Source organism: Mesorhizobium sp. M0048 (assembly GCF_040323405.1).
GTDB lineage: Bacteria > Pseudomonadota > Alphaproteobacteria > Rhizobiales > Rhizobiaceae > Mesorhizobium.
The window spans coordinates 1-52,930 of the sequence record NZ_JAMYUV010000039.1 but is presented as its reverse complement, the minus strand read 5'-3'; the positions used below and the strand labels follow the sequence as shown (position 1 = coordinate 52,930).

The window sequence follows — 52,930 nt, the reverse complement described above, 5'->3', positions numbered from 1 at the left end:
AGATACCCGTCGATCTGGCGGCGCTCCCGGTTTACAGCCGCAGCCGGGTTTTCGAAGGTTTTCGCGGCTTCGGCGTCGCCAGGAGCGGCGATGCGGTGGTCGATCCGGATGCCGTCGGCATGGCCCTTGTCGCCGAGGAGAAGCCCGCCGCGAGCGTTGGGCCGGAAGCCGTCGAACCTGCCCCGGCGACACCGAAACCCGCCGATCCGTTCAGGGGCGAAGTGCCGGCGTTGACCATCGTGCCAAAGCCCGAGCGGCGCTTTGCCGACAAGGTGATCCGGCTGGCCGAGCACCGGCAGCCGGCCAACGACAAGGGCCTGTCGACGCTGGAACGCAGCGCGTTTCGCGAGATTGGCGAGCGTCTCAAGAAGGACAGCACCCCGGCCGAAGAACAGCCCAGCGCCGGAAAGCAGAAGCCGGTTGAGAAAGTCGAGGCAGCCGGCAATGCCGACGAGCCAAAGCTGAAAGGAGCCGGCCCGACGGACAAGGGTGAGATGCCGGAACCAGGTCCGGAAAGCGGGGCGGCTGCCGCCGAACCGCCCGAGGCCGATGCCGAGGACCAGAAGGACCTCGCCCGGCTCGACGGCGAGCAGCCGGATGAGGCGGTAGCAGAGGCGCAAGCCGGCGAACCCGTCACACGCCCTGTTTCCGGATCGCTGCTCGACTATGCCGACCGCGAACCCAGCGATGAAGCGCAGGAAGGCGATGAGCCCAGCACGGACCGTCGAACGATCGTCGCCGAAGCGCCGCGGGATGGCGACGACGATAGCATGACGGCCGAAGATTTCCGTGACGCCGAGGACAGTGAGGATTGGTCCGAGGACAGCGCAGCCGACGCTGCCGGCCAGGTGCCGCCCGTCGAGCGGCCGCAGGCACCACCGCTCAAACTCGACGGCTTCGTGCCGTCGGCGTTTGCCGGAGCGGACAACAAGGGGCCGGATACCTCGATCCTCGGCAAGCTACCGGTGCCGGTGCTTATCCATTCCGGCGATCAACTGTACTACGCGAACGACGAATTCCTCGGCTTGACCGGCTATGCGACGCTCAACGCCCTGGACGAGGCGGGCGGGCTCGGCGCGCTGTTTGCCGACCCTTATGCCGACGACGGCAGTTCGGAGGGCGGCGACCGCGCATTACGGCTGAGGACGCGCGACGGTCAGGAGTTTCCGATCGACGCGATTTTGCGCTCCGTCCCGTGGGGGAACGGCAAGGCACTGATGCTGGTCGTACGCCGTTCCGGCGACGACGAAGCATCAGCCATTCCGCATGGCGCTGCCGACGACCAAACGCAGCCGGATGTTTCCGAGCTCAAGGCGCGCATTGCCGAAATGCGCACCATCATCGACACCGCCACCGACGGCGTCGTGCTGATGGGCCGTAACGGAACGATCCGTTCAATTAGCCGTCCGGCGGAAGCGCTGTTTGGCTTCGACAGCGACGAGGTGACCGGCAAGCCGTTCGTCTCGCTGTTTGCGATCGAAAGCCAGCGCGCGGCGCGTGACTATCTCGAGGGGTTGTCGGAGCCCGGCGTTGCAAGCGTGATGAACGATGGCCGCGAGGTGATCGGGCGCGAGGCGCAGGGGCGTTTCATTCCGCTGTTCATGACCATCGGCAGGCTGCCCAACGACAGCGGCTTCTGTGCGGTGGTGCGCGATATCACCCAGTGGAAGCGGGCCGAAGAGGACTTGACCCAGGCGCGCGCGGTCGCCGAACGCGCCTCGTCGCAGAAGACCGATTTTCTGGCCCGCATCAGCCACGAGATCCGCACGCCGCTCAACGCCATCATCGGCTTTTCCGAGCTGATGGTCGACGAGAAATTCGGGCCGGTGGCCAATGACCGCTATCGCGACTATCTGCGCGACATCAACCGTTCGGGCAACCACGTGCTCGATCTGGTCAACGACCTGCTCGACATTTCGAAAATCGAGGCAGGCCAGCAGGAGATGGCCTACGAGGCGGTGTCGCTTAACGACACGCTGGCCGAAACCGTGGCGATGATGCAGCCGCAAGCCAACCGGGAACGCGTCATCATCCGCTCCAGCTTCGCCTCGCGGCTGCCGGAAGTGGTGGCCGATCTGCGCAGCGTTCGGCAGATCGCGCTCAACATCCTGTCGAACGCCGTCCGCTACACGCAGGCCGGCGGCCAGGTTATCGTGTCGACGGCCTACGAACTCTCCGGCGATGTCGTCATGCGCGTGCGCGATACCGGCATCGGCATGAGCCCGTCCGAGATCGAGCAGGCGCTGAAGCCGTTCAAGCAGATCAATGCGCTGAAGCGCGGCCGCGGCGACGGCACCGGTCTTGGGCTGCCGCTGACCAAGGCGATGGTCGAAGCGAACCGGGCCCGGTTCACCATCAACTCGACGCCCGGCGAGGGAACCCTGGTCGAAGTCGCCTTTCCCTCGACCCGTGTGCTCGCCGGTTAGCTATGGTTGCGCAAAGAAAAAAGGCGTCCAACAGGACGCCTTGAATGATAGGATTGCTGTCACAACGGGGCTTGAGCGAATCAGATCCTCTCGGGGCTAAGAGGAACGGGATTTCTCCCTCAAGTTACGCACGACTATCGATGCCGGGCCTTAACAAATCCTTACCGGCACGCCGGAAAATTTACCAATGTGTACCACTCATGAAATCTAGGTAAATTCCGAAGAGATAATTTGTTAACGATACCTGAGACCTCAAAACGGCTCCCGCCTTGGATCCCGGGTCAGTCGGCAAGCTGCGGCAGGTTGCGGAACAGCTCGAGCGCTTCGGGATTGGCGAGCGCTTCCTTGTTCTTGATGGCGCGGCCATGCACCATGTCGCGTACCGCGAGCTCGGTGATCTTGCCCGATTTGGTGCGCGGAATATCGCTGACGGCGACGATCTTGGCCGGCACGTGGCGCGGGCTCGCCCCGATGCGGATTTTCGCGCGGATGCGTTTTTCCAGCTCGGCATCGAGCTCGACGCCTGCCGCCAGCCGCACGAACAGCACCACGCGAACGTCATTGTCGAAATCCTGGCCGATGCATAGTGCTTCGAGGATTTCCGGCATTTGCTCGACCTGATTGTAGATCTCCGCCGTGCCGATCCTGACACCGCCCGGATTGAGCGTGGCGTCGGAACGGCCATGGATGATCAGGCCGCCATGGGCGGTCCATTCGGCGAAATCGCCGTGGCACCAGACATTGTCGAACCGTTCGAAATAGGCGGCTCGGTATTTCCTGCCGTCAGGGTCGTTCCAGAAGCCGAGCGGCATCGCGGGAAACGCCTTGGTGCAGACGAGCTCGCCCTTCTCCTGGCGGAGCGGCCGGCCGTCATCGTCCCAGACATCGACGGCAAGACCGAGCCCAGGCCCCTGGATCTCGCCGGTCCATACCGGTTCGATCGGCACGCCGAGCACGAGGCAGGAGACGATATCGGTGCCGCCGGAAATCGAAGCCAGATGCACGTCCTTCTTGATGCCTTCGTAGACGAAGCGGAAATCTTCCGGCGATAGCGGCGAGCCGGTCGAGGAGATGGCGCGCACGCTGGAAAGATCATGCGTGCGGATCGGCTTGAGGCCGGCCTTGCGCACGGAATCTATGAATTTGGCCGAGGTGCCGAAATACGTCATCTTCTCGGCATCGGCGAAGTCGAACAGCGTATTGCCGTCCGGGTACAAGGGTGAGCCGTCGTAGAGCAGCAAGGTGGCGCCCGACGCCAGGCCCGACACCAGCCAGTTCCACATCATCCAGCCGCAGGTGGTGAAGTAGAAGAAGCGGTCGCCGTCGAGCAGGCCGGCATGCAGCCGTTCTTCCTTGACGTGCTGGATCAGCGTTCCGCCGGCCGAATGGACAATGCATTTGGGGATGCCGGTCGTGCCGGACGAAAACAGGATGTACAGCGGATGCGAAAACGGCAGCCTCTCGTAGCTGACAGGCCTGGCGGCAAAGGGTGACAGCGCCTCTTCCAGCGCGGCCGCCTTGCCGATGGTCGCCGCGACGTCGAGCGAGGTGCCGAGATAGTCGACAATGAGGACCTTGCGGACGGTGGCGAGCTTGCCCGCCACGGCCGCGATCTTGTCGGCGACTTCGATCGCCTTGCCATTGTACCAGTAGCCGTCCGGCGCGATGAACACGACAGGCTCGATCTGGCCGAACCGGTCGAGAACCCCCTGCTCGCCGAAATCCGGGGAGCAGGACGACCAGACCGCGCCGATCGAGGCGGCCGCCAGCATCGCAGCAACGGTCTCCGGCATGTTGGGCATCATCGCGGCGATGCGGTCGCCCTTCTTCACCTTGAGCGACAGGAAAAGCTGCTGCAGGCGCGAGGTCAGCGCATGCAGCTCGTTCCAGGACAGCCGCCGCTCGACCTTGTCCTCGCCGCGAAAGACGATTGCGTCGCCAAGCCCGGTTTTCTTGAGGAGATTCTCGGCGAAGTTCAGCTTCGCATCAGGGAAGAAGGTCGCGCCGGGCATCTTGTCGCCATCGATCAGCACGCGTTCGCCCTTGTCGCCGACGATGCCACAAAAGTCCCAGACCAAGCTCCAGAAGGTCTCGCGGTCATCGATCGACCAGCGATGCAGGTCGGCATAGGAGGAGAAAGACTCGCCGGCCATGCTCGCCGCGGCGTTCATGAAGGCGGTCATCGGCGCCGCGTCGATCTGCTCTTGCGTCGGGATCCAGAGCGGTGCGTCGTCAGCCATCATTGTTCCTCCGCAGGCTGCATCGCTTATGCAATATCGCGATGCAGCAGAGCAAGATTTTGTTGGACCGCGCCGGTCAGGGTGTGCGCAAATGCCATCGCCGGGCCATAAAGACTTGAAATGCGTCAGCCGTCGGTTACACCCGTCGGGCGATTTTGTCGGAATGGAAGCATACAGGGCGATATGCCATCACCTTTGATCCGACGCGGAATATGGGCGATCGGCGCAGCCGTCATCGTCATCGCGCTGGTCGTCGCAGCCTTGCCGTTGATCGCCTCGACCCGCATCGTACGCGACCGCATCGCATGGGAAATGAGCGCCTGGAGCGGTTTCCGGGTCACCATCGACGGCGCGCCGCGCATCGAGGTCTGGCCGAATTTCCGGGCGATCCTGAGCGACGTGACGCTGTCGCAATGGACAGAGACGGATGCGCCGCCCGTGGTCGAAGCCGAACGGGTCGAGGTCGACCTCTCGGCGATGGCGGCGCTGCGTGGCGACGTGGTGTTTTCGACGGCGCGGCTGGTACGACCGACGATCCGGGTTCAGCGTACCGCGAGCGGGTTTTTCCTGCCTGCGATTCCCAGCGGCGGGCGCATTACGCGTTCGATCGATGCTGCCCGCGCGGTGATCAACACAAATCCCGCCAAGCCGGATCTCGGCAAGCTGCCAACAGATCCGTTCGGCACAGTCGAGTTCAGGGACGGCCGCGTGGTGGCTGCCATCGGCGACAAGGACCAGGAGATATTGAGCAGCCTGAGCGGCCAGGCGAACTGGGCCGCGATGAACAGCAATGCGACGCTGTCGGCGACCGGGATATGGCGCGGCGAAAGTGTTGCCATCGACGCCGCATCGCCGAACCCGCTTGTGTTGTTTGGTGGCGGCACAGCACCGGTCACGTTTTCCTTCAAGGCGGCGCCGGCCAGTTTTTCATTCGACGGCCGCGCCAGCATGTCGGAAAACGGCTATTTCGACGGCCAGGCAAAATTCGCCGCACCTTCGCTCCGACGCGTGCTCGAATGGTCGCAGGCCGGCATCGCGCCCGGTGCGGCAATCGGCTCGATCTCGGTTTCAAGCAAGATCACGGCGACGGCCGGGCGCGTCAAATTCGAAAACACCGCCCTGACCCTCGACAACAACCCCGGAATGGGCGCGCTGGACTTCACCTACGGCGAGGCATTGCCGGTGATCTCCGGCACACTTGCCTTCGATACGCTCGACCTCAGATCATTTCTTTCCGCCTTTGCCCCGGTGCCATCGGCCGGCGGCACCGATCCGGGCGAAATCGATACGAGCTTCGCCGACCGGATCAATCTCGATCTCAGGCTGTCGGCGGCGCATGCCACGGCCGGCGCCATCCAGCTTGCCGAGGTCGCCGCCACCGCCCAGGTCAAGAACGGCCTTGCCGTCTTCGACATCTCGGATGCATCCGCCTTTGGCGGCAACGTCCAGAGCAGCGTCCGTTTCGACCGCAAGCCCGCCGGCACCGAAGTCGAGATCCGGCTGCTTGCTTCCGATATCGACGGCGGCGCCTTCGGCACCGCGGCCGGGATGACACGGCTGGTGCCGATCGGCACTGGAACCGTTTCGGTCATCCTCAAGGGGCCTGGCAGAACCTGGGACTCGATTTTCGAAAACGCCAATGGCTCGCTGTCCGCGACGTTCGGCGCGGGTGCGCTGAGCCGGCTTAACCTGCCGGCGTTCCTCAAGCACACCGAACAGGGCGGATTCTTCGCGCTGGACGACGTCTCGGACGGAACGCTGCCGATCGACGGGGCAGAGCTCAAGGCGAGCATTTCGAACGGCGTGGCACGCATCGACAAGGCCGAGGTGAATTCCGCGCAATACAAGATCTGGCTTTCCGGCATTGCATCCTATGCCGGACGCGGGCTGGCACTGTCCGGCGGCATCGTCCGGCCGAGCCAGGCTGCCACGCAGACGAACGCCCAGGGACCCAATCAGTCGTCGTTCTTCGTCGGCGGCACGTGGAGCACGCCGTTCATCTCGCCGATAAGCCGCGGCGTTTCGGGAGAGTAAGCAGCGGCAGCAGCAGCTTCAACCGCGCTGCGCGGCCTGCTCGTCGCGCTGGCGCTGCACTTCGCGGCTCTTGTTGACAAGCGAAGCGATGATCACACCGACGGCGACAACGGCGATCAGGATGGTGCAGGCGGCGTTGATTTCCGGCGTCACGCCGAGGCGAACTTGGCTGTAGATCTTCATCGGCAGTGTCGTGGCGCCGGGACCCGAGGTGAAGCTGGCAATAACCAGGTCGTCGAGCGAGAGCGTGAAGGCCAGCATCCAGCCGGAGACGATCGCCGGCATGATGACCGGCAGCGTGATCTGGAAGAAGGTCCTTACCGGCGGTGCACCGAGGTCCATCGCGGCTTCTTCCAGTGACCGATCGAAGGTGATCAGGCGCGACTGCACCACCACCGCGACGAAGCACATGGTCAGCGTGGTGTGGGCAAGCGTCACCGTCAGAAAGCCGCGGTCGAGGCCGACGGCGACGAAGAGCAGCAGCAGCGACAGGCCGGTGATGACTTCGGGCATGACCAGCGGCGCAAACACCATGCCCGAAAACAGAAGCCGGCCGCGAAAGCGCGTGTAGCGTGTCAAGGTGAGCGCCGCCAGCGTGCCGAGCACGGTCGCCACGGTTGCCGAGATGACGCCGACCCGGGCCGTCACCCAGGTGGCGTCCATCAGACCCCGGTTGTGGAACAGCGAGACGTACCATTTCGTCGAGAAGCCGCCCCAGACGGTGACCAGCTTCGACTCGTTGAAAGAGAACACGACGAGCAGGACGATCGGCAGGTAGAGAAAGGCAAAGCCGAGCACGATCGAAATGACGTTGAAGCGGCTCCAGGTGGCGTTCATTGGTCCTGCTCCTGAGCACGCGCCTGGGCCCGCTGGAAAATCATGATCGGCACGATCAGCAGCAGCAGCAGGATGACGGCAACGGCGGACGACACCGGCCAGTCACGGTTGGCGAAGAACTCGTTCCACAGCGTCCTGCCGATCATCAGCGTCTGCGAGCCGCCGAGCAGGTCGGGAATGACGAACTCACCGACGGCGGGAATGAACACCAGGAGGCAGCCGGCGATGACGCCGGGCAGCGACAGCGGAAAGGTGATCTTCCAGAAGGCGCTGGTCGGCGGGCACCCGAGATCCTTCGCCGCCTCGATCAGCGTATGGTCCATCTTCTCCAACGACGAATAGAGCGGCAGCACCATGAACGGCAGATAGGAGTAGACGATACCGATGAAGATAGCCGTATAGGTGTTGAGGATGATCAGCGGCTGGCTGATGATGCCGCTGGCGAGCAGCAGCTGGTTGAGCAGGCCTTCGGGCTTGAGGATGCCGATCCAGGCATAGACACGGATCAGGAACGAGGTCCAGAACGGCAGGATCACCAGCATCAGCAAGGTCGGGCGGATCGTCGCCGGAGCGCGCGCCATGCCATAGGCAATGGGATAGCCGACAAGCAATGTCAGGACCGTCGAGATGGCGGCGACGACGACGCTCGTCACATAGGCGTTGAAGTAGAGCGCATCCTGCGTCAGCCACGTGTAGTTGTCGAAATTGAGCGCGCCAACCCCCGAGATGAACCCCGAAATGCCGCCGCGGAAATCGAGCACCGGAGTATAGGGCGGCATGGCGATCGCCGTCTGCGACAGCGAAATCTTGAAGACGATGATGAAGGGGACAAGAAAGAAGAACAGCAGCCAGAGATAGGGGACGATAATGACGAGACGGCCGACGAAAGCCGCGCTCAGCCTGGCCGGGGCGGATTTACCGGCAGCATTTGCCGGAGAGCTTGTTGCGGCAGTGACAGCGGACATGATCAATCCCTACCGTGTCAGCACGACGCCGGCGTCAGGGCGGAAGGAAATCCAGGCGCGGTCGTTCCAGCTCAGCGGATCCTCGGTGAGGCGTGCCGCGTTCATAGTGCTTGCCCGCACCACCTGACCATCGTCCAGCCTGACGTGATAGACGGTCATGTCACCGAGATAGGCGATATCGTAGACCTCGCCCTCGATGGCATTGACGGCACCGGCGGGTTTCGTCGAGGACACCTTGATCTTCTCCGGTCTGATGGCGAAGGTGACGGATGTCCCGGCGGCGGCACTGCCGGCGTTTTCGGTTCGGATGGTGATGCCGTTGCCGGCATCGATGCTTGCGCTGCCGGCCTCGCCAGCCGCGATCCTCCCGTCGAACATATTCACGTTGCCGACGAAGCCGGCGACGAAGCGCGAGCCCGGCGCTTCGTAGACCTCGGCCGGTGTCGCCACCTGCATCACTTCGCCCTTGTCGATGATGGCGATGCGGTCGGCCATCGTCATCGCCTCTTCCTGGTCATGGGTGACGACGACGAAGGTGAGGCCGAGATTCTGCTGCAGGTCCATCAGCTCAAACTGGGTTTCCTCGCGCAGCTTCTTGTCCAGCGCGCCAAGCGGCTCGTCGAGCAGCAAGACTTTCGGGCGCTTTGCCACCGAGCGCGCGAGCGCGACGCGCTGGCGCTGGCCGCCCGACAATTGGTGCGGCTTGCGCTTGGCGAACTGCTCGAGCTTGACCAACTTCAGCATCTCGGCGACGCGCTTTTCGATATCGGCCTTGACCATGCCTTCCTGCTTGAGGCCGAACGCGATGTTGTTCTCGACCGTCATATGCGGAAACAAGGCGTAGGACTGGAACATCATGTTGACCGGCCGCCGGTAGGGCGGAATGCCGCGCAGATCCTGGCCATCGAGCAGGATGCGGCCGGCGGTCGGCTCCTCGAAGCCGGCAAGCATCCTGAGCAGCGTCGATTTCCCGCAGCCTGAGGCTCCAAGCAAGGCAAAGAATTCGCGTTCGAAGATGGTCAGCGACAGGTTGTTGACCGCCGTGAACTCACCGAATTTCTTGGTGACGTTGTCGAACTGGATGTATGGCTTGGCGTTCGGATCGTTCCATGGCGCGAAATCCCTGCGGATGCTGCCAAGCGATTTCATGTCCCACTCCGTCCTGCTGCTTGCCCAATGAGAAAGCGGGCCCGGCAGCCGGCGGCCGGGGCCTGGTCAGATTGTTATTGGCCAGTGACGATCTTGGTCCAGGTGCGGGTGATGATGCGCTGGGTCTTGGGATCGTAAGGCGAGACGGTGTAGAGCTTCTGCAAGGTGGCGGCGTCTGGATAGATCGCCGGATCTTCCAGGATCGCCTTGTCGATGAACTGCTGCGAAGCCTTGTTGCCGTTGGCGTAGAGCACATAGTTCGACGATTTGGCGATCACTTCGGGCTTCATCATGTAGTTCAGGAACTCATGCGCTTCGGCGACATGCTGCGCGTCGGCCGGGATCGCCATCTGGTCGAACCACATCTGCGCACCTTCCTTCGGCACGGAGTAGCCGATCTCGACGCCCTGCTTGGCTTCGTCGGCGCGGTTGCGGGCCTGGAAGACGTCACCCGACCAGCCAACCGCCAGGCAGATGTCGCCATTGGCAAGAGCGTTGATGTATTCGGACGAGTGGAACTTGCGGATATAGGGCCGGACCTTCAGCAATGTTTCTTCGGCCTTGGCGATCTCATCGGGCGATGTGCTGTTCGGGTCGAGGCCCAGATATTTCAATGCCGCCGGTATGATGTCGGCCGGCGAATCCAGCACATAGACGCCGCAGTCCTTCAATTTGGCCAGGCTTTCGGGATTGAAGAACACGTCCCAGCTGTCGATCTTGTCGGTGCCGAGCGCTGCCTGCACCTTCTTGATGTTGTAGCCGATGCCGACGGTACCCCACATGTAGTTGATCGAATATTCGTTGCCGGGATCATATTTGGCGGTCCGTTCCATGACCGTGTCCCACATATTGGAAATGTTCGGCAGTTTCGACTTGTCGAGCTTCTGGAACACACCCGCCTGGATCTGGCGTGCAAGGAAATTGCCGCTCGGCACGACGACATCGTAGCCGCTGCCGCCGGCGAGCAGCTTCGTTTCCAGGATCTCGTTGGAATCGAAAGTGTCGTAGACGACCTTGATGCCGGTTTCCTTGGTGAAGTCGTCGATGATCGAACTGTCGATATAGTCCGACCAGTTGAACACGTTGACGACGCGATCCTCGGCATGCGCGCCTAAGGTGAAAACTGCCAGAAACGCCGAAGTCGCCGAAAGCCAGAGCGCTTTGCGGGTCATGCTATTCTCCTTTGATGAGTGTTCCGTCGCCAGCTCGTCGCGGCGCTCGCGCGGCTGGGCATTTGCTTCAGGGTATTGGGCTTGCAGGCAGGCGACAAGCGGGAATTGCCGGCGCCATTATGGTTCGGCGACGAGGCGACAGCGAAGACTTGGCGTGGCGTTGCTGGTGTTCCGGCGCCGTCGGAAGCTTTCGCTACGGCGCGGGCAGGGAGACGACGATGTTGTCCGGCCTCGATGCGGCCGGCATGGAGACTTGGCAAGATACGCCTGTCTTGTTGTTGCCGTGATCGCAGCCTGCCCGCGCGGCCGCGACATTGTCAATGGTTCATCTCGCTTTGTCGCGTGCGCTGCATCAATTAGGCGACGGCACACCGGTGACGCCCGCTCGCGCGGGCCGCGTCTGACGCTTGAATTCGAGCCCGATATGGACGAGCAGTGCGGTGACGACGACCGCACCGCCGACGATGGTGCGCGCCGACGGCACCTCGGAATGGATGAGCCAGACCCAGATCGGGCCAAGGATCGGTTCGAACGTGCCGAGCAGCGCCGCGACGGCGGCCGGAACAAGCCGGGCGCCGGTGGCGAAGAAGGCGAGGCCGAGTCCCAGATTGATCACGCCAAAGACAAAGAGAAAGCCCATATCGTGGCTCGAGACGCCGAGGGCCGACCCTTGCGATGCCGCAAAGGCGGCCGCCAGCATCGTGCCGAGGCAAGTCGCCGGGGTCATGCGCACATGGGCAAAGCGGCGCGTGATGACGGTGGCGACCGAGAACATGACGGCGATGAGCAGCGCCAGCCCGTCGCCGATCGGCGATACCGCGCCATCGAGCGATTCCGACACCATGATGGCGACGCCGGCAATGACGGCGGCAATCGCCAACCAGGTCGCCACCGCCACCCGTTCGCGAAACAGCGCCCAGGCAAACAGCGCAGCCAGAAGCGGCACGCCGGCCTGCATCAACAGAATGTTGGCGACGGTGGTATAGGCAAGCGCGACGACGAAAGAGGTCGACGCCGTGGCGAAGCAGAACGCCACCGCAAGGCCGGCCAGGCCCATGCCACGAAACAGCTTCAGCGTGCCACGCCAGCCGTCGCGCCAGACCATGAAGCAGAGCAGGAAGGCAGCGGCCCAGACCGAGCGCCAGAACACCACCGTCCAGCTGTCAGTGTTGTCGATGAAGCGCGCAATTGTGCCGCCAAAACTCCACATCAGCGCCGACAGGAATACCAGCAGGAAACCGACGCGTTCCCCTTGCGGCGACACGATCGGCGAAGCGGCAACCGGAGATGATGCGGTATCGGTCATGGGTGCGACTGTCGGCGAATTCGGAGCAGCACGACGTGCAATGGACGACAGAGACGTGCCTCATTCGCGTAACGCAAAGCAGAAGGCCGGGCGTGATCCAGTTCAATGTTCCGTTTGGCGCACTGATGAGGGCGCCTCGCCCTCGCCCGGCGATGATCCGAGGCGACCTGTCGACGATCGCTTTACGACGTGCCCCTGTTGCCGCGGATAAAGCGCCAGAGACCGGCCAGGGGAACCAGCAGGAGCAGGCCAAACTTTTTCAGCGCGATCAGCGCCACGACCAGAAAACCTGCTTTCGCCGCCAGCTTTCCGGCAATCAGGCCACCGACGCCAATCGCCGCAACCGTATCGACGCCCGGCACGAAATCGGCGTATGTCTTGCCGGTATTGAAGTCCGCGAGGCCAAGCACTTCATCCAGGCTTTGCCTTATCTCCGGCAATTGTTCCACCGTCGCGATATAGCTCATCACGAAGACGCCCTCCCTGCCAAGGAAACGGACGTCGTAGTTGAGCGTATGGGCGGCATCGTTCCCAAATTGCAGCTCCTTGGCCCAGTGAAGGCGCTTGTGGGCCGCGTCATAAACCGGCGGCGACGCCCAGCCGATCAGCGTAATGGGCGCGTAGCCATCCTTTACCCTCTGATCGTTGCCGGACAGAGTGTCTGACTGCATATTGCGCAGCAGTTCATTGTAATCGATGGACGCGGCGTCACTGTCGTCGACGTAACCAATCTTTTCCCAGCGCAGCTCTATCCCCCAATTGTTATCGGCAATGGGATCATGGGAGACTGGAAAGATCATGCCGAGGGCATCAGAACCAGAGTCGGGCGGATTACCCCAGGCTTCGGTGAGGACGGTGAGCGTGTCCTTCTTGTCCAGAAAATAGAACTTGTCCTTGAGATCGAGATGGATGCCTTCGGCAAGATTTATCGCGCCGGTCTTCGGATCGATCTTGTCCAGGAACGCCTTGCCGGCATCATTATACTGTTGATAGGACTTGAAGAAATCCGAGGACTTTTCAGCCAATGCGGGATCGGCCACCGAAAACGCGAGCGCCAAGCCAAGCCAAAAAACTGTCCTGCCCATCATTGATCCCCCGACCGTTGCGCAGTTCTTTTTTTTGATACCGTACTGTCAATGTTGAATCAATATTCGGCTGAATCAATATTTTGGCTGAACCAATATTTTGGCCGACAACAACCAGCTTACTGGTTGCCGCCGCAGGAACAGATGAGGTTCTTCGGTCGAAGATTCAGCCGCAATATTGCTGGAGCCGGATCACTGAAAATCGAATGCCGACAGCCCCGTCACCATCTCATCGAGGCCGAGCGGGCGTGTAACGGGTGGCTCGGCGCGGGCGAGGCAGCCGATGCGCTCGCACAGCCGGCAGGCAGGGCCAACCGGCGTCGCCGTCGCCGTGGCGCTCTGTCCGGTCTTGCCGATGGCGGCGGGCCTCGGCAACGCCGCTCCATAGACGACCTCGTCGCTAAAACCGATGTCGCAGCCGAGCAGCAGCGCGGTGCGGCGCGGCCGCTCGGCAAACGAGCCCGGCGGCCCCTCGAGCGTGCGGGCAATGCAGATAAACGCTGCGCCGTCGGGCATTTCCACCGCCTCGACCAGGATCTGGCCGGGCTGGGCGAAGGCGGCATGGACCGGCAGCCTCGGACAACCGCCGCCGAAGCGGCTTTGCGGAAAGCCGTGGCTGCCCGCCTTGCGGAAGCGATTGCCGGCACTGTCGACCTCGAGCATGAAGAACGGCACACCTGACGCCCCCGGCCGCTGCAGTGTGGCCAGCCGGTTCGCCGCCTGCTCGAACGAAACGCCGAAGCGCGACCGCAACATGTCGATGTCGTAGCGGGTGCGGACCGCAGCGGCGTGAAAAGGCTGATAGGGCATCATCAGAGCGTGCGCGGCATAGCGGCCGAGCTCGAAACGCGCCAGCCGGCGGGCTTCGTCCGTGGTCAGCTTCAGCGCCTGGATCTCGGCGGCGACAGCGACGCTCATGCGGATCAGGCAGGCCTCCATAGCCAGCTCGCGCAACTGATCGAATGGCGACAGGCGCTCGGACAGGAACAGGCGTTGCGAGTGACGGTCATAGCGACGGCGCCAGTTGGGCATGGTGGCGACCGGCAGTACCTTGACGACGATGCCGAATTCACGCCGCAGCCAAGCCTTCAACGCACTGAACAGATCGTCGCCGGGATCGAGCACCGACGTGAATGCCTCGGCTTCCTCTTCGAGCGCGGCAAAATGATTCGGCCGGCGTTCGAAAATCTCATGCACCTCGTCGATCGGCAGCCGGGCACCGGAGAGTGCGGTGGCCTTGCCCTCGCGCGCGAGCAGCTCGTTGAGATCCGATAATCGCTTGGCCTGCTCGCGATAGGCGCGAAACAGTTTTATCACAGCGGCGGACGCGTTGGGCGCCGCCTCGGCAAGCTCGATGAGTTCCTGGTCGCCCGGCAGTTCGCCGGCCAGCAACGGATCTGAAAACACTTCCTTCAAATCGGCGACCGATCCCCGCGCCTCGCCTTGCAGTTCGTGCGGGTCGACCTTGTAGACGGATGCCAGCCTCAGGATCAGTTGCACCGTCAGCGGCCGCTGGTTGCGCTCGATGAGATTGAGATAGGACGGCGAGATGCCGAGCCCTTCGGCCATCGCCGTCTGGGTTAGCCCCTTGGCGTTGCGGATGCGACGAATGCGCGGCCCGGCGAAGATTTTATGGTCGGCCAATCGACTGCCCTTGACAGAAATTTACATCCGCCGATGGCATGGCGGCTTTTACAATCATGACAGATTTACAGCTCCCATTAGTCAAACACAACACAGGTTTTCCCTTATTTTCTGGCTAATCTGGAGGTTTACCTCGCTTGCGTCGTGCCGGCGTGTAAATGATGTCACACATGGCGCACACATTTTTCCCTCTGCGACGCCATCCGAAAACCGGCATCAAACCCGCCTGGAGTGACCAATGACCGACTTTTACAACCTTGTCCCGTCGGCGCCGCAAGGCCGCTTTGATGGCATCGAGCGGCCCTATTCGCCGGAGGAGGTGAAGCGGCTGCGCGGCTCGGTGCAGATCCGGCAGAGCCTCGCCGAAATGGGGGCAAACCGGCTGTGGCAGCTCATCCATGAAGAGGATTTCGTCAACGCGCTGGGTGCCATGTCGGGCAACCAGGCGATGCAGCAGGTGCGGGCCGGGCTGAAGGCGATCTATCTGTCGGGATGGCAGGTCGCCGCAGATGCCAACACCGCTTCCGCCATGTACCCGGACCAGTCGCTCTATCCCGCCAATGCGGCGCCCGAACTGGTCAAGCGCATCAACCGCACCCTGCAGCGCGCCGACCAGATCGAGACTTGCGAAGGCAAGGGGCTGTCGGTCGACACCTGGTTCGCGCCGATCGTCGCCGATGCCGAAGCCGGCTTCGGCGGGCCGCTCAACGCCTTCGAGATCATGAAGGCATTCATCGAGGCGGGTGCGGCCGGCGTCCATTACGAGGACCAGCTGGCTTCGGAGAAGAAATGCGGCCATCTCGGCGGCAAGGTGCTGATCCCAACCGCCGCACACATCCGCAATCTCAATGCGGCGCGCCTTGCCGCCGACGTCATGGGCACGCCGACACTGGTCGTGGCGCGCACCGACGCGGAAGCGGCAAAGCTCCTGACCTCCGACATCGACGAACGCGACCGGTCTTTCGTCGATTATGGCGCCGGCCGTACGGCGGAGGGCTTCTACCATGTCAGCAACGGCATCGAGCCCTGCATCGCCCGTGCCGTCGCCTATGCGCCCTATGCGGACCTGATCTGGTGCGAGACCTCCAGGCCCGATCTTGGGCAGGCCAGGGCGTTTGCCGAGGGCGTGCGCAAGCATCATCCAGGCAAGCTGCTTGCCTATAATTGCTCGCCGTCTTTCAACTGGAAGAAGAATCTCGATGACGCGACGATTGCGAAGTTCCAGAAGGAACTCGGCGCCATGGGTTACAAGTTCCAGTTCATTACGCTGGCCGGTTTCCACCAGCTCAATTTCGGCATGTTCGAGCTCGCCCGCGGCTACAAGGAGCGGCAGATGGCAGCCTATTCGGAACTGCAGGAGGCGGAATTCGCCGCGGAAGCCTATGGCTACACCGCCACCAAGCACCAGCGCGAGGTCGGCACCGGCTATTTCGACGCCGTCTCGATGGCGATCACCGGTGGGCAGTCTTCGACCACGGCCATGCATGGATCGACCGAGCACGCCCAATTCAGGCCGGCGGCGGAATAGCGGAATAGCAGACAAACAGAGGAACGCCCAAACGGCATGGCAACACAACAGGCATGGCAACACAGGGAGAAGACCAATGGCATCGATAAGCCGCGTCAAGGAACGGGCCGAAGAGCAGGCCACCAGCATGAATGTCGACCAGCAGGCGACCATCCGAATGCTAGCGAACGATCTGCACAGGCTCAATCAGTCGGTAATGAAGGCGGTCGAGGCCGGCGTCTCGGTCGAACTGGTGCGCTCGGCACGGCACCATGGCGGCGACGGCAACTGGGGCGACCTGCTGATCCCGGTCATCGTCACGCAACGGAGCCACGACTGATGAATTCTACCGCACCGCGCCTTTTTTGAGCGCATGTTATCGCACCCCGCACGCCGCGGCTCTGCCTAGTCCGGCAGAGCCGCTAGTGCAACGATTTCAATGACAAGATCAGGCTGCGCAAGTGCTGCAACGCCGATAACTTCCGAGGGCGGCGGGTTGTTGTAGCTGCAGTGCTTCGGGCAGTGCTCGGCGAAGAATTCGTCCAGGACGTCCAGGCGAAAATTGGGAGAGCTCAGCACGCCGCCATCGGGAAATGGCCCCTTAACAAAGAAGGTCAGCCTGATGAGATGGTCGAGCGCGGTGCCAAGCTCTTCCAGGTCTGATTTGATGTTGGTGAGAATTTCGCGCCACTGCGCGGCCGCACCGCCGACGGCGCCGCCGCCGCTTTTGCCGATCGGATCGTAGTCCTCGACGGTCGCCGTGTTTCCGGAAAGGTAGACAACCCCCTTTGCGCCGGTAACGACCGTGCCCTTTCCCCACGGCATCAACCGGCCATTTTTGAATTTCTTGTGAGTCACGAGTTCCATTGTCATCTCCCGTCGATCAAAGAGACGTGCTTAGCCAACGAGGAAGGGTAGTCCGCCGAGACGATACGACAAGCTCGCGACAGACCTGCCTCGCCTTCATCCAACCTTTCGTCAACCCGACTACGGCTGCGAGTTGGTGCGTTCGCGCTGCAAAGCTAAAGTTCACTGGAGTCTGCCCGGTTGTGGTGACAACCACTCCTCCGGGCGGCGACAAAGAAAGCACTTAATTTTAATTTTAATGTTTCTTGCGATATTCTCCTGATATGCCATTTGAGCTTGACATAAGCAGTGATCTCACGCCAATTACCGCTCGAGTTTCAACCCTGCATTGAAATGTTGAACAACGGCCTGCCCCGCCATGTGCCCAGCGAATCGCGATATCGAGACTGCAAAACAGCCGCCTTTCGTTAGCCGAGACATGGAGACGCGGATGCTGCCGGATTTCTCGCGGGTGCTGGTGGTCGGAAAATCACCGATCAACCGCGTCGTGGTTTCAAAAATCGTGGAGCGGTCCGGCCTCAAACCGATCTCGGAAACTCCCGAAACCGCGGCAAAGGCCTTGTACGCGCTGATACCCGGGACTGTCGTTCTCGACGGCGGAGCGGAGAACGGGGACTGCGACGCCTTGCTGTCGGGTATCGATGCACTGCGAAGGGCGTCAGGCAGATCGCTTCCGTCAGTGATCCTGCTTTCAGTCAAGACCGGCACTCCGGAGAGCCTGGGCCTGTCGAGCGTCGTCGATGTGGTGGTCGTCAAGCCGATCACCACCGAACGGCTGCAGCCGGTGATTGACCGGCTGGTCGGGGTCGGCCGCAACTGACCTCTACGGCGACGCGCCGACCGCAGACCTGATCAATCAATCTCGCCGATACGCTCGATCAGGCCTGGCAGTTCACCGAGATTGGCTATCTGGCGAAAGCGCGGTGCTGAGACCGGCGGCTCGACATGCTCCAGCACCCAGGTCAGTTCATGCGGCACGTGGATGCCCCAACTGCCGGCTTCGATGGCCGGCACGACGTCCGATTTGAGCGAGTTGCCGACCATCATGCCCTTTTCCGGGCCATCGCCGTGGCGGCTGAAGATGCGGCTATAGGTGGCAGCGCTCTTGTCGCTGACGATTTCGACCGCATGGAACAGCGCTCCCAGTCCGGATTGCGCCAGCTTGCGTTCCTGGTCGAACAGGTCGCCCTTGGTGATCAACACCAGGCGGTAGGCGCCGGCCAGCTTTTCCACGGTCTCGCGCGCATACGGAAGCGGCTCGATCGGATGGCTGAGCATCTCGCGGCCCGCGGCGAGAATTTCGGCGATCGTTGAGGCCGGCACCTGGCCCTCGGTGACCTCGATAGCCGTCTCGATCATCGACAGCGTAAATCCCTTGATGCCGAAGCCGTAGACCGCGAGGTTGCGCTTCTCGGCCTCTAACAACCTTGCTGAAATCCGGTCCTCCTCGGCGTGATCGGCGAGCAGTGCGGCAAAGCGCTTCTCGGTCATGCGGAAGAACTGTTCATTCTGCCACAGCGTGTCATCGGCGTCGAAGCCGATCGTCGTCAGTTTGCGGCTGTGTTGCATGTGGCCCATTAATTGCAGCGTTGCGGGAGGCCGACCCTAGACCAGGAAGCTTTCATCCGGAAGTCGTTGTGTTTCCCCGATTGTCGAGGCGCACGCCCGCCGGCTCCCCTTCCCTTCCGTCGTCGGCAACGGCTATACTCCACAATCTGCAACAAATCTGGTGATTGATGCCGCCTGCAAAAAAGGAAGTCCGTCCGTCGAGCCGCGGAGGACGTGCCCGCACGCCTGCCTTCGTGAAAAACCAACGTGGCGTCAAGAACTGGAAGGAAGTCAGCGCCTGGCTGGAATGGCGCGGCATCGAAGACATCGAATGCATCACGCCCGACCAGGCCGGGGTTGCGCGCGGCAAGATGATGCCATCGAAGAAATTCACCTCCAATACCTCGCTGGCACTGCCTTCGGCGGTGTTCATGACGACGATTTCCGGCGGCTATCCGGAGGACGGCAATGGCTTCCACTATCCGGAAGACGATGGCGACCTCAAGCTGATGCCTGACCTCTCGACGCTGACCGTGGTGCCGTGGGAGGAGGACCCGACGGCGGCGGTTATCTGCGACCTCGTCCACCAGGACGGCCGCTCGGTCGAGTTCACGCCGCGCAACGTGCTGAAGCGCGTGCTCGCCGCTTATGACAGACGCGGGCTGAGACCGGTCGTGGCGCCTGAGATCGAGTTCTACCTGGTGCGCAAGAACCCCGATCCGGACTACCCGCTCACCCCGCCTGTCGGGCGCTCCGGGCGGCCGATCGGCGGCGGCGCTGGCTATTCGATCGCCGGGGTCAACGAATTCGACGAACTGATCGACGACATCTATCATTTCTCCGAAAGCCAAGGGCTGGAGATCGACACGCTGATCCACGAGGAGGGCGCCGGCCAGCTCGAAATCAATCTGCGTCACGGCGATCCGATCGAGCTCGCCGACCAGGTGTTCATGTTCAAGCGCACAATCCGCGAGGCGGCGCTGAAGCACGAAATCTACGCCACCTTCATGGCCAAGCCGATCCAGGGCCAGCCCGGTTCCGCCATGCATATCCATCAGTCGATCATCGACAAGAAGACCGGCAAGAACGTCTTTTCGGCGGAGGACGGCTCGGAGACCGACGCCTTCTTCCACTTCATCGGCGGCATGCAGAAACATGTGCCGAACGCGCTGGTGATGTTTGCGCCCTACGTCAATTCCTACCGGCGGCTGACGCAGTCGGCCTCGGCGCCGGTCAACAACAAATGGGGCTACGACAACCGCACCACGGCCTTCCGCGTGCCCCGCTCCGACCCGGCGGCGCGGCGCGTCGAAAACCGCATCCCCTCCTCTGACGCCAACCCCTATCTGGCGCTGGCGGCATCGCTCGCCTGCGGGCTGATCGGCATGACCAACAAGATCCAGGCCGAGCCGCCGGTTCTGACGACCGCCAACGAGGACCAGATCGACCTGCCGCGCAGCCTGCTCGAAGCCGTCGACCTGTTCGAGGCCGACGAGGAACTCTGCGCCCTGCTCGGCAAATCCTTCGCAGCGACCTATGCGGCGATCAAGCGAGCGGAATTCGAGACCTTCATGGAAGTGATCAGCCCGTGGGAGAGGGAGTATTTGCTGCTGAATGTGTGAGTAGTGAGTAGTCATTAGTGAGTAGTGAACGGGGCTGGATCGCACCAAGACCGTTACTGTCCGTTCCTATTCACCAACTACTACTCACTACTCACTATTTCTCTCCGCCTCTGCAAAAATCTCCGAGCCTTGGCTGCATCATGCCCTACCAATCCCCAATCTCCCCCGGCCGCTCCTGGTACGAAGACACCGCCGGGCCAAGGCCCGAATATCCGGCGCTCGACGGCGACCGGACATGCGATGTGGTGATCGTCGGCGGCGGCTTTACCGGCCTGTCGGCGGCGGCTCACCTCGCCAAGACAGGCTCAGATGTCGTGCTTATCGAAACGCATCGTTTCGGTGATGGCGCATCCGGCCGCAATGGTGGCCAGCTCGGCACCGGACAGCGGGCCTGGGCAGAGGAGCTGGAAGCGGAATACGGCTTTTCCCGCGCCAAGGCGCTGTTCGACCTGGCCGAAGAGGCCAAGGCGCATCTGCTCGACTTCGCCGCGGTGAACCAGATCGAGATCGACTATATGCCCGGCCAAATGTCGGTGGCGCACAAGAAGCGCTATGTCGACGACTACAAGGCTCATGCCGAGATCATGGCAAACCGGTTCGGTTATCCGCACATCTCATTCATGGATGCCGCGGAGACTGCCGAGCGGCTCGGCTCGACGCATTATTTCGGCGGCACCCGCGATACCGGCACCGGCCACATCCATCCGCTGAAGCTGGTGATCGGCACCGCGAAAGTCGCGACACAGGCCGGCGCAAAGCTTTTCGAGCAGACGCCGTCGACCGGCATCACCTCCGGCGGCGGCAAGGTCAGGGTTGTGACGCCGAAGGGCACGATCACCGCCGCTAAATGCCTGATCGGGGTCAACGCCTATGGCGGCACGCTCGAACCGGTGAGTGCCGCGCATATCATGCCGATCGGCTCCTTCATCGGTGCAACGGTGCCGCTGGGAGCCGATTCCAAAGTGTTGCCGGGTGGCGAGGCCGTCGACGATTCGCGCTTCGTCGTGCGCTATTTCCGCAAATCGAAGGATGGGCGGCTGCTGTTTGGGGGGCGCGAGATCTACGCGGTCAACGATCCCAAGGACATCCACATCCACATCCGCCGGCAGATCGCCGAGATCTATCCCTCATTGAAGGACGTCGAGATCACCCATGGCTGGGGCGGCTATGTCGGCATCACCGTGCCGAGAAAGCCGTTCGTGCGCGAAGTGATGCCCAATGTGATCTCGATCGGCGGTTATTCCGGCCATGGCGTCATGCTGTCGAACTTTTTCGGCAAGCTTTATGCCGAGACGGTCGCCGGCAACCGCGACCGGCTGAAGCTGATCGAGGACCTGAAAATTCCTCCCTTCCCCGGCGGCCGGCGTTTGCGCGCGCCACTGCTCTTTCTTGCGCTCAACTGGTACGCGTTGCGGGACAGGATTTAACCAGACGTTGCAGAATCCTTAACCTGGGCGCAGAATTCCCGCCAAGGGCGCAGTGATGCCACAATCGCGGGCGAAAGATGATGCTCGTGGGCAGCTGAACGGGGAATTTTGCGGGCTTGCCCGCTTTTGGTTTGGGACCGATGCCGACCGAAATGCCGGCTCTCCGGCAAGGGGTCGTAAGAACATCGGCCCGCAAATGGAGGTGGCAAGAGTGAAAGAGCCCTTCAGTTTCGGCGCGCCGGAACGACGGCGCCTTGCGATGCAATTCGGTTACGATATGCGGCCGACGTTCTGGCATGGGGTCCGGTCGAACGCGCATCTGGTAATCGCCGCGCTTGGCACGGCCGCACTGCTCGGCGTTGCCGCGGTGGCACTGTGGCTGGCATTGCCGGCAAATGAGCGACAAGCGGCCGCAAGCCCTGAGCAGATCGTTCCGACCATCCCGGTCAAGACGACGAAGATCATGCCTGCCAAGGTCGCTGCGGCGCCGCGGACGACGGGCAAGGCAGATGCGGTTTCCCCGGCGGTTGCCGCGGCGGAAGCCGAGATACCGGCGCTGGCTCCCAACGATCCGCGCTGGACGGGGCCAAAGACGGCATCGGCCGCCGCCACGGCAGCATCCGACCAACTGGCAAGCCAGACCGAGCAGGCGGCCGATAAATCGTCCGCCGCGGTGGCGTTTGCTGACCCGGCAGCGAAGCCCGACGCTGCGGCACTGTTTGCCAAAGTGGCGGCTCCCGGCAGCTCGACGAAAAGCACAGGGCCTGACGGTGCTCAGACCGCCGCCATCCCCACACCCAAGCCGCAACTGCCGGCGGCGCAGTCCGCGAGTGAGGACGCCGACGGTACCAAGGCAAAATCCGAAAAAACCAATACTGCGGGTACCGGACGCATCCTGAGATCCGTCACCATGCGGATCGGCCCGAAGAAGAATGCTGCCGCCATTCTCACCGTGCCTGCCAAGACCTCGGTGCAGGTGGTGAGCTGCAAGCAATGGTGCCAGATCGTCTACAACGGCAAGCGCGGCTGGGTGTACAAGAGCTACGTCAAAACCGGGGCGTAAGGCCGGCACAGCGATCGCGGGTGGCTCGCCATCAGCCAGTCCTGCGCCTGAGGACCCGGCCGTTCAAATACAACGTCCGCCGTCGACTTCCAGCGCCACGCCAGTGATGAAAGCCGCTTCGTCCGAAGCAAGCCAAAGCGCGGCATTGGCAATGTCGAGCGGCGTCGAAAGCCGGCCGAGCGGGATCGATGCGCGGAACTTCTCGCGGATCTCGGGTGTGTCGGCGCCCATGAATTTCGCGAGCATGCCGGTCTCGCCGGCAACTGGGCAGAGGCAGTTGACGCGGATGTTCTTCGGCGCGAGTTCCACCGCCATCGATTTGGTCGCGGTGATCGCCCAGCCCTTCGATGCGTTGTACCAGGTGAGGCCAGGCCGCGGCCTGATACCGGCCGTGGAGGCCGTCGTCAGGATGACGCCACCGCCTTGCCGTTCCATGACCGGCACCACGGCAAGCGCTGCGTGGTAGATCGCCTTCATGTTGACAGCTGTGATCAGGTCGAAGGTCGCTTCGTCGACTTCCAGCAGGTCACCGTTGCGATGCGTGTAACCGGCATTGTTGACCATGATGTCGATGCGGCCGAAGGCGCTCATTGCGGCATGGACCATGTCGTCGAATTCGGACCGCAGCGAGACGTCGGTCTGGGTCCAGATCGCCTTTTCGCCGATCTCCCCGGCAACGCGCTCCGCGCCCTTGGCGTTCAGATCGGCGACGACCACCCGCGCGCCCTCCTCGGCAAAGCGCCTGGCAATGCCCTCGCCAAAGCCCGAGGCAGCGCCGGTGATGATGGCGACTTTGTTTTGCAGGCGCATGCTTTTCTCACTCATCGTTGAAGGCGATCGACGACGCCTTTGGCCAGGCCATCGAAAGATGTGCGTTCATCGACGATTTCTCCTTTGGCTTTCGCTGCCATCCGGCACTATGCTGCACCTGCGAAGGCTCCGGAAGCATCGCTTGCCGACAAGCCTCCGGCTAGCGCCCGTGTCAAGAGCACACGCGGATGTGACGCAATGGCACTGGCAAGTTTAAATCGATTAGATTATATCAGCCGCGTTATCGCGACCGGCGTCACAGCGGACAGACCATGACCAGCCAGATCATTCCCGTCGACCCCTTCGACTTCATCATTTTCGGCGGCACCGGCGACCTGTCGGAACGTAAGCTTCTGCCGTCGCTGTATCACCGGCAGCGCGACCACCAGTTTTCCGAGCCGACGCGCATCATCGGCACATCACGTTCGAAGATGACCGACGAGGAATTCCAGTCGTTCGCCAGGCAGGCGATTGCCGATCATGTGAAGCCGGAGGATATCGACGCCACGGAACTGAAGACGTTCCTCGCGCGGCTCTCCTATGTCCCGGCAGATGCAACCACAGGTGCGGGCTTCGACAGGCTGAAGAAGGCGATCGGCGACAGCGAACACATCCGCGCTTTCTATCTGGCGGTGGCGCCGGCGCTGTTCGGCGACATCTCGCACAAGCTGAAGGAGCACGGGCTGATCACGCCGAATTCGCGCATCGTGCTGGAAAAGCCGATCGGCCGCGATCTCGCTTCGGCGCGCGCGCTCAACGACCTGGTCGGCGACGACTTCCATGAAAGCCAGATTTTCCGCATCGACCATTATCTCGGCAAGGAGACGGTTCAGAATTTGATGGCGCTGCGCTTTGCCAACGCGCTCTACGAGCCGCTTTGGAATTCCGCCAATGTCGATCATGTGCAGATCACCGTGGCCGAGACGGTCGGCCTGGAAGACCGCGTCACCTATTACGACAAGGCCGGCGCATTGCGCGACATGGTGCAGAACCACATGCTGCAGCTGCTCTGCCTGGTCGCGATGGAGGCGCCGTCGTCGATGGACGCCGATGCTGTCCGTGACGAAAAGCTGAAGGTGCTGCGGGCGCTGAAGCGCATCAACGGCAACGAAGCGCCGAAGCACACGGTGCGCGGGCAATATCGTGCCGGCGCCTCGGCCGGCGGGCCGGTGAAAGGCTATGTCGAGGAACTCGGCAAGAACAGCCACACCGAGACTTTCGTTGCGCTCAAGGCCGAGATCGGCAACTGGCGCTGGGCGGGCGTGCCGTTCTACCTCCGAACCGGCAAGCGGCTTGCGACCCGCGTTTCGGAGATCGTCATCGAATTCAAGCCGATCCCGCACTCGATCTTCGGCGAGAGCGCCGGGCCGATCTCCGCCAACCAGCTGGTCATCAGGCTGCAGCCCGACGAAGGCGTCAAGCAGTTCATCATGATCAAGGATCCGGGGCCGGGCGGCATGCGGCTGCGCCAGATTCCGCTCGACATGAGTTTTGCGCAATCCTTCGACGGCCGCGCCCCCGATGCCTATGAGCGGCTGATCATGGACGTCATCCGTGGCAACCAGACGCTGTTCATGCGCCGCGACGAGGTCGAGGCGGCGTGGAAATGGATCGACCCGATCCAGGACGCCTGGGAAAGCGGCAGGCAAGAGGCGCAAGGCTACACCGCCGGCACATGGGGCCCCTCGGCCTCGATTGCGCTGATCGAACGCGACGGGCGGACATGGCACGAGAGCAATTAGGCGGCGCCTACAACTGGCACGAATTTGCCGGACGCAAGGAGCTGGCGACAGCGCTTGCCGGCCACGTCGCCGGCCGTCTGTCAAAGGCGATCGCCGAGCGCGGCACGGGACTGCTCGCGGTCTCGGGCGGCACGACGCCGGAGAAATTCTTCCAGGCGCTTTCGACCGTTCCGATCGCTTGGGAAAAGGTGACGATAACATTGGTCGACGAGCGCTTCGTGCCGCCCTCATCGCCGCGCTCCAATGCCGGCCTGGTTGCCGCCAACCTGCTGCAGAACGCGGCCGCGGCCGCGAATTTCGTGCCGCTCTACCGCGCAGCGGCAAGTATCGAGGGCGCAGCGGTCTCCGATAGTGACGCGCTGCAAGTGCTGCCCTGGCCACTCGACGTCGTTGTGCTCGGCATGGGAACTGATGGCCACACCGCCTCGTTCTTTCCGGATGCCGACAACCTGGCAAGATTGCTCGATCCGTCGTCGCAAAGGATCGTGCTTCCGGTTCACGCGGCAAGCGCCGGCGAGCCACGGCTGACGCTGTCATTGGCGCGGATCATCAATGCCGCCTTCATCGCGCTGCATATCGAGGGCGCGGAAAAACGCGCCGCATTCGAGGCCGCGCTTGGAACTGGAGCACGAAAGCCCATTCGCGCCGTGCTCGAAGCCACTCTAAAGCCCGTAGAGGTTTTCTGGGCACCCTGATCTCAACTTGGCTGCAGGTCCCGGCAACAGCCGGAAGGTGTTGCGGGACCTCGCCTGAAAGGACCGACCGCCATGACCGCAAGACGTGACATCGAAGCCATCACCCAGCGCATCCGTGAGCGCTCCAAGCCCGGTCGCGAGGCCTATCTCGGCCGCATCGCCGAAGCCTCGAACCGCACCGCCAACCGGGCCGTGCTGTCCTGCGGCAACCTGGCCCACGGCTTTGCCGTCTGCAGCCCTTCCGAAAAGGTGGCGCTTGGCGGCGACCGGGTGCCGAACCTCGGCATCATCACCTCCTATAACGACATGCTGTCGGCGCATCAGCCTTTCGAGACATTCCCGGCGCTGATCAAGGACGCGGCGCGCGAGGCCGGCGGCATCGCCCAGGTGGCCGGCGGCGTGCCGGCGATGTGTGACGGCGTCACCCAGGGCCAACCCGGAATGGAGCTGTCGCTGTTCTCGCGCGACGTGATCGCCATGGCCGCGGCAATCGGCCTGTCGCACAACATGTTCGATGCCGCCGTCTATCTCGGCGTCTGCGACAAGATCGTGCCGGGGCTGGTGATCGCGGCGCTGACCTTCGGCCATCTGCCGGCGGTCTTCATCCCGGCCGGGCCGATGACGACCGGCATTCCGAACGACGAAAAAGCCAAGATCCGCCAGCTCTATGCCGAGGGCAAGGCGGGGCGGGCCGAACTGCTCGAAGCGGAATCAAAATCCTATCACGGGCCGGGAACCTGCACTTTCTACGGTACCGCCAATTCCAACCAGATGCTGATGGAGATCATGGGCCTGCACACGCCTGGCGCTTCCTTCGTCAATCCCGGCACGCCGCTGCGCGACGCGCTGACCAGGGAAGCGACCAAGCGGGCGCTGGCGATCACCGCGCTCGGCAACGCCTACACGCCGGTCGGGCGGATGATCGATGAGCGCTCGATCGTCAACGGCATCGTCGGCCTCCACGCCACCGGCGGTTCGACCAACCACACCATCCACCTGATCGCCATGGCGGCGGCGGCCGGCATCGCCATTACCTGGCAGGATATTTCCGACATCTCGGAAGCCGTGCCGCTGCTGGCGCGGGTCTATCCGAACGGCCTTGCCGATGTGAACCACTTCCACGCCGCCGGCGGGCTCGGCTTCCTGATCCGCGAACTGCTCGACGCAGGCATCCTGCACGAGAATGTCCAGACGGTGTGGGGCGAAGGGCTGCGCCCCTACGCGGTCGAGGCCAAGCTCGGTGCGGACGGCGGCGTCGTGCGCGAGGCTTCGCCGCGCGAGAGCGGGGACGAGAAGGTGCTGGCGCCGTTCAAGAAGGCGTTCCAGCCGAGCGGCGGTCTGAAAGTGCTTTCGGGCAATCTCGGCCACGCCGTCATCAAGACATCGGCGGTCAAGCCGGAGCGGCGCGTCATCGAGGCGCCGGCCAAGGTGTTCGACAGCCAGCAAGGCCTGAACGAGGCGTTCAAGGCGGGGTCGCTGACCGGCGACTTCATCGCCGTCATTCGGTTCCAGGGACCGAAGGCCAACGGCATGCCGGAATTGCACAGGCTGACCACCGTGCTCGGCATCCTGCAGGACCGCGGCCAGCATGTGGCGTTGGTCACCGACGGCCGCATGTCGGGCGCTTCAGGCAAGGTGCCAGCGGCGATCCACGTGACGCCGGAAGCGGCGGAGGACGGGCCTATCGCCAGGATCCATGACGGCGATATCATCAGGCTCGACGCCGAGGCCGGGACGCTGGAGGTACTGGTGCCAGCCGGCGATTTCGCACTGCGCCGCCCCGCGGACAGCGACCTCATAGGCAATGAATTCGGCTTCGGCCGCGAGCTTTTCGCCGGGTTCCGGCAGTTGGTGGGACGCGCCGACCATGGCGCCAGCGCCTTCGGTACGGCGTGACTTTTCGACCATGGAAGAGCGGCTGGTGGCCGCTCTCCCTTATATCTACTGAACGGTCAGCTCGGCTCGCGCGCCGGCCCTGACCGTTACCGTGCCTTCCCTCGAGCTGTTGTCCGATTTCTCCGAAACCACCGCGTAGTCGCCGGCCGACAGGGTGGCTTGATACTTTTGGTCGTAGGCGTAGCCGACCGACTTGCGGGTTCCGTCGATGGCCTTCCTGGCCTCGAATATCTCGATCTTCGAGGCCCCTGGCGCGGTTATCGTCAGCATGCCGGCGTTCATCGCGATCTTCAGATCCTGATGGTCGCCAACCTTGACGCTGAACGGCTGCTCGGCCACCGCAAGGTCGACCGTCGCGACCATTACATAATCGTCGGGCGGCAGATCGAACTTGCTGTCCGGACCGTAGGCATAGGTCACCTCCTGCCTGGTTCCGTCGATGTTCTTTTTCGCCTGGAGCACCTTGAAGCCGACGCCAGAACCCTCGGCCTTGTCGCCGCCGGCAGCATAATAGGCGTTGGCGACGATACGCCCGACGCCGACGATGATGTCCTTGTCGATGACCCTGCCGGCGGCAAGCGGGATCGTCTCGATAACCATGCCCTGGCCGATCGTGACCGTCACCTTCTGGTCACCGGCCGGCAGCACGACTTTCGTGTCACCGTAGTAGGTCGGCGGGGTGTCGACGCCGGGATAGCCGATTACGACAGCCGCGCCGTCATCAACGTCCGCTCCTTCGCTTGGCCGCGGGTGGATGACCAGCGTGCCGGCATTCAGGTTGAAGTGCGGTTTGGCGACCTGGCCAGGCTCTATCTTGATCTTCTGTTCGGCCCTGGCCTCGCCGGCACGCGCGACGACGATATAGTCGCCCGGCTCCAGATTGCCCTTGTAGGTGCCATATTCGGTGGTGACGGGATCGCCGCGCGTGCCGTCGGAATTCGCCTTGTAGATCTCCCAGGCATTGCCGTCGGTGACGGGATCGCCACCCTCGGCAAGCACGACGGTGGGCACGAAATTGGACTCCGCCGGCTGGGCGGGCGCCGGCTGGGGAGCAGGCTGCGGGGCGGGAGTCGGTTCAGGGGCGGGTGGCGGAGGCGCAACGGTCTCGACGAGGGCGTCCTGCAATGCCTTTTCATCCGACGCTTCGATATATTTGCCGCCGGTATTGTCGGCGAGGCAACCGACCTGCTTGCCCTCGGCCGCCGTCAGGCCGAAGCCGACGACATTGACGGTGAAGTCGACGCCAGCAGCCTCCAGTTCCTTGCCGAGCGCACAGGGATCGCCGCTACATGTCTCGATGCCATCGGTGATGAGAACGACCGTCGCCTTGTCCTCGGTGTATTTCAATGCTTCCGCCGCTTGCTTGACCGCAGCGGTCAGCGGCGTCTTGCCCTGAAATTTCAAGCTGTCGGCCGCGGCTGAGATCGCACTTGCCGAGCCTGCCTGCGGTGGCACGATGAGTTCGATGTCGTCGCAACTGGCCTTCTCGCGATGGCCATAGGCCATGAAGCCTATTTCCTCCTCGGCCGGGACCGATTGCAGCACGTTCCGCAGCGATTGACGGGCGATTTCGAGCTTGGGCTTGCCGTCGATCTGCGCCCACATCGAGCCGGAGGCATCGAGAACGACGATGACGCGATCGGCGGCGAAGCCGAACCCCGTCGTCCACAGCAACAAGGCCGCCGCAGCGACGCTCTGCACAAATCCCGCCATCAAAAATCTCCCCCGTCAGTCGCCGCCGCTCGGCGCCGGAAAGCTATTTGACGCCGGGTCGCGACACAAGCCCGGACGGAGTACGAAGCTGCGTCGCCTCTCTGCCAAACCCTCAATAGGCCGTGCGGCGTTCATCGGAAGGCGGCCGGCCGAATTGCAGCCGGTAGCTCTGGGCAAAATAGGAATGCGAGGTGAAGCCGGTGGCGATTGCCACGTCGAGGATCGGCATGTTGGTCTGGCGCAGCAATTCGCGCGCCCGCTCGAGCCTGAGCCGCATATAATAGCGCCCGGGCGTCACACTGAGATGGCGCAGGAACAGGCGCTCGACCTGGCGCACCGACAGGCCCGCCGACTTGGCGAGCTGCACCGCCGACAGCGGCTCGTCGAGATGGTCGGCCATCAGCTCGACGATGCGGCGCAGCTTCTCCGACTTGCCGGTGAGGTCGCGTTCCGGGCCGACGCGCTGGCGGTCCCCGGCCGAGCGGATGCGCTCATGCTGGAACTGGTTGGCGACGCCATTGGCGAGGCTCGAGCCGAAATCACCGCGCACGATCTCCAGCATCAGGTCGATCGATGTGGTGCCGCCGGCGCAGGTGTAGCGCTTGCGGTCGATCTCGAAGACGTTGCCGGTGCAGTTGATGTCCGGAAAGCGTTCGAGGAAGCCGGCGCGGTTTTCCCAATGGATGGTGCAGCGATAGCCATCGAGCTGGCCTGCTTCGGCAAGCAAATAGGAGCCGACCGAAAGCGCGCCGAGCGCATTGCCGCGCCGGCCCCAACTGCGCAGCGCTGCCAGCACCTTGCTCTTGCCCGGAAATTCCGTCGTCAGCCCGACCGAGACGAACAGGATATCGACCGGCGGCAGATCGGCGACGGCGTAGTCGATCTTGAGCGGCAGGCCGTTGGACGCCATGACGGCATCGCCGTCGGCCGACACCGTCGTCCAGCCATAGAAATCGCGGCCGAGCAGCCGGTTCGCCGACCGGAACGTGTCGATTGCCGCGGCCAGCGAGAACATAGAGAACTTGTCGACCAGCAGAAACCCGAACTGCCGGCCGCCCTGAACGGGATCATTGGTGACCGGCCGTTCTAAGGGAACAGTGAGGTTCGGCAAGGACGCTGCTTTCTGGTCAGAAGGAAGGCCGTTTCAACCCGGCCGCGAGATAGGCGGAAGCTAGCGTGTTGGCCATCAGCATGGCAATGGTCATCGGTCCGACGCCGCCAGGCACCGGCGTGATGGCGCCGGCCGCCGTCGCTGCTTCGGCAAAGGCGACATCGCCGACGAGGCGGGTCTTGCCTTCACCCTTCTCAGGTGCGGCGATGCGGTTGATGCCGACGTCGATGACGGTTGCGCCAGGCTTGACCCAGTCGCCGCGGACCATTTCGGGCCGGCCGACGGCTGCAACTAGAATATCGGCGGTGCGGGCAAGCGCCGGCAGGTCCCTGGTGCGGCTGTGTGCGATAGTGACGGTGCAGTTGGCGGCAAGCAGAAGATTGGCCATCGGTTTGCCGACGATGTTCGAACGCCCGACGACGACCGCATTGAGGCCGGACAGGTCCTTGCCACGCACCCGTTCGATCAGCAGCATCGAGCCGGCCGGCGTGCAAGGCACGAAGGCGGTCTCAAGCTCGCCGGTGCCGAGCTTGCCGACATTGATGAAGTGGAAGCCGTCGACATCCTTCTCCGGCGCGATGGTCTGGATGATCTTGCCGGCGTCGATATGGCCGGGAAGCGGAAGCTGCACCAGGATGCCGTTGATGGCCGGATCGGCATTGAGCTGGCCGATGATCTTCAAAAGGTCCGGCTCGGAGGTTTCGGCCGGCAGTGTGTGCTGAACCGAATGGAAGCCGCATTCCTTGGCGGTACGGGATTTGGATGCGACATAGACCTGGCTCGCCGGATCCTCGCCGACGATGACCACCGCGAGACCGGGCTGCTGCCCACCTTTTTCCGCTAGTTCGGCGGTCAGTGTCTTGACCCGCCGCACCACGTCTTCGGCGACGCTTTTTCCGTCAATCAACTCGGCCATGAACCACCCTCGACGCCTATTGCTAAGCCTGCCGCATCCATGCGGCGTGCTCCAGATATGTTTTTATGCAGGTCGTTGCCCAGAACCATGCGCGGGCGGGCGGACATGCAGCGCGGCATTTTCACGAAAATCGAGCCGGGCAATCCCGTCAATGCGCCGTCCCATGCCGTTAACTCGAAACCGGCATGTTTTATTCGACGCTCAGAAATAGCGGCGATGCGTGCGGTTTTCGGTGAGCTCGCGAACCGCCTCGCGGAATTCGCGCAGGCTGGCGCGGATTTCCTCGATCTGGCTTTGCTGATCGGCGGCTTCCGAGGCCTGAATTGCGTCCCTCGACCAGGCCTGAGTATGTGCCGAATGCGGCGGCGTGGGTTGCTGCGGATACGGTGCCCGACCGGCATAGAGCGGCTGCGGGTAGAAGGCAGGCGACATGGCTGCGCTTGAGTTTGTCGCGGTGGAAGTTTCACCCGACGTCATCTCCTCCTGCGCTCTGCCGGGCATGAGCCGGCCCAGCGCCGACAACACGGCACCGATTGGACCCGGCCGTTTGGTGCGCGCGACCTCGAGCAGAGCGAGAGGCGGCGCTGCCGGGTATGCGGCGCGATCGGCGGAACCGGAATCGGGGCCGTCAAGGGAGCCTACGGGGTCGAAAAATGCATCGGCAGCTGTAGCCTCTTCCATCAGTATGGGGCCGGCCTTTGACGCATCAGGATGGGGCTGGCCTATGCCTGCGGCTCCCAACAGGATCGGGCTGGCACGCGCTTCGCGGCGCGAGCGGGCCAGACGATGGCGTGTGGCGGCATCCTCGCGCCATGACCGGGCTGTACGGTCCTCGAGGGAAACCAGCGCTGCTTCGTCTTCGTCGCGCGCTGCCTCGACGAACGACAGCAGGGACTGCTCGTTCCTCCAGTGTTCACGATTATTCCTATAAGCCATGGTTTCTGGAGCTTCCCCCTCGGGCTGGGACGTAGCGACCGCCACTGGTTAAGCGATGCTAAACAGGCATAGGAAATAAAAGGTTAATGTGGTCGCCGCGCCCCTGCGCGACTACATGCGCATCCCAACCGCAAGGTCCGGGTTTCCGCCTGATCACGGTCCCAAAAGGGCTTCCCCGCCCTGCCGCGAACGTCTATGGGGAAGCCATCTCTATGGAGGCTTTCGATGACGATCAGGCTTGTTCTCGCCGGTTGCGGCAATATGGGCTCCGCCATGCTCTCGGGCTGGCTGAAAGCCGGCAAGCTCGCTCCGGCTGCGGTGTTCGTGGTCGAGCCCAATGCCGAGTTGCGCAAGCGTGCCGAAGCACTGGGCTGCTCTGCTGCCGCGGACGCCGGCGCCATCCCGGCGGACGCCGTGCCGGCCCTCGTCGTCATTGCGGTCAAGCCGCAGGTGATCCGTAACGTGACGGCTGGCTACATCCGCTTCAACGATGGCCGAACCACTTTCCTCAGCATCGCCGCCGGGACGCCGGTCGCTACGTTCGAAGGCATTCTCGGCGATCGCGCGCCGATCCTGCGCTGCATGCCCAATACGCCGGCGGCGATCGGCAAGGGCATGATGGTGGTGTTTTCCAACAGGCTGGTTTCCGACGAGACTAAACGTTTCGTCGCCGACCTGCTCTCGGCGAGCGGGCAAGTGGCCGATATCGACGACGAGGGCCTGATGGACGCGGTGACGGCGGTCTCCGGGTCGGGGCCGGCCTATATCTTCCACTTCATCGAAGCGCTGACCGTGGCCGCCGAGAAGGCTGGCCTGCCTGGCAAGGTCGCAAAGCTCCTGGCCATGCAAACGGTCTACGGCGCCGCCTCGCTTGCCGCCGAAAGCGGCGAGGAGCCCGGCGTGCTTAGACAGCAGGTGACCAGCCCCAACGGCACCACGGCTGCCGCCCTTGCCGTGCTGATGGGCGAGGACCGTCTGACGCGCCTGCTCACTGAGGCGGTGGAAGCGGCGCGGCTGCGGTCGATCGAACTGGGGAAGTAACAGCTGATTTCGGATTACGCGAGATCGGTATGCGAAAAGTCGTTGCCCTTGTAGAGCAGTGCGGAGCCATGACTTTTTGCGCAAGCATAAGAAAGGCAGTCGGCTAAGTTGAGCTGGGCGGGATGTCCGCGCCCCTTTCCGTAATCTGAAAATGTATGGATTGCGAGCTTGGCATCGCTGGCGTCGATAGGCACAATTTCGATTTCAGCCTCGCGAAGAAACGCCTCTATCGCATCTCCGGCGACAACCGGCGGCACGGCAAGCATGGTCGAAAGCCGCATCGCCGCTTCAAGCACCACCAACGCCGAAGTTATTCTTGCGGGCGCTGCCTCGATTCGGTTGCTCCACTCGCGGGCATCCTCTTCGCCTGAAAGAATCGCGACAACCACGGAGGTGTCGACGAACATCAGGAATGGCTCCACATCTCATCGATCTCATCCTTCGTCATAGCCCGACCATCTTGGCCTGCCTTGGCCTTGAAGTCGTTGGCAATGGCAGCAAGCCGCTCGGCCAAGGGAATGCGTCCGCTCTCCCGCTTCAACTCGGATTCAAGCGCTTCGATGACCGCTTCCGTCATAGAAATCTTGCGTTTGGCAGCAAGCTCTCGCGCCAGTTCGCGTGCGCGCGGATCCCTGATCTGAAGATTCATGTAATCGCCTCCGCCTTCATCGTCACTACAATATAGCGAATTCGTCATGACAAAGCCAGTGCTCGGCCGGAGGCCATTGCGACGGCTCACCGGTCGAGAGCCTTACGCTCCATACAGCATCCCGTCCTGCAGCCGGCGCAAGGCGAACAGCCTGGTCGTCGGGTCGGGCGCGGCATTGTCGGCGGTGAGCAATTCGCCTTTCCGCACCTGTTTCAGCACCTTGCCGCCTTCGAGCAGGCCGACGGGCACGGCGCGATGGGCGCGGGCTTCTTCGACGGTCATGGTCCAGGAGCGGTAGCAGGTCTCGCCGATCGCATCGAACGTCTCGCCCGTCGCCAGATCGCGCTTGGCCACGGCGCAGACCTCGGCCACCGGCCGTGGCAGCGGCACCATGTCGGGCTTGCCATAAAGCGCGATGCGAGCGGCCGTCAGCGGCACTTCCAGCGAGGTCAGATGGTAGGGCCTGAAGAAGCTGTAATAGGGGCCGTGGCCGATATGCAGATCGTCCATGCGCTCGATGATGCGCGGATGCGTCGCCTCGACGATTACGAAGACGCCGGGCGCCACGCCCTTGCCGACGGTGTAGTCGACGACGCCGTTCTTCGACAGGATGCCGCCCTGCTCGCGCGGGATCAGCACCTTGACCAGCTCGTCGCGATCGGCCTTGGGGCCGTGCATGCCGGGAACGTCGGGCACCAGCCCGGTGGCGTTGGCAATGGCGCACATCTCAACCATGGTTTTCGAGCCGTCGACGAACTCGACCAGCATGCGCGGATTCATGTTGCGGCGTAGCGCTTCCTCGCGATAGTCGTCGGGAACGGCGTCGTGGTTGAGCGGGTTGTTCTTGCCCTTGCCGGCGGAGACGATGGTGTAGCCGAGCGCCGAGGCGAACTCGATCAGCTCCATGCAGCTCGACGGCTCGTCGCCGGCGCCGACCGAATAGACGACGCCGAGCCGGTCGGCCTGCTGCTTCAGATAGCAGCCGATAGTGACGTCGGCCTCGACATTCATCATCACCAGATGCTTGCCGTGCTGCATCGCCATCAGGTCGAAATCGGCGGCGACGCCGGGCTTGCCGGTAGCATCGATGACGACATCGATAAGCGGATTGGTGACCAGCATTTCGTTCGAGGTTATGGCGATCTTGCCGCTTTCGATCACCTGGCTGAGCTTCGACGGCGTATCGGCCTCCCGTGCCATCGCCTCGTCGCCATAGGCGATGCGGATGGCATCACGCGCCGTATGCGGGCGGCGCGTCGAGATCGCGCAAACCGAAATGCCCGGCATCAGCATGCCTTGCGTCACCAGGTCGGTTCCCATCTCGCCGGAACCTATGACGCCGATGCGCACCGGGCGGCCTTGTGCGGCGCGCTTGGCAAGATCGCGGGCAAGCCCGGTCAAGGCGACATTGGTCATGCGAGAGCGTCCACTGCTTTAAGTCTTTGTTTGCGCATGTCGCTGTCCCAAAACCGCGGCACACTTGGGCAACATGCATCAGGATGCGGGAATAGCAGGGAACGGTAACGGTTTGCCAACGAAACCGGCCGCCGGCGGTGTTTTCTTGCGCTTGGCCCCAAAATCGGATTGCTTTCTGTGAAGACAATGCACCCGGCCAAAGTGTTACCGACGGTCCTGTGGGCCTAACGTCCGCGTTCTCAGATCTTAGAAAATGCCTCTCAGGGCACAACCGGCGAACGGGTGCAGCAGAACCGCTAAGCGCCGTTTGAATGGATCACAGCCAAGAAATGGACGGAAATTCTTAGTCATTCCTTTATGCATCCCGGCTTAAATGAGGAATGGACTGGCGTGCCCGTATCTTCAGGCGTTTTTTCTGCATGCGACGAACCGGCAAGAGTGGCAACGTTGCCACTATTTTTGCCCTGTCGTTGCCGATCGTCGTCGGCGGCGCGGGTCTCGGCGTTGAGACTTCCTACTGGTATTACAGCGGCCTGAAGCTACAAGCGGTGGCGGATGCGGCAGCCTATGCTGGCGCTTTGGAAAAGGTTTCAGGATCCGACAAACCAACGATAGTCTCCGCCGCGACATTGTCTGCGACAACGAATGGCTGGGACCCGTCGACAGGCACAATCGAAATCTTCACGCCCCCGTCCTCCGGCCCGAATGTGGCCCAAAAGGCTGTCGAGGTCATCGTTCATCAGACCCTCGATCGGTTTTTTACATCGATATTCACGCAAAATGCGGTCGGCGCACAGGCAAGAGCGGTGGCTCTTATCACCGACGCCTCAAAGGCCTGCGCTCTAGCTCTCAATCATTCCGCTCCGAAAGCGGCGCTCTTTTCCGGCAGTTCGAATCTCAAACTGAACGGCTGCGTCGTGATGTCGAATTCGATAGCCGCGGACGCCATCAAGCTTCAGGGATCGGCAAGCCTTCAGGTCGATTGCCTGGTATCGGCAGGCGGTGTTTCGTTGAGCAACCCCGTGACGACCGTGTGCGCCAGGCCGATAACCCAGGCGTTGCCCGCTGCCGATCCTTTTGCCGACTTGCCGGCGCCACCGGCCACGAACCCCTGTCGAAACAGCAATCAGTCGGTGTTGCAACCTGGAACATACTGCAGGGGGCTCAGCTTGAGCGGCAATGTAACGCTTTCGCCCGGGATATACGTCATTCAAGGCGGTGATTTCAAAGCGAACTCGAACGCGAATATTTCCGGCGACGGAGTCATCATTTATCTGGCCGGCAGCTCCGGCGTCAGCATGAACGGCACGGCCACCATCAAGCTCAGCGCACCAACGTCGGGCACCTATTCGGGGGTGCTGTTTTACGGCGACAAAGCCAACCTGACTGGATCGAACACGGTTAATGGCACGGCAGATTCGCTTTTGACCGGCGCTTTGTATTTTCCAACGCAAGACGTTAATTATCTCGGCAATTTCTCGGGCAAAGGCGGTTGCACTCAGGTCGTCGCCAGTACCGTGCAGTGGTCCGGCAACGCGAACGTCAATCAGGACTGCACGAGCCTTGGAATGCGAGACATTCCGGCGACGCAATCCATAAAGCTTGTCGAGTAATCTTCGTGACAGGGTCAGCAGTCCGGATGTTCCGCAGCGATTCGGGTGCTGCCGCGGTAGAGTTTGCGCTGATTGTGCCGATCCTTTGCCTGGTACTCCTTGGCATCATTGACGGCTGGTCTTTTGTGTCGAACGCGTTGTCGATGCGTGCAGGCGTCAAAACGGCGGCGAATCTCGTGATGCAAGGAGCAGCCGAGGATGCGACTATCCAAGCTGTCGCTCTTTCAGGCTGGGAAAACCATCCCGGCGACGCGCAGGTGACGCTGAGCCGGAAATATATGTGCGGGACCACCGTGGTCGATCCATCTGTCCTGTGCGACAGTTTGAAAGCTCCCGCGGTTTTCGTCGAAATCCAAGCGACAGCCACCTGGTCACCGCCCTTCAGTTTCGGCGCGTTTTCGCTCTCGCGCGAGCTCAGCCACCAACAGGTGATCCGTGTTCGCTAAAGCGAGGGCCTTCATACGGGGAGCATCAGGCGGAGCTGCGTTGGAGTTCGCGCTGATCGCCCCTGTTCTGATAATGGTCTTGATCGGCGTCTTCGCATTCGGCTGGGCCTTGAATGCCATGTCCAGTGTTCGGTATACGCTGGAAACGTCCGCGCGTGCGCTGCAGATGAAGAACTCGCTGACGCAGGCCGAGATAGAAGCCATAGCCACGGCAAAATTGCTGACTTTGGGATTGAAAGACGTAGACGTAACAATAGCAATCGACGCCCCCAACGGCGGCTTTCGAATGGCACATCTCACGGCCAGGTATGCTTTCGTTATCGAGTTCCCGTACTTCGATCGGTATCCGATAAATTATGGGACGACTGTCGCAGTTCCATTGGTTGGATCATGAGCGCGTCCAATTTCCTTAGGCAATAAGGGGTGAGCGGCCCAACGAAAGTGGCTGCGTCGGTTTCTCGCGGGCTACCGCAATTCGGCCAGCAACACCTGCGCCTCCGCGAGGTTTTTTCAGAGCCGGCGGCCAGGTCGTCCACTACCCCTCGCCCACTTCTATCTCGCCGCTACTTGTTTAATGACAACTATGCGAGGCCCACATGTGGAACTTGGCGACGGAGGGCTGGGTACTCCTCAGGCAAAGCATCCTCGGCTTCGTCAACGACAATGCGCTGAGCCATGGGGCGGCGATAGCGTTTTATGCCACGACTTCGCTTGCGCCGATCCTGCTCATCGTTGTCGCTATCGCCGGCATGGCCTTCGGGCACGAGGCGGCGCAACTCGCCCTTTCGGCACAGATCGCCGGCCTGATGGGGCCGCAAAGTGCCGAGCTGCTGCAGGCGACGATCGAGAACGCCTCGCAGAAGGAAGCGGGAACCCTTGCCAGCATTCTGGGGCTGGTCACGTTGTTCGTCGCCGCATCCGGCGTGTTCGGCGAAATGCAGCTGGCGCTGAACGAGATCTGGAAAGTCAAACCGAGCGGGGCAACGATCTCGCGGCTGGTTCGGGCACGCATTGCAAGCCTGGGCCTGGTCGCCGCGCTTGGTTTCCTGCTCCTGGTGTCGCTGGTCGTAAGCGCTGCAATTTCGGCGCTCGGAGAGGTCATCAACGCCTATCTGCCGTTCGGCACCATCATCCTGAGCGCCATCAACGGGATCGTCTCGTTTGCCCTGATCACGCTGCTGTTTGCCGCGATCTACAAGGTGCTGCCCGACCGCAGCCTGCAATGGCGCGATGTCGGCCTCGGCGCCGTGGTCACCGGGTTTCTGTTCACCATCGGCAAGTCGCTGATTGGCTGGTATATCGGAACCAGCGCCATCTCATCGTCATACGGCGCGGCCGGCGCTCTGCTCGTCGTGCTGTTATGGGTCTACTATTCGGCGGAGATATTTCTGCTGGGCGCCGAATTCACGCGAGCCTATTCGGTCCGACACGGCAGCCGGACCGATTTGAAGAACAAGGTGGAATCGCATGACAAATGAATTCACGCCGAAATTCGACCTGGCCGGCAAGGTGGTGCTGGTTACCGGCGCCTCGCGCGGCATCGGCCGCGCCTGCGCACTCGCCTGCATGTGCTCGGCCACATCCCGCTCGGCCGCATAGGCGACCCGATCGACGTCGCCGGCACCGTGGTGTTCTTCGCCTTGCCGGCGGCGTCACTGATCACCGGCGCGAATATATTGGTGGATGGCGGTTGGTCGCTAGCGTGATAGGGCTCTTTGGCTGGTAGTGCGACACCGCCTCGCGAGTGCCGCCTCCCCACACCGGAAGAAGCGCGCGGACTTCGCAGGTCGTTGAGCGGTTCAAGGTTAGTCCAAGAGGTCTTTTATGGGCGAAAAATCTCAATCGAACAGTGAATTCGACGAACCGCGGAATGAGCCACTCTTCACGACTATCTCGCAGACAGACCCCGCCTTCCTTGCAGCTTACGATCGCGCACTTGCGAGTGTGCCGACATTTGTCGAACACATCGAGAGAAATGCAGATGCCTTCTGTTCCGCGAAGCTTCGGTTTCGCGATCCCGACGAGTCCGAACGTCTTGGGGAGGACAACTTTGTTTTCCTTTGGCTTGCCGCAGTGCATTATCATGCTGAGGAGCGGCTATTTTCGGGTACGTTTTTCGGGGTGCCACCCGAGCTTCAGAAATGGCATCAAGTCGGACAGCGACTTGCATTTGAAGACGACGATATTTTCGATTGGATGGTTCTCGACGCGGGGCACTTGCATGGGGGATTCACATTGCGCGTAACCCGAGACAAGCTTCCTGAGAAAGATCGCGGCTCATACGATCGATACATCGGGGTTTCGGTTTATGAGCCACTGCCGTCCTGATTCAACGCATGCTTAATGGCCTGGTCTTTCGTTGGAGGATTGGGCACCGCACTGGTCAAACCAGCTTTCTCATTCATTGCCGGCGAGCCAACGGACCATGTTCGCCATCAGTTTTCCGTAGAACGGCCATGCGAGGAAATCCTGCGAGAGCCAATGCGGGCCGATATCGGTTGCCCAGGCAATCGCGCGGCCGCGGCCATGGCTGCCGACGGCAAGGAGCGGCCAGTCGGTGCCGCGATGGTGGCAGGTCGCCAGAAGCCGGGACGAACCGTCGCGCCTGAATTCCAGCTTGTTCATGCCGAGAATCGGCGGCAAAGGCCCCTCCACCCCGGAAAAAATCGGATGTGACGACTGCAGGATGGAGGCCTGCAGGCCTTGCGGCACCTCCATGCCGTCGCAGTAGGGTAGGCAGCGGACGGGCAGAACGTCCTCGACCGGGGTGTCGTGGAAACGCGCCGTCCCGAACATGCCCTGAAAGCCCATGTAACCGCCGGCCAGCATCAGCCCGCCGCCAGCTTCGACATAGGCCTTGAGCACATCGAGGCGGTTGACGCCGACACGCCCGGCGCGGGCATCCGGCGTGACCAGCAATGTCAGGGCGCCGACATCGGAGATCACCACCGCCTGATATTGGGCGAGCCCATCGAGGTCATAAGGGAACTCCGCGCTGCAACGCTCGCCGCCGATCTGCGTGACGGCGATGCCTTCAGTGGCCAGCGCGGCATTGAAGGCCATAGCGCCATTGGTCGAGGCCGCACTTGTAAGCACGTCGCTGCCGATGGCAACCGACGTCGTCGCTGCAAAGGTTTCGCCTGCAAGCAAGATCTTCATTGCCGCCCCGCACTGTTTTCATTCGAGATGTTTTAGGAAGGGCGCCGGATCGACCGGCGCCCCTCTGGAGCTTGAGCTCCATAGAATCAGAACTTGAACTCGGCCAGATTTTCGGGGGTCACGATCTTGGCCGGACCAAGGATCAGTTCGCCGCCGGCGCCAATCGTGTATTCGCCGAGCCTGCCTGCCGTGAACTTCTCACCCTCCTTGCCGGTGATCTTGCACTGCGCAAGCGCCTGGGCTGTCTGATAGGTAAGATAGCCAAGATCGGTGACGTTCCACCAGATATCCTGAGCCGCCCCGTCCTTGATGTATTTCGAGATCAGAGTGGCCGGCGCGAGGCCGGTCAGCTTGACCTTGCCGATCATGCCCGCTTCCTCGAGTGCACGCGCGGCCGCCGGAAGGCCAATGCCTGCCGGGACGATGATCACCTTGAGATCGGGAAACGCCTGGACCAGCGCCAATGCCTGCTGCTGGTTGATCTGTTCGCTTTCTTCACCATAGGCCACCTGCACCAGCTTCATCTTGGAGAACTTCGGCTCGGCCGCCATCTTCGCCTTCATGAAGTCGATCCAGGCATTCTGGTTGGTCGCCGTCGGCGTCGACGACAGGATCGCGAATTCGCCTTCACCGCCGCTGAGGGCGAATGCACTTTCCAGCATCATCTCGGCGAGGCTGTCGCCCTTCACCTGATTGACAAACACCGCGCGGGCATCGGCGGCCACGTCGGAATCATACGAAATCACCCTGACGCCCTGCTGAACGGCGCGCTTCAGCGCCGGCGCGACGGCATTGGCGTCGTTGCCGGCAATTGCGATGACCCCGACCTTCTGCGACACGAGGCTGTTGATGAATTCGATCTGCGCCTCGGCAGTCGCCTGCGATGGGGCGACCTGGGTGGCGGTGCCGCCAATTTCCTTGGCCGCCTCTTGTGCGCCTCCGAAGGCCACTTTGAAATAGGGATCTGTGTCGAGCTTGGGCAGGAAACCGACCGTTACGGGTTCCTTGGCGCATTCCTGGCTGAAGGCCAGCGACGTTGGCGCAAGCAGAACCGCGGACGCGAGCAGGGCTAATCTAAACGCTTTCATTGTGACTCCTCCGTCAAAATTCGGGCTTGAAGGAAGGGGCCCGAGATCACCCCTTTGTCTCGCGCATTGCGCGGGATCTGCTGAGCAGCTCCTGTGTGGAGCGCCAGTAATTGCCGACCAGCAGCGAGCCGATCAGAAGCAGGCCGATGATCATGCCCTGCGCGTCGCCACCGATCTGGTTGAGCGCCAGCACGTTGCGGATGATGGCGATCAGGACCAGCGCCAGCATGACGCCGGTCAGGCGGCCCTTGCCGCCAAAGACGCTGACGCCGCCGAGCAGAACAATGGTGATGACGTCGAGCTCCATGCCGAGCGCATTGTTGGCGCGGGCGTTGGAGAGGCGCGCGGTATAGACGATGCCGGCTATGGCGGCGACAACGCCCGAGACGACGAACAGGTTCAGCACCATCCGCCGCGTGTTTATGCCCGAATAGCGCGCCACTTCGGGGCTGCCGCCGAGCGCGTAGATGCGCTTGCCGGTCGGCGTCTTCTGCAGCACGACCGCAAACACCGGCGCCAGCACCAGGAAGGGCACGATGGTCCACGGTATCTCGGTGCCAGGCAGGTTGTTGATGCCGAAATCGACGACCGCGGGCGGCAGGATGTTGACCGAGCCGGTGCCGAGCAGGATGTAGCCAAGGCCTCGATAGAGCGCCATGGTGCCGAGCGTCACAACCAACGACTGCAGTCCAAGGCCCGAGACCAGATAGCCGTTGAAGGCGCCGAGCAGGCCGCCGCCGACGAGTGTCAGCGGAATTGCGGCAAGCGTCGGCATACCGGCCTGGACCAGCAAGCCAAAGACGACGGATGTCAGCGCCAGCACCGAGGCGATCGACAGGTCGATCTCGCGGGTGATGATGAGCAGCGTCATCGGCAGGATCAGCAATGCCTTTTCCGAGGCGCTGGCGGCCAGTTGCGAGAGATTGAAGCCGGAAACGAAATTCGGCACGAAGATCGCGGCATAGAGGAAGATGGCTACACAGGAGGTCGCCAGCAGCAGATCCCAGAAGTCGATCGACCGGAGGAACTTTTTCACCGCGCCCTCGCCTGTCTTGCCTGCTCGGCGCGCCGTACGATGAAGGTGTCGATGCCGATGGCGACCAGGATCACCAGGCCGTAGACGCCCTGCAGCCACAGCGGATCGACGCGCACCAGCGTCAGCCCGTTTTTGATGACCAGCAGCGTGAGGGCTCCGAGAATGATGCCGAGCAGCGTGCCCGAACCACCGCGGATGGCGACGCCGCCGACCACCGCTGACGCGATCACCGTGAGTTCGAAGCCGAGCGCAACGCGGGCGTCGATGGTCGCATAGCGCGATGCCCACAGCGCGCCGCACAGGCCGCCGAGCAGGCCGGCCATGCCAAAGGCCAGCAGAATGCGCCGGTCGACAGGGATGCCGATCAGACGCGCGCCGTCGGGATTGGAGCCGGCGGCGAACAATTCGCGCCCGAAGGCGGTGCGATAGAGCAGCACGTAGCCCAGGCACAGGATGACGATTGCGATGACGACGATCAGCGGCACGCCGGCGATCTTCAGGCCGGTCATGTCGAGCCAGGCTTGCGTGACTTCGTCGGCGCTGATCTGGTCGCCGGCTGCCCAGATCGAGTTGAAGCCGCGGAAGATAGACATCGAGGCCAGCGTGACGACGATCGCCGGGATCTTTCCCCTGGTGACGACGAGGCCGTTGATCAGGCCGGCGACGCCACCGACGGCGCATGCGGTCATCAGCCCGATGCCGATGTCGAGCCCTGGATAGGCCTGGACCATGCTGGCCGCCATGTAGGCCGACAGGCCAATCACCGCGGCGATCGAAAGGTCGATGTTGCGGGTGATCAGCACCAGCATCTGCGCGAGTGCTGCAACCACGAGCAGCGCGGCATCCATCGACACGGCGGTCAGGTTTGCAGCGCTCACCATGCGCGGGTTGATGATGGTGACCGGGATCGCGACCGCCAGCATCGCGGCGAGCAGGCCGAACTCCCGCCGCTTCAGTATGTCGAGCGGCCCTTTTCTTTTCTCCTCGCCGGCGGCCTGTGCTACCGGGCCGGCGCTTTCGCCGGCTTTCGTCGCTGCTTCCAGCACCTTTTCCTGAGTGGCTTCGCCCCTGGCAAATTCGGCCGTCCGATGGCCTTCGCGCAGGACGATAATGCGGTCGCACATGCCGATGAGTTCGGGCATTTCGGAGGAGATCAGGATGATGAAAGATCAGGGAAAAGACCGGGGTGCTGGTGCATGACCGAGATGCCGGCAGCCTGGGCGTCGTGCGGCGAATGGAAGACCACAGGCTTGCCATCGACTTCGACATGGCCGCCGGTCGGGAGATACACGCCGGCCAGCAGCTTTACGCAGGTGCTCTTGCCGGCGCCGTTTTCGCCAAGCAGAGCCAGCACCTCGCCTGAGCGCAATTCGAAGGACGCGTCCTTGAGGGCAATCGTGCCGCCGAAGGCTTTTGTCGCCTGAACCAGGGCAACGGGGACAGCCGCGTCGTTCTTCACCATGGCGTCGGCTTCGCCTAATGCGCCCAAGTGCAGCACCTTTCCTCCCTGGTCCTATTTTTTCAATTTGCTATATTAAATGGCTGAATGCCGCAACTGGAAAATTGACTTCCATGGCCGCGAAGGGCACTGTCGCGTCGCGCACGGGTGCGATTTGAGTGCTCTCTCCCACGGCAGTCCCAAAGCTGCCGACGACTGGAGTGACTCTGCGGGAATGAATGGGGAGGCGCCGGTTTTGTCCGGAAAAGGCAGCAATTCGGTCAAGGTGCGGCATTATAACGAGCGTTTCGTGCTTGATGCCATCCGCCGCCTGAAGGAGGCATCCAAGTCAGACCTGGCGCGCGCCGCAAATCTGACGCCGGCCGCGGTCGCCGCTATTGTCGACGGGCTGGAATCATCGGGATTCGTAAAGCAAGTGGGAAAAAGGTTCGGACAACGCGGATCGCCGTCCACTCTCTACCGACTTGCACCGGAGCGCATCTACAGCGTCGGCATCAAGATCGGCCGGCGCGCGCTGGAAGCCGTGCTCGTCGACTTCGCCGGCGAGGTCCGCTCGCGCGAGTCGCACGAATATCGCTTTCCGGACCCCGACATGGTGCTAAAGGCCGGCAACATGTCGCTGGCCAATTTCGACAAGTTGATCGAGGGGCTTGACGATGCCAGCATCGTCGGCGTCGGCATCGCCTCGCCGTATTTCCTCGGCGGCTGGAGCGAGGAACTCGGCTTTCCCGACGACCTTGGCAGCCGCTGGGAAGCAATCGATCTGACGACGTTCTTCGCCACAAAGCCGAAGACCCCGGTCTTCGTGGAAAACGACGCGTCATCGGCTGCACTCGCAGAGCTCATCCAAGGGACCGGCGCACGGTTCCGCGACTTCATGCATATCTCGATCGACACCTTTGTCGGCGGCGGACTGGTGCAAGGCGGCAAGGTCCACACCGGGCCGCACGGCAACAGCGCCGCGCTCGGTCCTTTGCCGGTCTCGCCTTCAAGCCTCGATTCGGTGGCGGCCAAGCCGGCGCGCTACCAGAGCCTGCTGCATCGCGCTTCGATCTATGTGCTGGTCAATCATCTCAAATCGCGCGGCATCGAAATCAATCGCGTGCGCGAACTCGACCCCTTGCCGCCGGGGGCGCGCGAGCCGCTGTCCGAATGGATCGACGATTGCGTCAATGCGCTGGTCGAGGCGATCATCGCCATCACCTCGGTCATCGACATCGAGGCGATCGTTCTCGACAGCATCCTGCCGCGGCCGATCCATCTCGAGCTGCTGGCAAAGGTGCAGACCCAGTTCAACAGGATCAGCGCCATCGGCATCGTGGCGCCGGAAATCGTATCGGGACAATTCGGCCCCGAGGCTTCGCCGATCGGCGCGGCGATGCTGCCGTTCTCGGCACTGTTGGCGCCCGACAGCGGCGTGCTGATGATCGGCAAGGACAGAACGATGCTGCTGGGCAGCCTGTCGAGACTTGCCAGCCAAAGCCAACCAGGAAGAAGCTCAGCGACTTCAACGGGATAGGGTGGCGCTGCAAGGAGCATCAAGCTCCAGGCATCATCAACATCACCTCGCAGTCCGGCACGGGCACGGCGGGCTTTTTGCGCCGGCACCGGAACTTTTAGCGGCCGCTAATCTTCATTCGTCACCGACATTGAAATGCCGATCGGTCCGCGCTCCGCTTCAGTGCGGGCCCAGGAAGCAAGGAGGAACATATGAACTGGGATCAAATCAAGGGAAAATGGACGCAGTTCAAAGGCAAGGCGAAAGAGCAGTGGGGTGACTTAACCGACGATGATCTTGATCGGATCGAGGGCAACCGGGACCAGCTCTTGGGGCGTATCCAGGAGCGATATGGCATCGCCAAGGAAGAGGCGGAGCGCCAGGTTGATGACTGGTCCAGAAGCATCAGCTGAGCCTTGGACGCAACGCCGTCTTCTGCCCCCACCGGGGTGAAACTCTGCCTCGCCCGCCGTGCCGACTGGTGCGGTGGGCTCTTTCGACAGCGAGGCCCCGCGAGGAACCTTTAGCCGTATCTAATGTTCTACTTGCGTGGCGGGCTTCGCCCCGGCGTGCGCCCCGCCCGGAGGCGAAGGAGTGCAATCATGAACAACATTATCTGGCTGGTCGGCGCGATCGTGATCATAATAGCCATTTTGAGTTTTTTGGGTCTGCGATAGCATCTGAACCCTCTCTTCGAGCCGGCGACCTTCCCCGCGCGGCATGGCCTCAGCACGCCCAAGCTGGTCAGACTTAGGTCCCAAGCAAGACACTCTGGGGTTGGACCGAAGCCTCGGCTGAGGAACGTAGCCGGCTGGCTCACGTTGTGGTGAGCTTTGGCGCGACGAAGATGCGTCCGGGCGGAAGAGTTCAAAGCCAGGGAGGAGAGGCCCGACGCTGCTAACGAGCGTCGGGCCTGGGCGTAAATGCAAACAATCAGCAGACTGTTCAATTCCCATGCCCAGGCAGCACGTGCCGTTGCCGCGCTTCAGGCTGCCGGGATTCGCCGCCGCCAGATCAGCGTCGTCGGATCTTACAACGACAACGATGAACCGATCAGCGTTGCTGGATATTACGACGATGAGATGAGCGCTGTCTGGCGGAGCGCCGTCGCCGGTGCCGCACTTGGCGCCACGGCTGGTCTGTTGGCCGGTTTCAGCGCTTTTGGAGCTCAAGACGTCGATCCTGCGGGGATGACCGGCATGGCTCTGGTCGGTGCGGCGTGGGGCGGCTTTGCCGGCGTGCTTCTCGGAACTTTCGCCAATTTCGCCCAGAAGCCGCGCAAGCCGAGGATCGCTGAGGGTGTCATACTGGTGATGGCCCGGGTCGATGAAAGGCAGGCCGGCGCCGCGCATACGGTGCTCCGGAGTTTCGCGGAGATGCCTTCCGGGCCGATGAAGAGGAGCGCTTTGCCAAATTCAAGCCGGCTCCGCGTCCGATCTAGTGCCCGATGAAGTTGGTTCGCGAAACAGGAATTCAAACCGGAGGCGCCCGACGAAAGCTTGGCAAACCAACACTTTGGAAGCATGCGGGCTACTTACCGTCGAGTTGTCCTTTATTCTTACCGTTCTGTTGGCTGGTCTCATCCTTGGCTGAACCGAACCCATGCCCTTGCCACCGGCGACACTATGCCCGGCAATTGGCGAAGGTTGTGGCCAGTTCGAAGGATTAAACCATTCGTGCTAAGCGTTAATAGCTTGTAGCCATAGGAGAGGACGCCGACGTGGACAAACGGGCTGAAGGAGACAGGGAGAAATTGGCCCGAGGCGAGTTCGAGCTCAAAGCCGAACGATATGGTGTGAACGCCTTTCTTCTCGTTGTCGAGCTTGTAAACCTGCTGGAAAAGCGCGGAACGATCAGCAGCGACGACGTCGCGAAAATAGCCGAGGCCGCCGCACTTGCGGTCGCCGCATCCAGTCAACCCGACGTGAACAGCATCAATCTGTTGCAGACCATCGCTGCCGCACGCCGGCCCAAATAGGCTTATATCAAATCCGCCGGCAATCAGCGCCAACCAGACGCTATGGATTGAACTGATCTCGGTCGAGCGTCCGGAGCCTTTCCATGTGCAACGACTACGAGCAGCACATCGCCTGGGCCGAATACTGCAGGATGATGGAATCGCTGGCGCTCAAAATCCCCAGCCATCAAAGCGAACTGGATCTGCCGCAGGCGGATGACATCCACATCAACGACCCCGCGCCTGTAATGCGCGCCGCCGGCGACGCAATCGAACTGGCGTCGATGACGTTCGGCTTTCCCCCGGCCGGGCCAAAAGGCGGACCTGTATTCAACTTTCGCTCGGAGGGCCGGCAGTTCGGCAACAGCAAGCGCTGTCTCGTTCCGGCGTCGGCATTCTTCGAATTCACGGGAACGAAATATCCAAAAACCAAGCACAGGTTCACGCTGAATGGCCATTCGTTCATGGCGATTGCCGGGTTGTGGCGCGAGGGTATCGGCAACAAGCCGCCGACGTTCACGATGCTGACGAGCGAGCCGGGGCCGGACGTGGCGCCATATCACAACCGGCAAGTGGTTGTGCTGCGGCCATCGGACTGGGCGGCCTGGATCCACTTGACGAGGTCCGAGGCTGAACTCCTGCGCCCGTTGCCGGAAGGGTCGCTCAGAGTGGAGACAGCTCGGGCGGGTTCGGAGTAGGAACCATCGGAAAATTGCGCGGTGCGGCTGCGCCGCATAGCCACGGCGCCGCGCCCCATGCTCAGAACGAATGCCCGCGCGATATAAGCGCTTCAGCCCGGCTTGACGTAGCCGGCGGTGACCTCGTCCTTGTGAGCGGCGAAAGCTTCCAGGACTTCGGTTTTCTCAGGCTTCGGAATTTTGAAATGATCCAAGGTCCGCCCGAGTTCCGCTGCGACCTCATCGAATTCCGCGGGGGAAATCCGCAGGTCGCGATGTGCCTCCTCGAGGCCGAGCGGCGTCGTGCCGGGCTTGGTGGCGACGAACTTGAAGGGCCCGCCAGAAACGTCGCAGACCCACAGCGTCCGCATGAACTTGAGGCCGGGCAACCTTTCAAGGTTCTTGGTGTGCCATTTGCGCAATTGTGGGTTCTTGGACTTCTTGCCGACAATCGGGTTCATCACGACGGCGTCGCTGAAATGATCGATCACCGCCGCGATGGCGAACACACCACCCAGGCGCTCATATAGAGTCTTCCCCGATGTGGTTTTCTTAGCCTGGGCGAGTGCGTTGTCGGCAGGCAATACCGACGTCGATGCGGCGGCCAGCGCCAGCCCGGCGACAACACTTCGTCTTGTCAAAGAGGTCGAAATTTTCATCCCTGGTTCCCTTCGAGGTTAGGCCAGAGCAAGCCGCAGCCTGTCTGGCGGGCTTCATGAAGTGACATTCGGACACGTTGCCGTATTTTTAGCATCATCTAATGAACTAACGCACCCTTCGTCCGAATTATTCCGATGGACGGCATTGCTGTGGTCAACATGCGTAAAGGTCGCGCGGATGAGGAAGGCTTAAGCACGCGTCGCCGCGCGCGGCAGCGGTCGCGAAGCCATTTCGGCCGCATCGGCGGCCCGATCGATGTTGTTGCGGGCACCGTAGTGTTCCTGGCCTTGCTGGCGGCGGTCGCCTGCGGCCAATAGCCTGTGCTTTTCGAAGATCGCTAGCTTCTGCGGATAGGTGATCCGCACCTTTGCGTTGCACCCGTCGCATTTGAAGTGCGCGATTGTTCTTAGTGCAGAGCCCTTTCTTACCGCCGGATGCAAGCAATCCGGACATTCGAATGTGAGCGCGACATCTGATAAGTCTTCGGCTAAGCCCATTTCCATCCCCTTCGCAAGCTCGGTGGCTACACTCTGGCGATTCTCAATGAGCAATTCAGATACCAAATGGCTGTGCCAAAGCGGGACTAGGCCAATTCGCCTCGGAACGCCGCCAAGCTAATGCGCCTTCTCTGCGCCTTTTGAGCGACGAAGAAACCTAACTTCTTCCAGCAGTTCGCGCTCATTGGTAGTCACGTTTCGGAAGATTGCGACAATCATCACCGCCAAGGCTTCGGCATCCAGGCTTAGAGGGTCAATGTGCTCATCTGCGCAAACCTGATCAAACACGCGTTCACAAATAGCCAAATCGTGAGGGCTGAGGCGGGTGCGATTGAAACGCCGGCGCGACATTTGCGAGCCTTCGAGGCCGCTGCCCGTGCAAAAGAAGCGGGTCTTCGCAAGAAACGCGAGTCATTGAGCGATTGTTCCCGGCTGCAAGCTTTGTTAAGTCGCCTGCAGCGGGGCAGACCAGAGCGCTTCCCCATGCGCATCATGGCGCGTGCGACCGGAACTGTGCCTCGACCTTGGCATTTTCCTATCATGGCGAGACGCTTGGCATTCAGGCATTTTCGGGCGCCCGCCCGAACGGAGCTGCCCGCCATGCGCGGGCCGATTTCGGACGGGTGGACCGTTGGGCTCACGTCAGACACAGTAGCCTGGGGGCAAGACTGCTTCGAACCCTAAACGGGGCCGTCGGCTACCCATTTGACGACGCGGAGGAGCCAGGCCTTCCGCCCCTGACAATCGCCATCACAGCCAGTGCCACCGCGACGACCGAGTTCCAATATTTGAAACTATTTGAAAACTCTTCCTAGACGGTTTGGCATCATGAACAGTCTTCTTTGGCGGCAGGCGCTCTAGGGTGACCCGAAACTTGGTCAGTGCCGTAACGCGGTACATGTGCTATAGCTAATATTTGGTCGAGGGGGCGACCATGAAAGGGAGGACCAACCATGAAGCCGCATTCCCTCAGCGCCCGCCGTATTGGCCTGCTTATATTCTCGGTGTGTGCTTTCGGGCTGATAACGTCAGCCGCAATGCCCGCAGACAGCAAATTCGCCGTCGAGCCGGTGGTTGAGAAAAAGGTGAAGGAACTGCCCTCCGGACCGTTGTACTGGCGGCTGGAAAATTTCCCAACGCTGGCGCAGGCCCAAAGCGCTGCGGGCCCGACCTCGCTTGCGGCGGAGGTCGCAGGCAAGGTCTGGCTGTTCACGCTTGGACCGAAGGATGGCTCTACGACCGGCGGAACCAAGGTCGTCGAGATCGGACCGGTCCCTCCGATCAGGGCAAGCGAGTATTTGCTGCGCGTGAACCGCGCCGGTGGAGCGCCCGGCGTCAAGACGAAGATCCATACGCATCCGGGACCGGAGGCCTTCTATGTGCTGACCGGCAAGCTCGGCCAGAGAACGCCCCACGGAATGACCTATGCTGAAGCTGGTACGGCCATGATCGGACACGGGGCCAACACGCCGATGGAGGTGTTCAGCGCCGGCACAACCGATCTCGATGAGCTGGCGATCTTCGTGGTCGACGCCAATCAGCCGTTCTCGTCGCCGGCCAGCCTCGACTGAGGCGACATTTCCCAGGGTGGTACTTCCGCTCTGTTGCAGACAATCGGTCAACAAGCTGAGAATGTCCGCCCTGGGGTCGAACTCGGGTCCTTCAGGGTGTTGGGTTTTGGCCCCAACGCCATGGGATTGGGTTCGCCTGACCCATAGCCGTCCACTTCCCGCTCGGGGGCGTCGCCACCCCCATGCCAGCGAGCGTTGCCGCGATCTGACTGGGGTTCCGACCGGCCCCTTCAGCGGCCCAATGACGGCCATGAGCTGCTTGGCCTCCACAACGGCCTTGGCCTTGGTCGCCTCAGCCCTCGCCAGGGTGCCTGGCCTCAGACCCGCATCGAGATTGCGCTGGGTCGCGGTCACCTAAGCCAATGGCAAAGACAACTCCTCGTCGGCATTCACGGTCGTCTGGTGAAGTACGGCCCAAACACGAGAAGCGCACCAGGGTGCGATTGTCATCGATCGCTTCAGTGTGGTTCGAATGATGCGGGAGTCTGCCCGGGATACTAGCGACCAGTTGACGCTAACAGGTGCATGCTGAATTCGATGGTGCTGCGAGAGGAAACACAGCCACGAACCCGATGAGCAGCCCACCTGTGGTCCGGCGCCGTGTCGTGGTGCTCAGTGCCTGTTTCTTTGCGATGGAACTGAGCCGACGCCGGATCGCCGAGTTACGGTCTTTCATTTTGATACCCCACCAGGACTGACTCGGCACGTAGACGACAGTAAGCAGGGTATCGAGGCCTAGCTAAGTGCCCTAAGCGATCTATTTCTTGCCAGAGTTTCGCTGGGAGCATCGCGTGCCATGTGGTCTCACCGACGCATTGCGGACGCTTTCCGACTTGTATACCTTCCCTTCGCAAACATCCTAATCACAAAAGGCAACCTGCACCGGTGAAGTTCGGATGACGCGAGGTTTGATTCTTCTTGCATGGATTGTCGTCGGAGCGTGGACTAGTTCGGCATTAGCTCAAGACGCCACCGAGAAAACCTTTCCCCACGACACTACGCTTAGCGATGTAGCTCCCTTGAAGCTTGCAATCCGGAAGCACCTTGCCATCTCGACGGAACCAACAGTGTGGATCGCGATGGCTCGCATGGGAGAAAGTGGGGTTGTCTACCTTTGTGGGCTTACGGATGGTGGCAGCATGTCGACCTCCATTCTCTTCTTTGCGCATAAGACGGATGGGGCTGTCGAAGTCGAAGAAATTGATAGTGACTCCAAAGTCGATGGCAGGGCCAAAAAGCTTTGCGACACTCACGGCTTCCGCACCCCTATCCCCGGCTGAACCTCCGCAACCTTTAAGGACAGCTCCCATTTCACCCATCTTGGTCATTCCGCATTTATGAGTTTACGACCTAGCACTACTTTGGCAGTTTTTTAGTTCTGGGAGCGTTTTGAGGATTCCCAAGAGCGGTTTTGCGTGATTCATGAGAGGTCGGCTGTTGGAGGGGCCGGCC

51 protein-coding genes and 1 pseudogene are annotated in these 52,930 nt (G+C 62.0%); 26 read left to right on the top strand and 26 right to left on the bottom strand.

What is annotated here, in order from left to right; all coding sequences use genetic code 11:
- Window positions 1-2,426 (top strand): histidine kinase dimerization/phospho-acceptor domain-containing protein (locus NKJ84_RS24950; RefSeq protein WP_352508671.1); only part of this gene is annotated, 2,426 nt, incomplete at its 5' end.
- Window positions 2,427-2,707: 281 nt separating this feature from the next.
- Here NKJ84_RS24950 and NKJ84_RS24945 read toward each other — a convergent pair.
- The gene (locus tag NKJ84_RS24945) at window positions 2,708-4,666 is read right to left on the bottom strand and encodes an acetoacetate--CoA ligase (RefSeq protein ID WP_352508670.1); all 1,959 of its coding nucleotides are present in this window, start codon (window positions 4,664-4,666) and stop codon (window positions 2,708-2,710) included.
- Window positions 4,667-4,849: 183 nt separating this feature from the next.
- On the opposite strand from NKJ84_RS24945, the gene NKJ84_RS24940 reads away from it, so the two are divergent.
- Window positions 4,850-6,700, top strand: a complete 1,851-nt coding sequence (locus NKJ84_RS24940) for an AsmA family protein (protein ID WP_352508669.1) — start codon at window positions 4,850-4,852, stop codon at window positions 6,698-6,700.
- 18 nt (window positions 6,701-6,718) lie between these two features.
- Here NKJ84_RS24940 and NKJ84_RS24935 read toward each other — a convergent pair whose 3' ends face one another.
- The 7 genes from NKJ84_RS24935 to NKJ84_RS24905 all read right to left on the bottom strand — a co-directional run bounded on the left by NKJ84_RS24935 (window position 6,719) and on the right by NKJ84_RS24905 (window position 14,858).
- Window positions 6,719-7,537, bottom strand: coding sequence for an ABC transporter permease (locus NKJ84_RS24935; RefSeq protein WP_254819294.1), 819 nt, complete (start codon window positions 7,535-7,537; stop codon window positions 6,719-6,721).
- Window positions 7,534-8,508, bottom strand: coding sequence for an ABC transporter permease subunit (locus tag NKJ84_RS24930; protein ID WP_502899812.1), 975 nt, complete (start codon window positions 8,506-8,508; stop codon window positions 7,534-7,536). Before NKJ84_RS24930 ends, NKJ84_RS24935 begins: the two co-directional genes overlap by 4 nt.
- A 3-nt stretch (window positions 8,509-8,511) precedes the next feature.
- Entirely contained in the window at window positions 8,512-9,651 is a 1,140-nt protein-coding gene (locus NKJ84_RS24925; protein WP_352508667.1) for an ABC transporter ATP-binding protein, read from the bottom strand.
- Between the two features lie 74 nt (window positions 9,652-9,725).
- Complete coding sequence (locus NKJ84_RS24920; RefSeq protein ID WP_254819291.1) at window positions 9,726-10,823, bottom strand: polyamine ABC transporter substrate-binding protein; 1,098 nt, start codon at window positions 10,821-10,823, stop codon at window positions 9,726-9,728.
- Between the two features lie 352 nt (window positions 10,824-11,175).
- Window positions 11,176-12,129, bottom strand: a complete 954-nt coding sequence (locus NKJ84_RS24915) for a DMT family transporter (protein ID WP_352508666.1) — start codon at window positions 12,127-12,129, stop codon at window positions 11,176-11,178.
- Between the two features lie 182 nt (window positions 12,130-12,311).
- Window positions 12,312-13,214, bottom strand: coding sequence for a DUF2167 domain-containing protein (locus NKJ84_RS24910; protein WP_352508665.1), 903 nt, complete (start codon window positions 13,212-13,214; stop codon window positions 12,312-12,314).
- 192 nt (window positions 13,215-13,406) lie between these two features.
- Window positions 13,407-14,858 carry a helix-turn-helix domain-containing protein gene (locus NKJ84_RS24905; protein ID WP_352508664.1) on the bottom strand — a complete coding sequence of 484 codons (1,452 nt, stop codon included), beginning with the start codon at window positions 14,856-14,858 and terminating at the stop codon, window positions 13,407-13,409.
- Window positions 14,859-15,096: 238 nt separating this feature from the next.
- Here NKJ84_RS24905 and aceA point away from each other — a divergent pair, with 238 nt between their 5' ends.
- Window positions 15,097-16,386: an isocitrate lyase gene (aceA, locus tag NKJ84_RS24900; protein WP_352508663.1), complete on the top strand. Its 1,290-nt coding sequence runs from the start codon at window positions 15,097-15,099 to the stop codon at window positions 16,384-16,386.
- A gap of 76 nt (window positions 16,387-16,462) precedes the next feature.
- Window positions 16,463-16,705 (top strand): SMc00767 family acetate metabolism repressor, encoded by a 243-nt coding sequence (locus NKJ84_RS24895; RefSeq protein WP_023719402.1) that lies wholly within the window; start codon window positions 16,463-16,465, stop codon window positions 16,703-16,705.
- Between the two features lie 65 nt (window positions 16,706-16,770).
- Here the strand turns inward: NKJ84_RS24895 and NKJ84_RS24890 are convergent, their stop codons facing one another.
- Window positions 16,771-17,232 carry a RidA family protein gene (locus NKJ84_RS24890; protein ID WP_352508662.1) on the bottom strand — a complete coding sequence of 154 codons (462 nt, stop codon included), beginning with the start codon at window positions 17,230-17,232 and terminating at the stop codon, window positions 16,771-16,773.
- A gap of 430 nt (window positions 17,233-17,662) precedes the next feature.
- On the opposite strand from NKJ84_RS24890, the gene NKJ84_RS24885 reads away from it, so the two are divergent.
- Window positions 17,663-18,052: an ANTAR domain-containing protein gene (locus NKJ84_RS24885; protein ID WP_352508661.1), complete on the top strand. Its 390-nt coding sequence runs from the start codon at window positions 17,663-17,665 to the stop codon at window positions 18,050-18,052.
- Between the two features lie 32 nt (window positions 18,053-18,084).
- Here the strand turns inward: NKJ84_RS24885 and NKJ84_RS24880 are convergent, their stop codons facing one another.
- The gene (locus NKJ84_RS24880; RefSeq protein ID WP_352508660.1) at window positions 18,085-18,801 is read right to left on the bottom strand and encodes an HAD family hydrolase; all 717 of its coding nucleotides are present in this window, start codon (window positions 18,799-18,801) and stop codon (window positions 18,085-18,087) included.
- Between the two features lie 167 nt (window positions 18,802-18,968).
- Here NKJ84_RS24880 and NKJ84_RS24875 point away from each other — a divergent pair, with 167 nt between their 5' ends.
- The 3 genes from NKJ84_RS24875 to NKJ84_RS24865 all read left to right on the top strand — a co-directional run bounded on the left by NKJ84_RS24875 (window position 18,969) and on the right by NKJ84_RS24865 (window position 22,892).
- Window positions 18,969-20,402, top strand: coding sequence for a glutamine synthetase family protein (locus NKJ84_RS24875; RefSeq protein WP_352475854.1), 1,434 nt, complete (start codon window positions 18,969-18,971; stop codon window positions 20,400-20,402).
- Window positions 20,403-20,542: 140 nt separating this feature from the next.
- Complete coding sequence (locus NKJ84_RS24870) at window positions 20,543-21,829, top strand: NAD(P)/FAD-dependent oxidoreductase (protein ID WP_352508659.1); 1,287 nt, start codon at window positions 20,543-20,545, stop codon at window positions 21,827-21,829.
- A gap of 211 nt (window positions 21,830-22,040) precedes the next feature.
- The gene (locus tag NKJ84_RS24865) at window positions 22,041-22,892 is read left to right on the top strand and encodes an SH3 domain-containing protein (RefSeq protein ID WP_352508658.1); all 852 of its coding nucleotides are present in this window, start codon (window positions 22,041-22,043) and stop codon (window positions 22,890-22,892) included.
- A 63-nt stretch (window positions 22,893-22,955) separates the two neighbouring features.
- On the opposite strand, the gene NKJ84_RS24860 is transcribed toward NKJ84_RS24865, so the two are convergent.
- Complete coding sequence (locus tag NKJ84_RS24860) at window positions 22,956-23,702, bottom strand: SDR family oxidoreductase (protein WP_352508657.1); 747 nt, start codon at window positions 23,700-23,702, stop codon at window positions 22,956-22,958.
- A 272-nt stretch (window positions 23,703-23,974) separates the two neighbouring features.
- On the opposite strand from NKJ84_RS24860, the gene zwf reads away from it, so the two are divergent.
- The 3 genes from zwf to edd all read left to right on the top strand — a co-directional run bounded on the left by zwf (window position 23,975) and on the right by edd (window position 28,035).
- The gene (zwf, locus tag NKJ84_RS24855) at window positions 23,975-25,444 is read left to right on the top strand and encodes a glucose-6-phosphate dehydrogenase (RefSeq protein ID WP_352508656.1); all 1,470 of its coding nucleotides are present in this window, start codon (window positions 23,975-23,977) and stop codon (window positions 25,442-25,444) included.
- Entirely contained in the window at window positions 25,426-26,139 is a 714-nt protein-coding gene (pgl, locus tag NKJ84_RS24850) for a 6-phosphogluconolactonase (protein ID WP_352508655.1), read from the top strand. Before zwf ends, pgl begins: the two co-directional genes overlap by 19 nt.
- A gap of 72 nt (window positions 26,140-26,211) precedes the next feature.
- On the top strand, window positions 26,212-28,035 hold the full coding sequence (edd, locus tag NKJ84_RS24845) for a phosphogluconate dehydratase (protein ID WP_352508654.1): 1,824 nt from the start codon (window positions 26,212-26,214) through the stop codon (window positions 28,033-28,035).
- A gap of 45 nt (window positions 28,036-28,080) precedes the next feature.
- Here the strand turns inward: edd and NKJ84_RS24840 are convergent, their stop codons facing one another.
- The 4 genes from NKJ84_RS24840 to NKJ84_RS24825 all read right to left on the bottom strand — a co-directional run bounded on the left by NKJ84_RS24840 (window position 28,081) and on the right by NKJ84_RS24825 (window position 32,711).
- Complete coding sequence (locus tag NKJ84_RS24840; protein ID WP_352508653.1) at window positions 28,081-29,748, bottom strand: vWA domain-containing protein; 1,668 nt, start codon at window positions 29,746-29,748, stop codon at window positions 28,081-28,083.
- 112 nt (window positions 29,749-29,860) lie between these two features.
- Window positions 29,861-30,859: a GlxA family transcriptional regulator gene (locus NKJ84_RS24835; protein WP_352508652.1), complete on the bottom strand. Its 999-nt coding sequence runs from the start codon at window positions 30,857-30,859 to the stop codon at window positions 29,861-29,863.
- 16 nt (window positions 30,860-30,875) lie between these two features.
- Entirely contained in the window at window positions 30,876-31,775 is a 900-nt protein-coding gene (folD, locus tag NKJ84_RS24830; RefSeq protein WP_352475861.1) for a bifunctional methylenetetrahydrofolate dehydrogenase/methenyltetrahydrofolate cyclohydrolase FolD, read from the bottom strand.
- 201 nt (window positions 31,776-31,976) lie between these two features.
- Complete coding sequence (locus NKJ84_RS24825) at window positions 31,977-32,711, bottom strand: hypothetical protein (protein WP_352508651.1); 735 nt, start codon at window positions 32,709-32,711, stop codon at window positions 31,977-31,979.
- A gap of 225 nt (window positions 32,712-32,936) precedes the next feature.
- Here NKJ84_RS24825 and proC point away from each other — a divergent pair, with 225 nt between their 5' ends.
- Window positions 32,937-33,752 carry a pyrroline-5-carboxylate reductase gene (gene proC / locus NKJ84_RS24820; RefSeq protein WP_352508650.1) on the top strand — a complete coding sequence of 272 codons (816 nt, stop codon included), beginning with the start codon at window positions 32,937-32,939 and terminating at the stop codon, window positions 33,750-33,752.
- Between the two features lie 14 nt (window positions 33,753-33,766).
- On the opposite strand, the gene NKJ84_RS24815 is transcribed toward proC, so the two are convergent.
- The 3 genes from NKJ84_RS24815 to NKJ84_RS24805 form a co-directional block, all read right to left on the bottom strand.
- Window positions 33,767-34,159, bottom strand: a complete 393-nt coding sequence (locus tag NKJ84_RS24815) for a type II toxin-antitoxin system VapC family toxin (protein WP_352508649.1) — start codon at window positions 34,157-34,159, stop codon at window positions 33,767-33,769.
- Complete coding sequence (locus NKJ84_RS24810; protein WP_352508648.1) at window positions 34,159-34,401, bottom strand: type II toxin-antitoxin system VapB family antitoxin; 243 nt, start codon at window positions 34,399-34,401, stop codon at window positions 34,159-34,161. Before NKJ84_RS24810 ends, NKJ84_RS24815 begins: the two co-directional genes overlap by 1 nt.
- Window positions 34,402-34,503: 102 nt before the next feature.
- Window positions 34,504-35,817: an NAD(P)H-dependent oxidoreductase gene (locus tag NKJ84_RS24805; protein WP_352508647.1), complete on the bottom strand. Its 1,314-nt coding sequence runs from the start codon at window positions 35,815-35,817 to the stop codon at window positions 34,504-34,506.
- Window positions 35,818-36,197: 380 nt separating this feature from the next.
- Between NKJ84_RS24805 and NKJ84_RS24800 the strand changes: the two genes are divergently transcribed.
- From NKJ84_RS24800 to NKJ84_RS24770, 7 genes and pseudogenes are all read left to right on the top strand, one after another.
- Window positions 36,198-37,430, top strand: a complete 1,233-nt coding sequence (locus tag NKJ84_RS24800) for a pilus assembly protein TadG-related protein (RefSeq protein WP_352508646.1) — start codon at window positions 36,198-36,200, stop codon at window positions 37,428-37,430.
- Window positions 37,431-37,456: 26 nt separating this feature from the next.
- Window positions 37,457-37,876, top strand: coding sequence for a TadE/TadG family type IV pilus assembly protein (locus tag NKJ84_RS24795; RefSeq protein WP_352508645.1), 420 nt, complete (start codon window positions 37,457-37,459; stop codon window positions 37,874-37,876).
- A 40-nt stretch (window positions 37,877-37,916) separates the two neighbouring features.
- Window positions 37,917-38,270 (top strand): TadE/TadG family type IV pilus assembly protein, encoded by a 354-nt coding sequence (locus tag NKJ84_RS24790; RefSeq protein WP_254820550.1) that lies wholly within the window; start codon window positions 37,917-37,919, stop codon window positions 38,268-38,270.
- A 202-nt stretch (window positions 38,271-38,472) separates the two neighbouring features.
- Window positions 38,473-39,354: a YihY/virulence factor BrkB family protein gene (locus NKJ84_RS24785; protein ID WP_352508644.1), complete on the top strand. Its 882-nt coding sequence runs from the start codon at window positions 38,473-38,475 to the stop codon at window positions 39,352-39,354.
- Window positions 39,344-39,475 (top strand): hypothetical protein, encoded by a 132-nt coding sequence (locus tag NKJ84_RS24780; RefSeq protein WP_352508643.1) that lies wholly within the window; start codon window positions 39,344-39,346, stop codon window positions 39,473-39,475. The genes NKJ84_RS24785 and NKJ84_RS24780 overlap by 11 nt, the downstream gene beginning before the upstream one ends.
- Window positions 39,442-39,582 (top strand): annotated as a pseudogene (locus tag NKJ84_RS24775) (SDR family oxidoreductase); the annotation flags it as partial. The gene NKJ84_RS24780 and the pseudogene NKJ84_RS24775, both read left to right, overlap by 34 nt.
- A 118-nt stretch (window positions 39,583-39,700) precedes the next feature.
- A complete protein-coding gene (locus tag NKJ84_RS24770; protein ID WP_352508642.1) occupies window positions 39,701-40,204 on the top strand; it encodes a DUF2314 domain-containing protein in 504 nt (167 codons plus the stop codon).
- Between the two features lie 69 nt (window positions 40,205-40,273).
- Here the strand turns inward: NKJ84_RS24770 and NKJ84_RS24765 are convergent, their stop codons facing one another.
- From NKJ84_RS24765 to NKJ84_RS24745, 5 genes are all read right to left on the bottom strand, one after another.
- On the bottom strand, window positions 40,274-41,035 hold the full coding sequence (locus tag NKJ84_RS24765; protein WP_352508641.1) for a glutamine amidotransferase: 762 nt from the start codon (window positions 41,033-41,035) through the stop codon (window positions 40,274-40,276).
- 86 nt (window positions 41,036-41,121) lie between these two features.
- Entirely contained in the window at window positions 41,122-42,123 is a 1,002-nt protein-coding gene (locus NKJ84_RS24760) for a rhamnose ABC transporter substrate-binding protein (RefSeq protein ID WP_352508640.1), read from the bottom strand.
- A 46-nt stretch (window positions 42,124-42,169) separates the two neighbouring features.
- Window positions 42,170-43,159, bottom strand: a complete 990-nt coding sequence (locus NKJ84_RS24755; RefSeq protein ID WP_352508639.1) for an ABC transporter permease — start codon at window positions 43,157-43,159, stop codon at window positions 42,170-42,172.
- The gene (locus tag NKJ84_RS24750; protein ID WP_352508638.1) at window positions 43,156-44,301 is read right to left on the bottom strand and encodes an ABC transporter permease; all 1,146 of its coding nucleotides are present in this window, start codon (window positions 44,299-44,301) and stop codon (window positions 43,156-43,158) included. Before NKJ84_RS24750 ends, NKJ84_RS24755 begins: the two co-directional genes overlap by 4 nt.
- An 11-nt stretch (window positions 44,302-44,312) precedes the next feature.
- On the bottom strand, window positions 44,313-44,657 hold the full coding sequence (locus NKJ84_RS24745; protein ID WP_352508637.1) for an ATP-binding cassette domain-containing protein: 345 nt from the start codon (window positions 44,655-44,657) through the stop codon (window positions 44,313-44,315).
- Between the two features lie 196 nt (window positions 44,658-44,853).
- On the opposite strand from NKJ84_RS24745, the gene NKJ84_RS24740 reads away from it, so the two are divergent.
- From NKJ84_RS24740 to NKJ84_RS24720, 5 genes are all read left to right on the top strand, one after another.
- Window positions 44,854-46,137: an ROK family transcriptional regulator gene (locus NKJ84_RS24740; protein ID WP_352508636.1), complete on the top strand. Its 1,284-nt coding sequence runs from the start codon at window positions 44,854-44,856 to the stop codon at window positions 46,135-46,137.
- A 191-nt stretch (window positions 46,138-46,328) separates the two neighbouring features.
- Window positions 46,329-46,529, top strand: coding sequence for a CsbD family protein (locus NKJ84_RS24735; RefSeq protein WP_023677416.1), 201 nt, complete (start codon window positions 46,329-46,331; stop codon window positions 46,527-46,529).
- Window positions 46,530-47,039: 510 nt separating this feature from the next.
- A complete protein-coding gene (locus tag NKJ84_RS24730) occupies window positions 47,040-47,567 on the top strand; it encodes a hypothetical protein (RefSeq protein ID WP_352508635.1) in 528 nt (175 codons plus the stop codon).
- 269 nt (window positions 47,568-47,836) lie between these two features.
- Entirely contained in the window at window positions 47,837-48,094 is a 258-nt protein-coding gene (locus tag NKJ84_RS24725; RefSeq protein WP_352508634.1) for a hypothetical protein, read from the top strand.
- 83 nt (window positions 48,095-48,177) lie between these two features.
- The gene (locus tag NKJ84_RS24720; RefSeq protein WP_352508633.1) at window positions 48,178-48,771 is read left to right on the top strand and encodes an SOS response-associated peptidase; all 594 of its coding nucleotides are present in this window, start codon (window positions 48,178-48,180) and stop codon (window positions 48,769-48,771) included.
- Window positions 48,772-48,863: 92 nt separating this feature from the next.
- Here the strand turns inward: NKJ84_RS24720 and NKJ84_RS24715 are convergent, their stop codons facing one another.
- The 3 genes from NKJ84_RS24715 to NKJ84_RS24705 all read right to left on the bottom strand — a co-directional run bounded on the left by NKJ84_RS24715 (window position 48,864) and on the right by NKJ84_RS24705 (window position 50,258).
- Window positions 48,864-49,409 (bottom strand): group I truncated hemoglobin, encoded by a 546-nt coding sequence (locus NKJ84_RS24715; protein ID WP_352508632.1) that lies wholly within the window; start codon window positions 49,407-49,409, stop codon window positions 48,864-48,866.
- A gap of 189 nt (window positions 49,410-49,598) precedes the next feature.
- Window positions 49,599-49,961 (bottom strand): hypothetical protein, encoded by a 363-nt coding sequence (locus NKJ84_RS24710; RefSeq protein ID WP_352508631.1) that lies wholly within the window; start codon window positions 49,959-49,961, stop codon window positions 49,599-49,601.
- Window positions 49,962-50,024: 63 nt separating this feature from the next.
- Window positions 50,025-50,258 carry a hypothetical protein gene (locus NKJ84_RS24705; protein ID WP_352508630.1) on the bottom strand — a complete coding sequence of 78 codons (234 nt, stop codon included), beginning with the start codon at window positions 50,256-50,258 and terminating at the stop codon, window positions 50,025-50,027.
- A gap of 602 nt (window positions 50,259-50,860) precedes the next feature.
- Here NKJ84_RS24705 and NKJ84_RS24700 point away from each other — a divergent pair.
- Window positions 50,861-51,478, top strand: a complete 618-nt coding sequence (locus tag NKJ84_RS24700) for a cupin domain-containing protein (RefSeq protein WP_352508629.1) — start codon at window positions 50,861-50,863, stop codon at window positions 51,476-51,478.
- Window positions 51,479-52,617: 1,139 nt separating this feature from the next.
- Window positions 52,618-52,758, top strand: coding sequence for a hypothetical protein (locus tag NKJ84_RS24695; RefSeq protein WP_352508628.1), 141 nt, complete (start codon window positions 52,618-52,620; stop codon window positions 52,756-52,758).
- Window positions 52,759-52,930: the final 172 nt, after the last annotated feature.

What these genes read in the sequence shown, in the direction of transcription:
- NKJ84_RS24945 (WP_352508670.1), bottom strand. Translation starts at nt 4,666, where the DNA reads ATGGCTGACGACGCACCGCTCTGGATCCCGACGCAAGAGCAGATCGAC.
- NKJ84_RS24940 (WP_352508669.1), top strand. Translation starts at nt 4,850, where the DNA reads ATGCCATCACCTTTGATCCGACGCGGAATATGGGCGATCGGCGCAGCC.
- NKJ84_RS24935 (WP_254819294.1), bottom strand. Translation starts at nt 7,537, where the DNA reads ATGAACGCCACCTGGAGCCGCTTCAACGTCATTTCGATCGTGCTCGGC.
- NKJ84_RS24925 (WP_352508667.1), bottom strand. Translation starts at nt 9,651, where the DNA reads ATGAAATCGCTTGGCAGCATCCGCAGGGATTTCGCGCCATGGAACGAT.
- NKJ84_RS24920 (WP_254819291.1), bottom strand. Translation starts at nt 10,823, where the DNA reads ATGACCCGCAAAGCGCTCTGGCTTTCGGCGACTTCGGCGTTTCTGGCA.
- NKJ84_RS24915 (WP_352508666.1), bottom strand. Translation starts at nt 12,129, where the DNA reads ATGACCGATACCGCATCATCTCCGGTTGCCGCTTCGCCGATCGTGTCG.
- NKJ84_RS24910 (WP_352508665.1), bottom strand. Translation starts at nt 13,214, where the DNA reads ATGGGCAGGACAGTTTTTTGGCTTGGCTTGGCGCTCGCGTTTTCGGTG.
- aceA (WP_352508663.1), top strand. Translation starts at nt 15,097, where the DNA reads ATGACCGACTTTTACAACCTTGTCCCGTCGGCGCCGCAAGGCCGCTTT.
- NKJ84_RS24895 (WP_023719402.1), top strand. Translation starts at nt 16,463, where the DNA reads ATGGCATCGATAAGCCGCGTCAAGGAACGGGCCGAAGAGCAGGCCACC.
- NKJ84_RS24890 (WP_352508662.1), bottom strand. Translation starts at nt 17,232, where the DNA reads ATGGAACTCGTGACTCACAAGAAATTCAAAAATGGCCGGTTGATGCCG.
- NKJ84_RS24885 (WP_352508661.1), top strand. Translation starts at nt 17,663, where the DNA reads ATGCTGCCGGATTTCTCGCGGGTGCTGGTGGTCGGAAAATCACCGATC.
- NKJ84_RS24880 (WP_352508660.1), bottom strand. Translation starts at nt 18,801, where the DNA reads ATGCAACACAGCCGCAAACTGACGACGATCGGCTTCGACGCCGATGAC.
- NKJ84_RS24875 (WP_352475854.1), top strand. Translation starts at nt 18,969, where the DNA reads ATGCCGCCTGCAAAAAAGGAAGTCCGTCCGTCGAGCCGCGGAGGACGT.
- NKJ84_RS24870 (WP_352508659.1), top strand. Translation starts at nt 20,543, where the DNA reads ATGCCCTACCAATCCCCAATCTCCCCCGGCCGCTCCTGGTACGAAGAC.
- NKJ84_RS24860 (WP_352508657.1), bottom strand. Translation starts at nt 23,702, where the DNA reads ATGCGCCTGCAAAACAAAGTCGCCATCATCACCGGCGCTGCCTCGGGC.
- zwf (WP_352508656.1), top strand. Translation starts at nt 23,975, where the DNA reads ATGACCAGCCAGATCATTCCCGTCGACCCCTTCGACTTCATCATTTTC.
- pgl (WP_352508655.1), top strand. Translation starts at nt 25,426, where the DNA reads ATGGCACGAGAGCAATTAGGCGGCGCCTACAACTGGCACGAATTTGCC.
- edd (WP_352508654.1), top strand. Translation starts at nt 26,212, where the DNA reads ATGACCGCAAGACGTGACATCGAAGCCATCACCCAGCGCATCCGTGAG.
- NKJ84_RS24840 (WP_352508653.1), bottom strand. Translation starts at nt 29,748, where the DNA reads ATGGCGGGATTTGTGCAGAGCGTCGCTGCGGCGGCCTTGTTGCTGTGG.
- folD (WP_352475861.1), bottom strand. Translation starts at nt 31,775, where the DNA reads ATGGCCGAGTTGATTGACGGAAAAAGCGTCGCCGAAGACGTGGTGCGG.
- NKJ84_RS24825 (WP_352508651.1), bottom strand. Translation starts at nt 32,711, where the DNA reads ATGGCTTATAGGAATAATCGTGAACACTGGAGGAACGAGCAGTCCCTG.
- proC (WP_352508650.1), top strand. Translation starts at nt 32,937, where the DNA reads ATGACGATCAGGCTTGTTCTCGCCGGTTGCGGCAATATGGGCTCCGCC.
- NKJ84_RS24815 (WP_352508649.1), bottom strand. Translation starts at nt 34,159, where the DNA reads ATGTTCGTCGACACCTCCGTGGTTGTCGCGATTCTTTCAGGCGAAGAG.
- NKJ84_RS24810 (WP_352508648.1), bottom strand. Translation starts at nt 34,401, where the DNA reads ATGAATCTTCAGATCAGGGATCCGCGCGCACGCGAACTGGCGCGAGAG.
- NKJ84_RS24805 (WP_352508647.1), bottom strand. Translation starts at nt 35,817, where the DNA reads ATGACCAATGTCGCCTTGACCGGGCTTGCCCGCGATCTTGCCAAGCGC.
- NKJ84_RS24800 (WP_352508646.1), top strand. Translation starts at nt 36,198, where the DNA reads ATGGACTGGCGTGCCCGTATCTTCAGGCGTTTTTTCTGCATGCGACGA.
- NKJ84_RS24795 (WP_352508645.1), top strand. Translation starts at nt 37,457, where the DNA reads ATGTTCCGCAGCGATTCGGGTGCTGCCGCGGTAGAGTTTGCGCTGATT.
- NKJ84_RS24785 (WP_352508644.1), top strand. Translation starts at nt 38,473, where the DNA reads ATGTGGAACTTGGCGACGGAGGGCTGGGTACTCCTCAGGCAAAGCATC.
- NKJ84_RS24780 (WP_352508643.1), top strand. Translation starts at nt 39,344, where the DNA reads ATGACAAATGAATTCACGCCGAAATTCGACCTGGCCGGCAAGGTGGTG.
- NKJ84_RS24770 (WP_352508642.1), top strand. Translation starts at nt 39,701, where the DNA reads ATGGGCGAAAAATCTCAATCGAACAGTGAATTCGACGAACCGCGGAAT.
- NKJ84_RS24765 (WP_352508641.1), bottom strand. Translation starts at nt 41,035, where the DNA reads ATGAAGATCTTGCTTGCAGGCGAAACCTTTGCAGCGACGACGTCGGTT.
- NKJ84_RS24760 (WP_352508640.1), bottom strand. Translation starts at nt 42,123, where the DNA reads ATGAAAGCGTTTAGATTAGCCCTGCTCGCGTCCGCGGTTCTGCTTGCG.
- NKJ84_RS24750 (WP_352508638.1), bottom strand. Translation starts at nt 44,301, where the DNA reads ATGCCCGAACTCATCGGCATGTGCGACCGCATTATCGTCCTGCGCGAA.
- NKJ84_RS24735 (WP_023677416.1), top strand. Translation starts at nt 46,329, where the DNA reads ATGAACTGGGATCAAATCAAGGGAAAATGGACGCAGTTCAAAGGCAAG.
- NKJ84_RS24730 (WP_352508635.1), top strand. Translation starts at nt 47,040, where the DNA reads ATGCAAACAATCAGCAGACTGTTCAATTCCCATGCCCAGGCAGCACGT.
- NKJ84_RS24720 (WP_352508633.1), top strand. Translation starts at nt 48,178, where the DNA reads ATGTGCAACGACTACGAGCAGCACATCGCCTGGGCCGAATACTGCAGG.
- NKJ84_RS24715 (WP_352508632.1), bottom strand. Translation starts at nt 49,409, where the DNA reads ATGAAAATTTCGACCTCTTTGACAAGACGAAGTGTTGTCGCCGGGCTG.
- NKJ84_RS24705 (WP_352508630.1), bottom strand. Translation starts at nt 50,258, where the DNA reads ATGTCGCGCCGGCGTTTCAATCGCACCCGCCTCAGCCCTCACGATTTG.
- NKJ84_RS24700 (WP_352508629.1), top strand. Translation starts at nt 50,861, where the DNA reads ATGAAGCCGCATTCCCTCAGCGCCCGCCGTATTGGCCTGCTTATATTC.
- NKJ84_RS24695 (WP_352508628.1), top strand. Translation starts at nt 52,618, where the DNA reads ATGTCGACCTCCATTCTCTTCTTTGCGCATAAGACGGATGGGGCTGTC.